Raw genomic sequence first — 54,983 nt, 5'->3', positions numbered from 1 at the left:
GGGTACGTGTATGGCGCTGTCACCGAGCATTTGGGCTGGCGCCGGGGCGACGAGGAAGGCACGGTCATGGCGCTGGCCGCTCTCGGCGACCCCGCCCGCTTCCGCCACCTGTTCGCCGATGCCGTCCGCACGACCGCGACCGGTTTCCACATCAACCCCGCCTACTTCCCCGCGCGCACCCTCACGTCGGGATACGAGCGCACGTCCCGCCGTTTCATCGCCGAGACCTGCCCCGAGCGGCACCCCAGCGAACCCCTGGCCGAGGTCCACCAGGACCTTGCGGCGGCCCTCCAGGAGCGGACCGAGCAGGTCATGGTCCACCTGGCCCGTCGCGCCCGCGTGCTCACCGGCTCCCGGCGTCTGTGCGTGGGGGGCGGTGTCGCCACGAACTGCGTGAGCATCGGGAAGATCATCGAGGCTGGCATCTTCGACGAGGTGTTCGTGCCGCCCGCGCCCGGTGACGCGGGCACCGCGATCGGCGCCGCGCTCGCCGTGCACGTCGACGTCCGCAGCCCGCGCCCGCTCGCCGGCATCGCCCGCACCTGCTACCTCGGCCCGTCCTACGAGGACCAGCCCCTCGACCTCGCTCCTTGGCCCGGCCTCCACCAGAAAACCCTGGGCATCGAAACCGCGGAGTTCCTCGCCGACCAGCTCGCCCACGGGACCATCGTCGGTCTGTTCCAGGGGCCCGTCGAAGCCGGGCCGCGCGCCCTGGGCAACCGCTCGATCCTCGCCTCCCCGCTGGAGCCCGGCGTCGTCGAGCGGCTCAACGCCACCGTGAAGTTCCGCGAGCCGTTCCGGCCCTTCGCCCCCATGGTCCCGGCCGAGCACGCCGACGAGTTCTTCACCCTCGGCCAGCAGGCGCCGTACATGTCCATGGCCTCCGGCGTGACGGACACGGCGCGCGAGCGGGTGCCCGCCATCGTGCACGCCAACGGCACCTCCCGCCTGCAGACCGTCACCCGGTCGCAGAACCCGTTCATGCACGCGGTCCTGACCGCCTTCGGCCGCCGCACCGGGGTGCCCGTGCTGATCAACACCTCCCTCAACGTCAAGGGCAAGCCGATCTGCGGGACACCGGAAATGGCCCTGGATTGCCTGGCTAACTCCGGGCTCGACGCCCTGCTCCTCGAAGGGCGGTGGATCACCAAGTGAAGATCGGATACAGCTTCTGGGGCTTCCTCGGCAACGGCGTCACCGACACCCCGGACGGAGGCCGCAGCCACCGCCGCCCCTTCATCGACGCCCTCCTCGCCCGCGGTCATGACATCGTCTTCCTGCAGGCCGACCGCGACCGCCTCGAAGTCGGCGAGAACCTCGACGACGCGTACACCTTCAACGAGGGGCTGCCGGGCCTCGACGTCCTGTTCCTGGAGTGGCGCTGGGCGATCCCCGGCCGCAACACCACCCCGTGCGGGAGCGAGGGGCACACCTGCGACCTGCACCGCCAAGCCCAGCTCATCAACCACTACACCGTGCGGCACCAGATACCCACCGTGATCTGGGACAAGGACCGCACCCTGCGAGCCGAGAGCGTGTGGCGCCGCACCGCCCACACCCGCGTCTGCGAGGCCGCCCTCGCCCCGACCCTCGGCGCGCACTCACTGCTCTTCCCCGTCGCTGAGGACCTCCTCACCCAGGCGGACCCCGTGGCCCTCGCGGCACAGCCGCGAGATCTGGTCCTCGGCTACGTGGGCAACCAGTACGACCGCGACGACTCCTTCGACCGCTTCTTCGCCCCGGCCGCCGCCCACGTCGAGCACCTGGTCGCGGGGAAGTGGACGAAAACCGACCGCTGGCCGCACGTTCGCTTCGTGGGCCGGATCCCGTTCGAGGCCGCCGCCGGTGTCTACGGGCGGTCCCTGGCCACGGTGCTCATGCTGCCCGAGCGGTACGCCGCCGTCGGGCAGATGACCCAGCGCATCTTCGAGGCCGTGCTCGCCGGCTGCCTGCCGCTGGTACCGGCGAACATCCGCTTCGCCGACCGGTTCGTCCCCAAGGAGCTGGTCGTGCGCTCCGGCCACGGCGTGACCGAACGCATCTCCCATCTCCGCGAGATAGCCGGCACCCAGCAGCACGCCAACCTGATTGCCGCATGCGTGGACCGCCTGCGCCTGTTCGGCCTGACTAAGCAGGTCGACACCCTGGAATCCGTCCTGCACGGCCTCGTCCAGGCCACCGCGACCGAGCGGGGAGCTGCCTGATGCGCGCCCCTCGACAAGCCATGCCGTCTGGATCATCCGGACGGGTCCGGGAGGATGGGCCCGCCGGACACCCGAACCTCTCTACGCTGGAGCACCATGAAGAAGGTCGCCATCGTCGGCTGCGGAGGCAGCGGCAAATCCCACGTGGCCCGCGAACTGGGCAGGATCCTCGACGCCCCGGTGACGCACTTGGACGCCGCGTTCTACGACGACGAGTGGAACGCGCTGCCCATGGACAAGTTCACCGAGTTGCAGCGCGAGCTGGTCTCGCAGCCGCGCTGGGTGATCGACGGCAACTACAACTCGACGCTGCAGGTGCGGCTCGAAGCCTGCGACTCGGTGGTCCTGATGGACGTGTCGACCGTGGCGGCCCTGTACGGGATCTTCTCCCGGCAGATCCGGCACGGTGCCGGGCACAAGGGCAACGGGGTGCACAACCGCATCCACTGGGGCGTGATCAAGTACGTCGCCACGTACCGGCGCAAGATGCGACCCCGCGTGATGGCGAAGATCGAGGAGTTCGGCTCCGGAGCGGACGTGGTGCTGCTGGCCAACCGGCGCCAGACGCGCCGCTGGCTGCAGAAGGTGGCCGCCGAGCAGTCCTGAACGGCCCGCGCCCCCGGACCGGGGGTGCGGCATGACCGAGCCGAACCCGTTCCTGGACCCCGCCCGGCAGCGGGAACTGTACGGCCAGGCCGCCCGGCTGGCCGGGCGGACCAGCGCCCTGATGCGCGCGAAGACCTCCGGCCACCCTGTGCCCGAGACGATCGTCAGCCTGGTGCAGACCCACCACGCGCGGCCGGACCGGCTCGGCGTGGTGCTCGACATCGGCTGCGGACGCGGTACGAGCAGCCTCGTCATCGCCGAGCAGCTCCGGCCGCAGCGCGTCGTCGGCCTGGACGCCGCCCCCTCCCTCCTCGCCCAGGCCCGCGAGCGCGCCAAGGAGCTGCCGGACACCACGGTGGACTTCGTCGAAGGCGACTTCCACGACCTCCCGCTGGACGCCGGATCGTGCGACGTCGCCGTCGCCGCCTTCTGCCTCTACCACTCGCCCCAGCCCAAGGACGTCATCGCGCAAATCGCGAGGATCCTTGCACCCGGCGGCCTGGCCGTGCTCGTCACCAAGGACCTCGACAGCTACCAGGAGATGGACCGGCTCGTCGCCTCCGCCGGCCTCGACCCGCAGGCCGACCAGCACGAGAGCCTCTACACCGCAGCCCATAGCCGCAACCTTGCCGACCTGGCCGCCTCCGCGCTCGACGTGATCGCCGTCCTGGACGAGGAGCACTCCTTCACCTTCGACGGCCACGACCACACGGCGCAGTACCTGGCCACCAACCCCAAGTACGACCTCGCGCCCGGCCTGTACGGCAACCCCGGGGCCCTGGCCGCGACCCTGCACGAATTCAATCCCGACCAGCCGCTGACCACCCGGTCCTGCATCACCTTCGTCGTCGCCCAGCCGAACGAAGGGCGCCAGCCATGACCGTCCCGCCGTTCACCAAGCACTACGCGACACCTGAGCGCGCGGCGAAGGCTGTGCGGCACTACCGGTGGATCAACGAACACGCCAAGCCGCTGCAGCAGCCTGCGCTCTACACCGTCGGACCCGACAGCCTGACGTTCGAGCGGATCGAGGGCCGCCCCGTACGCCCCGAGGACCTCCCGCGTATGGCGGAACTGCTGGGCCACGCACACGGTGCCGCCTGGGCCAGCGATCTGCAGTCCGCGTCGCTCGGCATCCCGCACCACTTCCAGGACGGCACGACGTTCGACGAGTACCTCGGCCCCCGGCAGATCGCGCTCCGGCGTCGCCACGAGCAGGGTTACCTGCCGAACAAGGCGGCTCTGCACGCGGTGCTCGGCCTGCTGGAGGAGACCGCCCGGGGGCCATGGGCCTTCTACAAGGACAGCAACCCCCGGAACTTCATCATCACCAGCACGGGGGACATCGTCACCGTCGACACCGACGACTTGTCCCTCGCCCCGCTGGGATACGACCTCGCCAAACTCATCGCGACGCTCCACCTGACCTACGGGCCTCTCACGGACCAAGCCGTCAACGCTGCCCTGCTCGCGTACAACGCGGCTGCCGGGAGCTACGGTGCCCGGCTCGGCACCACGGGCCGCGAGTGCCTCGACGGCTTCCTGGCCCTGCACGCCGTGCTGAACGCCCCGTACGTCGGGCGCAACGGCTACCGCTACAGCTGGCCGCTCCGCTCCCACCTCCGAGGAACCCCATGATCACCACCGAACTCGTCTTCGTCCGACACGGCCAGGCCCAGTGCAACGCCGACGGCCTCGTCGGGGGCCCGAACACCTGCACCGGACTGACCAACCTCGGGTATGCCCAGGTCGAGGCAGCGGCACGTCGCTTGGCCACCGAGCACCAGAACCAGCCCTTCGATCTCGTGTACACGGGCCCGCGGATCCGCCTGGTCCAGACCGGCGAGATCATCAGCCAGGCACTGCAAATACCCATGTCCACCGACGAACGCCTCGACGGACCCGTTCACGGCGACGCCGACGGCAAGCCCTGGACCGCCGTCAAGACCGCAGCAGACGGCGGCCCCCACGCTCACCCGGACAAACAGTGGGCCGCTGGCTCCGACACCTGGAACGGCTACCTGGAACGCGCCGGCAGTTCCTTACGCGACATCATCGACCAGCACCGGGGGCAGCGCATCCTCTTCGCGGCTCACGGCGAGATCGTGATCACCGCCCACACGCTGCTGTTGGACATCCCGATCGGTTCTCCCGCGGGTTTCACGGTCAACCACGCTTCCATCACCCGTTGGCAGGAGCACCACAACCGGCTCGGACAGACCCGCTGGATGCTCGACCGGCACAACGACACCGCACACCTCGCGCCGGAGGCTTCCTCGTGACCACGGTGACAGACGACCCGCGAATCCAGTTGGCGCACGACCTCCTCGGGGCGGTCGAGATCGTGCCGGACCGGCTGCTTCCTCCCCGGGTGGTGCGGGTGGTGGACGCCCGTGGGCGGCACTTCGTCGCCAAGCAGCACGCCGAGCAGGACCGGTATGCGCGGGAGCTTCACGCCTACCGAACGTGGGGAACCCACCTGAGCGGCCACGCCCCGACGCTGGTCGGCCGATACGACGCCCGCCGCACCCTCCTGCTGACGGCGCTCGCGGGCGATCGAGCGGACACCGTGGCACCGGGCTCACCCGAGGAGGAGCTGGCCCATCACGAAGCTGGCCACGTCCTCGGCGCGCTCCACCGGGCCACCTCCATGCCCCAGGGCGGCGCCGTCGGTGCCGCCCTGGCACAGCGCCTCCAGGGCTGGATCGACCAGGCTGTTCACGCCGACCTGATCAACACCGCCGAGCGGAACCTGCTGAACCACCACGCGGCCATCCTGGACAACAGCCTCATGGACAGCGCGGTCTGCCACCTCGACTACCAGCCGCGCAACTGGCTGATCGGCGACGCCTTCGGCATCTACGACTTCGAGCACATGCGACGCGACGCCCGCATCCGCGACTTCGCCCGGCTCGAATTCCGGCGCTGGCAGGCCGCGCCCCACCTCCGGACCGCCTTCCTCGACGGGTACGGTCGCCCGCTGAACGGCTCCGAGCGCCGCCTCCTGGAATCCTTCGGCGCCATCGAGGCGGCCACCGCCCTGGTCAAAGGCCACAAGGAGAACGACCTCACCCTGAGCGCGCACGGCCGGACCGTCCTGTCCCGTCTCACCTGACCTTCGCCCTCTTCGACCACACCTCTCTGGAGATTCCCGTGCCGCAGCACGAGCAGCCCCCGACCGCCGCCGCACCCCGCCGAGCCGTGGTGACCGGCTCCGCCGGATTCATCGGCTCCCACCTCGCCCGCGCCCTCGTCGAGGCCGGCACCACCGTGATCGGCGTCGACCGCCGCGACCCGTCCACCGACCCCACGGCCGCCGCCAACCTCGCCGCCCTGCGGGGACTCTCCGGATACCACCACGTCACCGCCGACCTCCTCCACTGCGCGGTCGAACCCCTCCTGATCGACGCGGACGCCGTCTTCCACCTCGCCGGAATCCCCGGCGTACGACCGTCCTGGGGGCCGCGGTTCGGCGACTACGTCGCGTCCAACGTGCTGGCCACCCACCGGGTCCTGGAAGCCTGCACCCGCCTCGGCGTCCCGCGACTGGTAGTCGCCTCCTCCTCCAGCATCTACGGCCCGACCGACGGCGGTGCGAGCGTCGAGGCCGACCGGCCGAAGCCCGCCTCCCCGTACGCCGTGACCAAACTGGCCGAGGAACAGCTCTGCCTCGCCTACGCCGAGCGCCCCCTCGGCCCCAGCGTCGTCGCCCTGCGGTACTTCACCGTCTACGGCCCCCGCCAGCGCCCCGACATGTTCACCCACCGCGCCCTGCAGGCCGCCCTGACCGGACAACCGCTCCGTCTGTACGGAGACGGCCACCAGCGACGCGACTTCACCTACATCGACGACGTGGTCGCCGCCACGATCGCCGCCGCCGTCGTACCGACGGCGAATGGCGCGATCAACGTGGGCGGCGGGTCGAACGCGTCGCTGCTGGAAGTGATCAACATCGTCACGAGTCTCACCGGCCGCGACATCCAGCTCCAGGAGGACCACGCGCGCAATGGTGACGTCCTCCTGACCCGCGCCGACCCCAGCCGTGCCCGAGACGTCCTCGGCTGGCAGCCGCGCGTCGACCTCCACAACGGGCTGCGGGCTCATATGCAGGCCCTTGCCGCCCAGCTCCCCAACTACAGCCGAGCCGCATAGCCCCGTGACCCGGAGCCCGAGAGGAGACGCTATGGAAAGTCCCGAGCGAGCGCGGCTGGACGCCTTCTTCCGGCAGATCACCGCGCAGTTCCCCGCGGGCGAGGCGATCACGACGCTGGTCATCACGCATCTGCTCTCCGAGCGGCCCGCGTTTCTGCGGGCCATGGCCGCCGTGTCCACGGTCGGCGCCGTGCTACCCAAGCCCCGGTCGATCCACCGGCCGACCCTCGACGTCGTCCGCCGTAGCTTCCCGGTGCACGACCTCACCCGGGAGCGGTTCATCGACGAGACCCAGGCCCTGGATTATCTGGAGGACACGGTGGGCGGCAGGGACGTCGTCTTGGTGGACATCGGCGGCTACTTCGCGGCGAGCCTCCACACCCTCGTGAACAAGTTTGACGGTCGCATCCTCGGGGTCGTCGAGGACACCGAGAACGGACACCAGCGGTACGCGGCGCTCGAATCCCTACCGTGCCCCGTAGTGTCCGTGGCCCGATCGCCGCTCAAGGACTGCGAAGACCACCTCGTCGGCCGCTCCGTGGTCTTCTCCACCGACGCCCTCGTCCGTACCCGAGGGGACATCCTCACGAGCCGCAACGCCTGCGTCATCGGCTTTGGCAAGATCGGCCGGGCCATCGCCCAGACCCTGCGCGCCCAAGACCTGCGCGTCACCGTGTACGACAGTGATCCGATCAAGCGAGTCCAGGCGCACTCCCTCGGCTTCCGTACCAGCGCATCCACCACCGAGGCCGTCCGTGACGCGGAACTCGTCCTGTGCGCCACCGGCAATCTCGCCCTGCGGCACGGAGACTTTGCCGCCCTGCGCAATGGCGCGTACCTCGGATCGGTGACCTCCTCCGAGGATGAACTCGAACTCGGCAGCCTTGACGAGCTCTACGAACGCAGCCCCGTTGGGCCCCAGGTGACGCGATACGAGGTCACCGGCCATTACTTCTACGTGCTCGCCGACGGCGGTGCCGTCAACTTCGTGCACGGCGCCGCCGTCGGCGCGTACATCCACCTCGTCCAAGCCGAGATACTCGCCGCCACCGCCGCACTCAGCCACGCCCGCTTCCAGCCCGGATTGCACGAGATGTCGGCGTCCGACCGCAACGCCATCGCCAGAACTTGGCTCCACCACTTCGAAAGGTGATCCGCAGTGGCACCCGCCATCCACCACATCCGCTCCGTCACCGAGGCATACCTCGCCCGGCACCCGGGCGAGCGCGACTCCCTCGCAATGCTGTTCGCCGCGCTCGCTGCCTCGGACGACCCCACGAGCCGCAAGACGTTCCCCGCCCACGTGACCTGCAGCGCCATCCTCATCGACGGCAACCGGCGCATGCTCCACATCGTCCATAAGGCATCCGGGAAGACTCTGGCGCCCGGCGGGCACAACGAATCCGATGACCGGCAACTGCGCGACGCCGCCCTGCGTGAACTGCACGAGGAGGCCGGCATCCCGCCCAGCGCCGTCGTCCCGTTCTCGGGCTACGAGGACGTCCCCCTCGACATCGACGTGCACGCCATCGACGCGAACCCCGGGAAGGACGAACCGGCCCACCACCACGTGGACTTCCGCTGGGCCTTCCGCCTCGACGCAGACCACGCGGTGACGCTCCAGGAAGAGGAGGTCGGCGGCTACGAATGGCGGCCGTTCACGAGCGCCGCTTCACCCACCGTCCGCGCCAAGCTCGCCCAGCTCGCCTGAAGCCCCCACCCGTACCTGAGTACCAGGAGGACGCCGTGGCCGCCACCACAGCCCAACCGACCGGCACCACACCGCGCCGGCACATCGCTGTCATACCCTGCCGCTGGGGCGCTTCACGCTTCCCCGGCAAACCACTGGCCCTCCTCGGCGACAAGCCGTTGCTCTGGCACGTCCACGAGCGCTGTCTGGAGGCCAAACGTCTCGACGGAGCCGTCGTGGCGACCGACGACGAACGTATCGAAGCAGCATGCCGCCAACTGGGCATCGACTGCATCCGTACCGGCGAGCACCTCACCGGCACTGACCGTGTTGCGGAGGTTGCCGAGCGCCTGCCGGCCGAGGCGTACATCAACGTTCAGGGCGACGAGCCGTTCATATCGCCGTCCGCCATCGACGCGATCTCCGAGGCCCTGGAGCATCTGCCGTCGGGCACGCTCGCCGTGAACGCGTTCACCGAGCTGGTCGACGTCGGCTCCGTTCTGGATCACAACGTCGTCAAGGTCGTCGTCGCGGCCCAGGGCGAGGCCCTGATGTTCTCGCGGCAGCCCATTCCCTACCCGAAGGGCGACCGCCCGAAGTACCTCCGTCAACTGGGCCTCTACGGCTTCACCGGCCCAGCTCTCCAACGCTTCCGACAGCTCCAGCAGGGGCCCCTGGAGCGCGCCGAGGGAGTGGAGATGCTGCGCTTCGTCGAACACGGCCACGCCGTTCAGATGATCCATGTCCTGGACGACGGTGTAGCAGTCGACACCCCGGACGATCTTGCGCGAGCCGCGAACATCCTTGCCCAGCAGGCCGGGGGCTCATCACGGGTGGTCGGTAAGGGTGGGCCGTCGATTCTTAACGCACCAATTCTGGACTGAGCGTCTCTCGCCCCAACGTGAGGAAACGCTCTTCCATCTCCTCGAACAATTCCATTGCCTCGCTTGCCCGTTGCTCGTCTCCTTGGCCGTCGTACAGATCCTCCACCTCGCGGCACCATCTAGTCATGGCCGAGGCCAGGTTGTTCGCAGCGCGGGCGACCTTGTCCGGGCCGTGCAGCCTCACGAGGCTTACAGCTTCGAGGGCGGCATCGACGGCCGGCCTGAACCCAGCGAGGCTGTCGGCAAGGTGGGGAGACCGCTGAACACCTGGCACTGCCTGAACCGCCACGTGGGCGGCGTAGCCGATTCGATAGGTGCGGCTGCACTCATTGACGAGGTTTGAATAGGCGATCGATCTGCCTTCCCTCTCGGACTGACCACGCTGCGTGCGCCGCTGTTCCGTACCACCGAGGCGGGTCGTAGCCAGCGTCCCCAGCACGCCACTGACCGCGCCCACGACAGTCCCGATTAACCCGACCACTGCACTGTCCATGGCCCCATTGAAGCCGAAGGAGGGCCGAGCATGCCCGGCTCTGCCTTAAAACCGACAGGCCGACCTGGCCCGGCGGCCCGTCAGAGCGCAGTACAGAGGCACCCAGTCGGTGACGCTCCACGAACGACCGCCTTCGAGCAAGTCCTCGTCGTCGCCGAGGGGTGCCGGCACTGCGTGCGCATCGAACTGCACGAGCCTGGGCCGAGCAGCAGTCGGCCGCGGTGCTCGCCGCCGCCGACTACAAACCGGTCTTGGGGTTCACGTAGAGCAGCCGACGCGTGGCCGGGTCCCGGCTGAGGATGACCTCCTCGAAGTCCTCCTCCAGGTCCTCCCACCGGGGGCGCGGCCGTTCCCAGAGGTAGAGGTCGATTTGCGGATGCGCCGCGTGAGCGAGGCGTGAGAAGGCGGGAGCTGTGATGCCGCCGAAGACGCACAACACGCCCCGATCTGCTTCGAGGTCATGGAGCTTGCCGATGAACTCCTCGACCGTCGCGAGTCCTACCGACCTCTCATAGCGCTTGCACTCGAAGACGATCTTTATCTGCGCCCCGGCCAGCCTTCCGGTTACCAAGACGTCGATCTGCCGCTCGATGCCGCTCAACCGCCCTTTGAGGCGCGCGTTGTGAGTGACCGTCGCTGCCGAGTCAAGGTCTGCCACCTTCCTGGTCACGACTTCCTCGAAGCCGCGCCAATCGGTGTGCCCGTCAGCGCCCGGGGCGCTCCTCAAGTACATGACACTGCCCATACGTTGACTGTATCCCGTGGGTCTGACAACCCCAGCGGCCCAACACCTAAAGGAGTTGAGTTGCATTCAGAAAAGCAATTGAGGTGCGCGGACCGAGGCGCGATCCCTTCGATAGGCGCGCGCAGCGACCAAAATGGACCTGACAAAGTTCGGTTAAATGCACCTGACAAAACGGAGTAGTCGGGGGTCTCGCCCCAGCGTCATTTGAAGATCACTTAAGGGCCGTCGGTCAATTTCGATCTTGGTGCCCACTTTGTGGCCTATCGCACCTAGGTGACCTTCGCTACACATCCCTCCCATGTGGATCACGGTTTCCTGCTTGTAGGGTTAGGCGCAGACAGGTGTGCTGGCCGACCCCCACGCACCCAAGACGCAAGCTCCTGGCTACCAGCGCCTCGCGTACGAGTATCGGGATTGAGCTGGCGGCGAATATCGGCGGAATCTCTAGGGAGCGACTATGCGTTGGCGTCGAGGCCCTTCACAGCGCGCCTTGGTGAAGGAATGCGAGAGACTGCTCGTGGGCCTCCCTATTCCCACCCCTTTCAGCGTTGAGGCTCTGGTGCGGAATATGGAAGTCCTGTTGGGCCGCCAGATCCGGCTTGTGCCGCTGGACGACCCAGACGGGGGTCTCGGCGCAGCATGCGGCCTTCGGGTCAAAGCGCCGGAGTTCACGATCATTCTTTACCGTCGGCGTTCGAGTCGAAATCAGACCGAACACATAATTCTCCATGAGCTGGTACACGAATGGCTGGACCACGGGACTTGCTTGACGGCTGCTGAGATCGAGCGATATGTGCCTGAAAGAATCCGCCAGGAAGTCCTTCGGCGTTTTCCATCGACGCTAGTCCAGGGGCGAGTCGATTTCGATAGCCCCGAGGAAAAGCAAGCCGAGCTGTCGGCCTCGCTGATAAAGCGATTGGCCCGCCGTCAGTCGTTCACAGGAGATGACATGGTAAGCCTACTGGAGAACTCGCTTGCTCACCCCGTCGCTCCTCCACGGCGTCGAGTGTAGCCGCGAGCGCCTGGCGAGCACCTGGGTTCAATTTCTGACCTAGCGGCTTTTGCTGCGCCCTGTAACCCTTATCGGCAGTCAAGTCTGCACTCAACCGACCTTGCGGGTCGACAAAATGCAGCCCGCGTAGAGATCCACTGGTTCCGTGTTCGAATACTTTCAATACCTGACTGCGGCAGTCATGACCCTTATCGCTATCTGGCGATTTCCTGCGGTTCGATATGGTGACTCTCACCGCAGGGCTTTGTGGGGTGGCTACGCGGGATTTGCCGTAGCCCTGTGTCTCTACACGCCGGCGGCAATGGATGCTGTCGACCGCGTTCCTGTGGTGGATCTGAGCGCCCTACTTCGGCACTTTGCCAGTACCGCAGCGATCATGGCAGCCCTGACATACGTCGCCACCAGCTACGGAAAGAGCACAGAGGCGGTCGTGCCTCGACACGTCGCCGTCTCGCGCTGGATAGCCCGCGCCTCGTACAAGGCGGGGGCGATAGGCGTAATTCTACTCACGGTCCTATTCTTCACCGTGGTGCATCGCGACAAGCCCAGTGAGAATTTCCTCATCGACCATGCGGGAGAATGGGGAGTAGCGGTTTACATGACCGTCTTCTACTTCTTCCCGCTCATCACGACCGCAGTCTGTGGTTATCAGTGGACGAGGGCGGCGCGGCAGGCCGAAAGTACGAGCATGCGCGTCGGGCTGGGTTTGATGGGAATCTCGATGTGGATGGGGCTGATTCATACTATCGCACGTATCGTCATCCTTTGGGTCGCGGTTGCCTTTCCTCTGCGACCCTCGACGGTTCAGTTCCTCGTGGACGTCACGTCGATATGGATGGACGTGCTCTTTCTGATCGTTGCCGTAGGGGCGAGTATTCCAACCACCCGTGCGGCAGTGGCCCGGTGGAAGACGTGGCAGACCCTCAACAGGACTTATCCACTCTGGTTTGACCTGGTACAGGCTTTTCCCGGGACTAGCCTGTACCCGCCTGGGCGGCGCATAGCTGAACTCATGCACATACGAGTCCCAATCGACGTCCGCCTAGACCGATGGACTCAGGATATCGCTGACGCTTGCGAAAAGCTCCGGCACTATGCTCCGCGAAACCTGATGTTCGCCGCAGAAGACATTACCGCTTCGCATTCTGACCCTGAACCGGCGGCGGAAGCATATTGGATTAGGGCCGCACTTCTGGCCGCTGACACCATGCAAGTCTGTCCGCAAGCCGCTGCGCCCCTGAGAGATAAGCCATTCGTTGATACCGACAGCGAAGCGGCATGGCTAGTACGAGTCAGCACCGCCTACTCGCGCATCACGACGGATCAGGCGCAGAGGCTTCTCCAGCAGTCCACAGGAGTGGATTCCGAAGTGGATCAATAGCCAGCAGAGACTCGCCATCGGATGCTCGGGGGTGATCTTCATATTGATCTTGAGCGAGGGCTTCGCGAGTGAGATTCGGCACCCTCGGCTGCACGAACTGGGCTGGTACCGTGGGTTGAGCGGACTGATAGGCCCTGCTCCGCCCAGTAATTGATGAATGGACTTCGGCCTCGTGGCGCAGAGAACTGCTGCCACCTAAGCAGGCGAGTCCGTGGCGCTGTCCGGTCTGGATGGGCGTCCGAAATCTCAGCAATGGAGTTCCCGCATGTCCAACCGCACCGGCCTCATCCTTGATTTCGGAGGCGTGCTCACCACCCCCCTGCTGCCCGCTGTGCTGGCCTTCGAGAGGCGTGAGGGTCTTCCACAGGGCGCGTGCCTCACGGCCCTGTACAAGGACGACGAAGGCGTCCGGATCACGAGCGACCTTGAGCGAGGAGCGGTTTCCCAGGACCAGTGGAACGACTTCGCCGGCAAGATGCTGGGGGTGGCCCCCGACAACCTGATGGGTCGCATCTTCGGCGACCTACGCCCTGAGCCGCTACTGATCAACGCGGCTGCGGCGGCGCGGCGAGCCGGGATCAAGGTGGGCATCCTGTCGAACAGCGTTGGACTGGCCCCGTGGGACCTGTATCAGGGCTACGAGCTGGAGACGCTGTACGACGTCGTTGTGATCTCCGAGCAGCACCTGATGCGCAAGCCTGACCCGAGCCTCTTCGAGGTCACGCTCAAGCTTATGGATATGCCCGCTGAGCAGTGCATCTTCGTCGATGACACCGAAGCGTACGTTCATGCAGCGGAGCAGCTCGGCCTCGCCGGAGTGCACAACAAGGACCCCAAGCAGACGGTCACGGCTCTCTCTGAGCTTCTTGGCGTGGACCTCGCCGCGTCCTAGCCAGGTATCGGCCGAGCGCATGCCCCCACCGACACGGCGAAGGGACTATGGCGTCGTCACCCTAATCATGGGGTGACGTCATAGTCCCTTCGCCGTGTCGGCTCCTGTTTACCTGTAGCGCAGCGTGCCGACCTGCTCCACGCTCGGCCACCAGGCCGCAGCAGACGCGCAGCCCACCGAGCAGAAGCGTCTCGGGTACGCGAGCTGCCGGGTGCCGTCAATCCCCGTCTTCCACCTCTGGCAGCTTGTGCTTCAGCTCTCCGACGAGGTTGTTGATGTTGGCCATCATCTCGGCCGATAGGCCGCTCCCGTTGCCGCGGGCAGCCAGGCCAAGGATCTGGCCTCGGTGAATCGAGCCAAGGAAGCGGATCGCTTCCAGGAGCTCGCGGGCCGCAGGGTTGACCTCGGCATCGTCCTGGAAGAGGGCGGTGTCGACCTGAAGCGCCTCGGCTAGGCCGGCCCGCACTGCGTCGGAAGCCTCGGTTGCGGCACCCGTGCGAAGGGCGACGATGTCGTCCGTGGTGACGGCCGTTCTGCCTGCGTGTGCATTGACGGCCCGCGCGATTGCCTCGTCAGAGGGCGCCTCTTGGCTCACGTACCCGTGCCGCAGGAGATAGTTGATCTTCTCTCCGATCGTGCGGGGCGCGGATGCCTGCTCGTCACGCGAAGTCCTGGGACGAAGGCCGAACGAGCAGTCCTGGGCGGCCAGCAATTCCGCTTCGGTCACCCCGTACGCCACTGCGAGCGGCTGCACGTAGGCGTCGGCGAGCCTGCGCCGACCGGATTCGGCGTTGCTGACTGGTGTGCGGCTCGCGTCGATGACCGCAGCAGCCTGCGCCACGCTAAGGCCGGCGTCGCACCGCAGGAGCTGCAGGTCCGGCGGGCCATCGTGAGGGAAGAGAACATCCAGCGGCTGTCCGAGCGCCGCTGCAATCGCGGGGAGCTTCTCGCCCTTGGGGAAATCCTGACCGCTCTCCCACCGCGCGACGGCGGGGCCGCTGACGCCTACCTCGGCCCCCAACTCCTTCTGGCCCAGGTTCCTGCCCCGGCGGACAGCACGCACGCGACTGCCGTCGAACTGACGTGGGGGCACATGAACTCCTGCGGCGGGGCGGTCGGGCGGGTCGGGGCGGCGTCTAGGGCAACTGTAATCCAGGCTTGATACATCCGCATAACTAACGTACGTTCCTGTATCGCACCTGTTGATCGGCCCCGACCCTCAAGTGTGCCAGCCCCTGGGAGACCTCTATGCATGTTGCGTTGTTGCGGCCACTCGCGCAACGTCCCCACGCGTTCGGTACCCAGTTGTTGTCGACCGATCGCTGGGGCAGCGTCCTCGATACCGGCCGTCGCCACCCTTGTACGACGGGTTAGCGCCAGGGATGGACTTGTCCGCGGGTGTCTACGTATGTTCGTGGTCCCCCGCCGGGCAGCGGCCCGGGGAGGGGCGAAACGAGCAGGTGGAAGGCAGGGGGGAGGGGGTGGTGCGAATGCGAGCGCACGGTCCGTGACGTAGCGCAGCAAAGCAAACCGGCGCCCGGGAGCTACCAACTCCCAAGCGCCGGGCCGGCACCCCGAAGGGCGCCAATTCACATCACGCGGGCGGCGGGGCTTCTTGCACGAAAACCGCCGCACCGCACTCCTACGAACAACGGAGTATCGCATGCTCGCCATGCCGAGCGGAACCCCGGCCTGCCCGGACGCTGACCGAAAGCGCCGCCTCGCCGCCCAGCTCGCCGACATGATTCCGGGCGCGGCCACCATCCGGGTCAGCCTGAACGACCCGAAGGAGGCGTGGCCCCACCCGCACGCGATCGTCAAGAACGCGGCCGGGGAGACCCTGGAGCTGGGGCGGACGACCGCGAGGGTCGCAGCCCGCTGGATCCTGCGGGTCTGGCCGGAGATGGACTGGACCCGGCCGCACACCTTCGACCTGGCCCTCGCGACCCTCACCCGCAGCGACCTGATCGCCGCCGGTCGGGGCCGCTGACATGGCGCGAATCCGAACGATCAAGCCGGAGGCATTCGTCTCCGAGTCGCTCGCCGAAGTGAGCGTCTGGGCAGAGCGCACCTTCTTCGGCCTGCTCACCCAGGCCGACGACCACGGCCGCCACCGCGACAACGCCGCGATCATCGCCGGGCTGCTCTGGCCCCTGCGCGCCGAGCACACCTCGGTCCACGTCGAAGACGACCTCCACCAGCTCGCGACCGCTGGCCTGATCTGCCGGTACACCGGCTGTGACGGCCGTCGGTACCTCCACATCGTGACCTGGTCCGCGCACCAGAAGATCGACAAGCCGAGCCAGTCCCGACTGCCCACCTGCCCGCAGCACCACGGTGCCGACCGGTGCGCGCCCTGCAAGGGGACCTGCACCAAGCGGGCCGAGGAGTCGCCCACCCCTACGCGAGGGCTCGCCGAGGCTTCGCCGAACGCTCCCCGAGCCCTCGATCTGCCCGCGCAGCCCCTCGTGACACCTCACGCCAACGCCGACCGGGCTCACACCGTCCGGCAGGACGCCTTCGACGACATGGCCGGCACTCCTAGCCCCCCTGACCCGAAAAGCGCAGGTCAGGCGGCATTCTCCGAGGCTTCCCCGAACCTTCCCCGAAACCTCGGAGAGGGCTCGGCGCCTGGATCTAGGATCTTGGATCCTGGATCTTCTATCCCTACGGGGCGCACAGCGCCCGCAGCCACGGTCTCGGCCAACCAACTCGTCGGCGAGTACATCGCTGCCTGCGACGAGCGTCCGCCCAGCGACGTGATCGGGCACCTCGGGCGGATCGCCAAGAAGCTCCTGGGTGAGGGCATCGCCCCGGAGCACATCCGGGGCGGGCTGCAGAACTTCGCGGCCAACCCCAAGCACCCGAGCGTCCTGACCAGCATGGTCAACGAGGCCATGAACGCACGCTCGGGCGGTTTGGCGCGGCCGGGAATCCGGCCTAACGTGCCCGCTCACCAGGCGTGGACCAACCCGGCCAACGCTGCCGCCGCCTACGCCGAGGAGCTGTGATGGGCACCCGTACCCGCGAACCGCAGACCATCGGCAGCGAGGGCACCCTGGACCGGATGGCCCGGATCCTGGCCGCCCGCAACATCGACCCGGCCGCCGTCGCCGCAGTGGTCGACGAGCCCGAGCCGTTCTCTCCGCTGAATGCCCTGCTGGCGGGGATGCCGCCGCGCTACCAGGCCGCTGTCGCCGACCACCCCCAGATCCTGGCCTGGGCCCGAGACGTCGCCGAGGCAGCCATCGCCCCCAGCGTGGGAGCCCGGCGACAGGTCACCACCGGCCCCAGCCTGCTGATGGCCGGAGTCGTCGGCGCGGGCAAGACGCACCAGGCGTACGGGGCGGTCAGGCGACTGGTACAGAGCGGAGTCGGCGTGCGCTGGCGCGCGACCACCGCCGCCGACCTGTACGCCGACCTGCGGCCCCGGCCCGGGGTGGACAGCGAGCGGGAGCTGGCGGCCGTCAGCCGCTGCCCGCTTCTGATCATCGACGACCTCGGCGCGGCCAAAGCCAGCGAGTGGGTCGAGGAAGTGACATACCGGCTGATCAACCGCCGGTACAACTACGAACTCCCGACCCTGATCACCACCAACCTGGCGATCAAGGACCTCCGGGCCTACGTCGGCGACCGCATCGCCTCCCGCCTTGCGCAGATGACCACTCGGGTCGAGTTCGAGCCGGTCGACCGCAGACGCCACCGCGCCGCAGCCTGATCCGCCGCAGGCCACCACGCCGGGCCGCGCCCTCCGCGCGCCGCCCCATGCACCTCCCGACCCAGCGCACCTCTCCGCCGACGCCCCTGCGCGTGGAGAGCGATCGGAGCAACCCGCATGACCACCACGACGATCAGCCCTGCCCGCCACCGGTCGCTCGGCGACCAGACCTGGCAGGACCAGGCCGTCTGCCAGAGCACCGAGTACAACCCGGTGGACCCCGAAATCTTCTTCCCGGAGCCCGACGAGACCGACAAGATCACCGCCGCGAAGTCGTTGTGCGGCCAGTGCCCTGTCCGCCGCGTCTGCCTGGACGCCGCCCTGGAGAGCGGCGACACCGACGGCATCCGGGGCGGACTGACCGAAGAGGAGCGCGGGCCGCTGCACGAGAAGCTCGCCAACCGCCTCGACTACAGCCGCGTCAACGCCACCATCGCCGGACGAGACGTGCACCTCACCAAGGCGGAGCGCCGCGCGGTCGTCCACGCCGCCTACCGCCACGGGGTGACCGAGCAGCGCCTGGCCTGGCTCCTGAAGATCACCGAGGAGCACGCTCAGAAGCTCTACCGCGAGACCCGCCGCGCCCTGCGCAACCGAGACCTGGAGCAGACCACGAAGACCACCCCGCCCCCCGAGACCGGCGAGCGCCTGGGCCGCGACGACTTCGGGACGGCGGCGTGAGCACCGCGAGCGCGCCGAAGACGGCGCACATCACCGGCTGGGACCGCGTGGTGGTCATCGCCCTGGGCGGCGCGGGGTGCGCGCTGTCGTACGACGCCCTCCAGCAGATGGCCGTCGCCATCCACGTCCGCGGTTTCCTGACCTACCTCTTCCCCCTGGTGATCGACGGCTTCATCGCCTACGGCATCCGGGCACTCCTGGTCCTGCGCGACGCGCCCCTGCGCGCCCGGCTCTACGTCTGGGCCCTCTTCGGCACGGCCACCGCAGCCAGCATCTGGGCCAACGCCCTCCACGCGGTCCGGCTCAACGACGAAGGGGTCGCCGGCACCGGCCTCCGGCTCGGGGACACGGTGGTCGCCGTACTGTCCACCATCGCCCCCCTCGCGCTGGCCGGAGCGGTCCACCTGTACATCCTGATCGCCCGGGGCCCGGTCAAGGAGAGTGACCGGGAGGACCTCGGTCAGGCCGGTCACCTCGGTCAGGCTGACCGGCCCGAGGGCATCGCGGTCACCCGGGCTGACCGGGTCGGTCAGCAGCAGCCGCAGCCCGGTCAGGTCAGCGCCGGGCAGTCGGTCACTGCCCTGACCGACCGGCTCCGACCGGTCCTGAACAAGCAGGCCCCGAGTCCTCGGTCACTGACCGAGGACAGCGCCCCGACGGACAGCAGCCCGGTCGCCGGTGACCGCGAACAGCCGCACGAGGCCCCTGACCTGCCCGGACAGCCGGACGCTGCGCCGCCGGTCACTGACCGCGCGGTCGGCACCGAGCCGGTCACCGGCAACCCGGACGGCCACGCGCCGGACGCCGACCGGCCGGTCACTCCGCCGCCGGTCACTGACCGGGACCCCCGGACGGCCACTGACCGACGGAGTGACCCGGACACCGAGGAACTGCTGAAGATCGCCCGGTCAGCGGTCAGGGCCGAGGACAAGCTGACCCGGAAGGTGGTCGCCCAGGCGATCCGAGGTCAGCAGATACCGCTGTCCAGCGACACCCTGACCACCCTGATGGCTCAGCTCCGCGCTCAGCACGGACAGCCGGTCACCTTCGGCCGGAACTGACAGGACAGCACGAGGCGGGTGACCGAGCCGGACACCACGGCCGGTCACCCGCCCCCGGACACGCGCCCCACATCCTTCCGACACGAAGCGGAGAGCAACCCCATGCGCACCCACCCGGCCACACCCACCGAGGTCAACTCCTGGCTGACCGTCCTGCACCAGCGCGGCCACCTGCACCGGGCCCAGTCCGCCCCCGACAACACCTGGACCGTGCAGCGAACCCGCGAAAGTCGGCCCTGGACCCTCCACCACCCGGTCCTGGCCATGGACTGGATCGAGGAACTCGTCCGCGAACTGCGGCAGGAGAATCCGGAGACGAGCCGGTGACGGCCAACGATCCGGTGGTCACCACCGCCGGACAGCAACGTGACCCCACGACGGCTCCTGGCGGAGCAAGTTGTCGCGTACGACGGTCCTACGGCCCGTCGTACGCACTTGCCCTCGCCCAGGGGGGCGGGGGAAGTCTGGCTGGTCCCCGAGCGAGGGCGCTCGGGGACCAGCCAGACGCCCGGCACCAGGGGGTGCCAGACGCGGGGGGAGAAGCAGACCGCCACAGCGACCGCGAGCAGCCGAGCCCCAGCACGTCCCCCTTCCCCGAGCGCAAGCCGCGCCGCCGCAGCCGCAACCCGACCGAGCGCACCCGCAAGACAACCACCCGCCTCTCCGACGACGAGAAAGCCGAGATCGCCGTCGCCGCCGCGCAGCGCAGCGTCACCGTCGCCCGATTCCTCGCCGCCGCCGGCCTCGCCGCCGCCCGCGGTTCCACCACCCTGCACACCAACGAACAGCTAGACGCCGCTATCGACGAGCTGGCCGCCCTGCGCACCGCCCTCTCACGGGTCGGCAACAACATCAACCAGATCGCCTACGTCTACAACGCCGGGGGGCAGCCCAGGCCCGGCGAACTCGAACACGCCCTCACAACCCTGACCCGACTCCTAGCCCGCATTGACGACGTGGCCGACACCCTGGTGAAGAAGCGACTCTGATGGTCCCCAAGATCCGACGCGGCTCACGAACCCACGGCCTGCTCGTCTACCTGTACGGCCCTGGCAAACGCGACGAACACACCGACGCGCACCTCGTCGGGAGCTGGGACGGCTTCGCCCCCGACCCCGGACGAGACACCAGCCCCGACCCCGACCCCAAGGTCACCCTCGCCCGCCTGTCCGCAGCGCTGGACCTGCGGGTCAAGCAGGCCGGCGCCACGGCACCTGCCCAGCACGTCTGGCACTGCTCGGTCCGCACCGACCCCGGCGACCGACACCTGACCGACGCCGAATGGAACACCGTCGCCCGCCGCCTGGTCCACGCCGTCAACCTCGCCCCCGAAGGCGATCCCGACGGCTGCCGCTGGGTCGCCGTACGGCACGCCGACGACCACATCCACATCCTGGCCACTATGGTCCGAGGCGACCTGCGCCGTCCCAGGATGAACTACGACTTCAAGAAGGCCCAGGCCGAATGCCGCCGCATCGAGAAGGAGATGGGGTTCCGCCAGCTCAGGCCCGGCGACGGCACCGGAGCGAAGTCCCCCACCAGCGCGGAGCGTTTCAAGGCCGAGCGCACCGGTCGGTCCGAGGCCCCTCGCGAGACTCTCCGCGAAGCCGTGCGCCAAGCCCTCGCCGGGGCGGCCACCGAAGAGGAGTTCTTCGCCAGGCTCCGGGAGGCGGGCCTCCGCGTGAAGGTCCGAAACGCCCCGTCCGGCGACGCCATCGGCTACAACGTCGCGCTTCCCGGTGACCGTAACCGCGACGGCGCACCGATCTGGTACCCCGGCTCCAAGCTGGCCCCCGACCTCTCACTCCCCAAGATCCGCCGCCGACTGGCCGACGGCACCGCTGACCAGACGACGCACCCGGCGGCGACCAGCGGCCGAACGGACTGGTCCCCGCCCGCCCGGGAACGACGCAACGCCACCGGTATCGCCGAGCGCGCCGCCGTCCTGCTCGACAGCGACGACGACGAAGCCGCAGGCCAACTGGTGGGGATCGGCGAACTCCTGGACGCGGTGACACAGACCTCCCCGGCCGCTACCCGCGCCGAGCTGGGCGCCGCCGCCCGATCCTTCGAGCGTGCCACCCGCAGCCACGTCCGAGCGGAGCATGCCGACACGCGGGCGATCCGCTCGGCGGCCCGGGGCATCATCCAGGCCGGCAGCGCCCTCGGACGTGGCGAGGACGGCGGCACCACCGCCATGCTCCTCTCCACCCTGGTCCTGGTCACGATCGCCGCCGCCCGCTGGCACTCCGCCCGGGGACACGCCCAGCAGGCTCACGCTTCCCGACAGACCGCCGAGCATCTGCGAGCCGCCTACCGACAGGCCGCTGCCACTCCCATGCAGGCCCTACACGACCAAGGTCGCGCTCTACCGGAAGCCGAACGCCGCGCCCACCAGGCCACCATCCGCGCAGCACTGCCCGACGGGGTAATGCGAGCAGACAGCTCGTCCACGGCCGATGCCCTGACCGCCACACTTGCCCAGGCCGAGCACGCAGGCCACGACCCCAAGGCCCTCCTCCAGCAGGCCATCGAGATGCGCGAACTCGACACGGCTGACGACGTGAACGACGTGCTCGTCTGGCGACTGCGCCGCCTTGCCCAGCTTCCCGCTCACCCGGGGGAAGCGACGCGCCGCCCGCAGGCCGGCACCAGCCAGACAAGGGCCCCGGCCAGTCGCCCCAACAACCAGACGGCACCCACGGCAGCAGCTCGCCCCACCGCCTCCGACCCACGCAACCGCCCACCGCGCCGCTGACGAGGGTCCGGCGGGCCGGGTGACCGGCCCGCCGGCCTTCGAGAAACCCCTGGACAAGCAGCTCTACCGGCTGTTATGGATGGAAACAGAAGCACCTCGACCGGGAGATGACGCTCGTGCTCAGAACCACCGACCGCCCCGCAGAGCCGACACCCGTGCTGCCCGTCCTCCCCGCCGGCACCGATCCCCTGCTGCAACTCGAGTACGAGACGCAGCCGCCCAGCGGCCCCGGCGCGACGCGCTGCCTCAGCCACCCGAGTGCCCTGGCCCTTCGTGGCATCCCGGTGATGTGCACGGCCTGCCGCGCTCGCCGCGACTGGCTACTCATCAACCACGGACGGAACGTCTGGGTTTGCTGCCGCTGCAGCAACCAGTGGCTCGAACCGGAGATCAGCCGAGCCGACTTCGACGCACTGATCGCCATCCCGGACGGAACGACTTACTCCAGCGTCGAGCAGGGCCTGGCCGCGCTCGGCTTCGACGGGGCCTTCGCCGGCACCTACCTGGACTAGACGAGCGAAACGCCAAACGCCGAGGGGCTCCACCAACACATTGGTGGAGCCCCTCGGCGTTGCAGGATGGTTAGCCGCGGTTCGCGTTCTTCGGCAGCCCACCTCGGAAGTCGCAACCGGGACACTCGTCCTCGCCCTGGATATGACCCTCGTACCAGCCATGAACGGCGGCGTGGAGGATGGCGTCCTCGACCGACGCTTCGCCGTTGCGAACTGATGCGAGGGCATTGCTGACGACCACTCGGAGCGCAGCGTTGTCAGGCGAAGGGAATGGTGGGGTGGGCATCGGCGAATCGGTCATGCCCCGAGCCTAGGGGCGAACCTGCCTGTCATTCAGCGGTTTCGGCGTTCGAGGGAAGCTCGCCGGAACGAGCCAAGCGGTGGATGCTGAGCTGGACTGCGGCGCGGCGAAGTCCAAGTTCGTCCGCCAAGGCGTCGACAGGTTGCTGGGGATGTTCTCGTAGCCGCTGGAGAACGGCGCGGTCGTTCGCGGCGTCCTCAAATCGGCTGAGCAGGTAGGCACCGGCGGCACCGGCCGCGACGGCGAACAAGGCGATGCTGCAGATCCCGTAGTTGTGCTGAACAGCGGCGGCGATGGCGGTGACCGCTCCAGCGGCGGCGACGAGGGAAGACCCGACGACAAGTCTGTTCACGAGGCTCCTTGTTCGGATGATGCTGGAGTGGCAGAAGAAGCTGATTCGCTATGGAGGTCGCTGCGAAACCCCCGGCCGACTGGCTTCCAGTTCTGGAGCGTGGCGGGTCGCCAGCGGGGACGGTCGGGCACGGTGGTGTCGTCAGGAGCGGGCAGGGCTCCCCGGCTTTTGCGATTGCGGGCGGCCCCAACGCTGATGCCCAGGTGGGCGGCGACCTCGGGGTACCCCCAGAGCTGCTGGTCGTCGGCCATCGTGTCCTCCTCGTTCGTCGATTATGAGCGTACGCAACACACGGCTGGACGAACGGCAAGGCCGCCCCTGCCTGATTGGCACGGGGCGGCCTTCTGCGGTTCGGTCAGACCTGGGCGAGTCGGTTCGAGAGGTCGAGGGCGGCGGTCGCGACCGCAAGGGCGGCGCAGAGGCCGAGCACTTCGCGGAGGGTCGGGCGGACCAGACGCGGCCAGTCGTCCGGGGCAGCAGGCCACGAGGCGAGATGCACCTCGGTGGTGGCCAGGCCCAGGTGGGCGGTGACGTCCCAGCCTGCGAGGGAGGCGGGCTCCCAGTGAAGGCGGATGCGGCCAAGGGGGAGTCTTGGGGTTTCGAGGGTGAGCCAGGAGACGTCGAGCGGCCCGTCGGGCAGCGCGGAGACGCTCTGGACCAGTGCGCCGCGCATGGCGTTCGGCATGGGACGTACGGCCAGGCCATGCAGGGGAAGGACGGGCAAAGGGCGGGATCGCGACGAGATAGGAGCCTCCGGGTCTTCTCGGTGGAATGGGTCAGGACCAGGCGAGAGCGTCGCTGACCGCCGCCGGGAGGTAATCCTCCTGGCCATCGTCGGCGATGAATGCCTTGCCGTCCCGGACGATGACCTCCGCCCCGAGATAGTGGGTGAAGGGGAAGTCCGGGTTGATTGCAAGACGGATCGGCAGGCCGGGGTCAAGGTCCTGGAGCTGGCGAAGCAGGTGGCCGACGGTCAGATAGTGGGGCACGGGATCCTCCGAGAGCGGTGCGGAATGGCAGTGCTGGGTTGATGCGTGAGCGTCAGGGCGCATCGAGACGCAGCAGGTCGCGAAGGACCTTCGGCCCCTGGGCGTGGCTGGCGAGGTGCCGCTTCCGGCTCTCGCTGACGTAGCCCTTGCCGGACTGCTTCATGTCCCAGCCGCCGCAGGAGCAGATAGCTTGCGTGTACGCGCGGCCAGGACAGTCGGGGTGGAGAGGCTTGCCGGAGCTGGTGTGCTTGTGGTCAGCCGGGCAGAGAGTGCCGTCGACGTGGTGGTTGGTGAGTGGGGCGCGGAAGGGCACGGTGGACTCCTCGGGGGTAGGGGCGGCACTCGGGCGGCCGGAGCCGACAGCTAGTGGGGCTGTGCGGTCATTCGGTGAAGTCACGTCGCCACTGGCGTTGTTCGGCACGGCGGGCGGCCCGGCGGCGGACGGTCTTGGTACGGCGGCCGTACTGACCGGGCAGGTAGTAGCAGGTGCAGCGTCGCGCGTAAGCGCACTTGCGGCGGTAGCCGGGGTGGGTGGCCAAGAGCATGCGCACGGTCGGAACTCTCTGTCGGTTGGTCCCGTTTTCGCCCGGCGAAGGTGTAGCGAAGTTCAGCGGTGAGCAACGAGGGCGGCCAGGAATCCGGCAATGGCCTCGGAGGGGGTGTAGAGGCCGAACTCCTGCACCCACGGGTCGCCTTCGGTGGGCTGCACTCGGACCTGCCAGACGATGCCGCGCTTCCAGGCGGTGGGGTCTTCGGGGAGCCAGCCGACGTAGACGCGGCCGTCCGGGCTCGTCGCGTGGACGTTGGCCTCCGGGGTGTCAACGATCGCCCAGCCGAGGGCGTCGAGGAGGTCGAGCACCGGGCCTGCGCAGTGGTCGGAGGCGAGCCAGCGACGGTCTTCCACGGCCGGGCGGACGACGGCGGGCAGAAGGGTAGGGGAGGTGTTCACGGTTGGACGATCCCTTCGTTGACCTGCGGTTTTTCCCAACACCCGTACGTTGACATGCGGTGTCCCGAAGTACGTAGTCCTTTCTCGGTAAGCGACGTCTGCCGTGGGCGAACTGGCGGCCGTCGGTGGGAGACGCTGACGCCGGGAATGGATCGGTGAACGCGGTTGTCGTAACTGGGTTGCGGCAATGGGCCGCAAGGGACCGAAGGGGGAGCAGGGATGGCGGAGCCGAGCAGACACTGGGACGGGGCCGGGCTGGAACGCAAGATCCGCGCCGCCGGGCGTCCGTGGACGGTGGGCGACATCGCGATGGTCGCTGACGGCCAGTGGGCCGTCGGCGTGCAGTCCGACGGACAGCGAGACGAAGACGCCGTGGTGGAGAACCGGATCGCGGATGGGCGTCGCGTCGAGTTGACATTGGAGGACCTGGCCCGCGCGGTGGGCTCCCGCATCGTGGATGCCCACCGCGACGAGGACCTCAGCTGACGATCAGCGGTGCGGCCCCTGTGCGGCCACCGACGGACCGGAGACGGCCGAAGGAGCTGGCTGATCGGGTGACTGGCCCAGGGCGCGTGGAGCGTGCCCCGAGCGGGCGACAGCGGCTTGGGCCAGCCGGGCTGCCGGCGCCCGGCCCGCGGTCGCGGCAGATTCACGCGCTTCAATCACGTGGCTGATGGCCTGAAGGGAAGTCCGGCTCTCGGCCTGAGCTACGCGAAGGTCCGCCGCTGAGCCCGTAATCCGTTCCAGGTCGTAGAAGGCCGGCACACGGCCGGGTCGGGATAGGGCGTGCAGACGGTCTTGGTGCACAGCCACGGCGTTGTCGGTGACGACCAAGGACGATCGGATGTGCATGACCGAGCGCAGGAGGGGGTCATCGCTAGGGCTGCGGACCGCGAGCGATTCCAGGGCCTCAATTGGGCGGCCCCAGGCATTCTCGATCATGCTCGTAGCCTGATCGAGCGCGGTGGCGTCGGGCATGGTGGAACTCCCGGCATTCGGATGGTGCTTCGGGCGGAGGGCTGTCCCAGAGGGACCGGAGTTGATGGTCAGCGGCTGTGGCGTGGGGGCGTCGGCGTGGCCGGCGACCTGACGCCGATAGCGGGCACAGGATTACTCGACCGGTTCTGTGCGGAGGCCCCGGTACGACTACGCGCGGCCATGACCCGGAGATCGGCGGCTGTCCGGGGAAAGCGTGAGGCGCGGTGGACTGCCTGTGTGACGGCGGTGCGGCGTACGTCCAGGGGGGTAGGAGCCCGAGGAACCTGGGGGGCGGGCAGCCCGGCGGGGGCGAGAGAGACCATGTGCTCCACCTCGCGGTGGATCTGGTGTCGCTCACGTACCACCGGGGCTGGGTCGGTCATGACCGCTGCCGTCGCGGCGATCAGATGGTGCGGAGTGCGGGCCGTGAATACCGCCTCTGCACGCGTACCCCAGCCCGGCGGGCCAGCCCACAGCTCCACGGTGCCGGAGCCGCGCTTGTCGTAGAGGATGCCTGCCTGGTCGTCCGGCGCGATTATCTCGACGGTACCGAGCACCGCACTTCCGTCCCGCTTCCAGCCAGAATCGAGAAGGGGCTGGGCGGCATCGCGCCAGTGTGCGTACGACCCCGTCAAGAAGCGCACGGTGTCGTCGGAGGCTTCGGCGTAGTCCTGGGCCAAGGCAGTGGTGAGGCCAGCGACGACCTCGGCCGGGGTCACGTGGTTGAAGGTCGCCGTCCAGCGGGGTGCGGAGAGTGGATCGTCGGAGGCGGTGATCTTCCACAGCTCGAAGTCGTCACCGAACCAGCCGATACGGATGCGCTGATCGGGCGAGGTCACAAGAAGCTGACAGGGGCCGTCGTCGAGGTAGTGGTGGGGCCAGTGAGCCACGGGGGCGAAGCCAGCGTCTCCGGTCCCGTTGGAACCGGCCAGGTACATGGGGCTGACCAGTACCTCTTGGAAGGGGTCCTGGGTGTAGGGCTGCCGGGTGTTCATGGTCGAGACTCCGCGGGCTAAGGGGAATGCGCCCGCGTGCGGAGAGGAAAGGGCTGCTCGACTGCACGCGGGCGCTGTGGCATCGGGGAGGCGTGGTTGGCTCTCAGTGCCACCCGGATCACCGGCCCCGAGAGGGCGTCGACTGGGCGGTGACGGCTGCGGGCACCCGCGGCTGCGGCTGCGGAGCGTGGCTGAACTGGGCGCTCGGCGCGGCGGCGCTCCGGCGCAGGGCCGCTGCAGTTCGGATGTTGTCCGACCCCAGCGGGACGCCGGTGTGGGTTCGGGTAGCCGTCGCGACAGGGGTCGGCGATACCGAGCGATGCCGTGCGGTGACGGGGTCACTCCAGTGTTCGATGGCCGCGTAGACGGGGCCCAGCGCCCGCCCGGCGTCGGTCAGGACGTATGGGTCGCCGTGGCGGGGCCCGGTACGAGCGACCAGGCCGTCGACCTGAAGCCGGTTGAGCCGCTGCCGAGCCCAGCCGTTGTCCAGGCCGGCCTCCTCGGCGATGTGGACGAACCGCATAGGGCCGCCCGCGTCGAGGACCTGGATCACGGCGGTCGAATCCCGCAGGTGCAGGCGTCGCACAGCGTCCTCAACGCGTTCGGCACCGGCTACCCGGCCGCCGAGCGAGAGGTTGGCCTGGGACCAGTCGGAAAGGGTGTGGTGCACCCGAGACAGCGATTCACCGAATGCGCTGAGCTGATATGGAGCCCCGTGGCGGTCGCCGACTCGGGTGGCCAGTCCATCAGCGTGCATCTGGGCCAGCCGCTTTCCGACGAGCTGCTCGCTGACGAAGGGAAGCCTGGCGGCGACGTCACGCACACGCATGGGGCTGCCCTGCTGTGCCAGGGTCTGCGCCGACCAGGTGGTCCACTTCGGTGCTATCAGGGAAAGCGCGTCCTCGACACGCTGGGCATCGACCGAGCCGATCGAGGCAGTAGAAGACTGAGGGGTGGCGGACATGGGCCGAACTCCAATTTGGTCAAGGGATTTGGGGATCTGCGATGCGGCCGAGCGGTCAGCCGTAGGCGCTCTCGGATCGGAGCCTCTGGAGCACCGCCCCGAGGCGGCGGTTGCTGACGGGGATGCCGCGGTCGCGCAGGCCCCGACGCAGCGCTTCGCGGTTGAGGCGATGCAGGCCGGCGGCGACCTCGCGGGCGACGGCCAGCAGGTCCTGATCGTCAGGGGAAGGGACGGCTCGTTGAGCCGACGGCCGTCGAGCAGGAGCGTGGTCCAGGAGAAGACGGACATCCAGCAGGTCCCAGACTGCTTCGGCCTCGCTCTGTTCCTGGCGTTCGAGGTCGACGACTTCGGTCGCGTACAACAGCACGAGATCGTCGAGGGCGTGCTCGCCAGAGCGGTGCCGCTGCCAGGCCGCGTCGAGATTGCGGCGGGCTGACTGGGCAGCGGCGCCGGTCTGGGCGAGTCCGTCGAGCCGTCGCAGCAGGATGGGCAGGACAGGGTCGTCGGAATGGCGGGAGCCGTTGCCGCGCTGCAGCTTCTCCAGCGGGCGGCCGTACCGGTGCTCGACCAGGTGGCGGGTGTAGATCGCGGTGGACATGGGGCGTCCTTTCTGGGGAAATCAGCGTGAACGGAACGGCTTGGGGGCCATACCTGTGGCAGGTGCGGCGGCTGGTTCGACGCCGGGGCCGGAGATCGCGGTAGCGCCGCTGCGGCTGAGGGCGGCGGATACGCGCGGCGTGGCCGTACGGGCGTCTCGAAGGGCCACCTCGCCCAGCGGTGTGAGCGAAAGGAGCTGTCCAGGCCGGTACAGCCCCTCGCTGGTGTCCCGGACGAGTAGACCGTCGGTGACCAGCCGTTGGACGGTTTCGGGCCAGACCTCCGGGTTGGGGCGCTGGCCCTGTCCGTCGGAGAGGTAGATGTAGCCGTAGACCGCGCTCTGGTGGAATCGCAGTTCGCCAGCCTCGACGGCTTCGAGTGCCCCGAGGCTGAGATCACCCGAGACCGCCCAGTCATCGTCCCGGCCGGCACCGTGATCGTTGTCCAGCTCATGGGCCTTGACATGCGTGACCTGGGAGCTGTTCGACTCGGATATAAGTTGGCGGTACGCGAAGATGGACTCGTTGAGCTGCTCGTAGGATTCGTTCTGCTGCGAGACGAGCCGTCCGATCTGTCGGACCGAAGACCGCAGTCGTACGTACGAGGGAGCCGAACCGTTGAACTCGCCTCGACTGACGGGTCCGAGAATCTCAAGGGCAGCCTGAGCCGCACGAGCAACTTGACCATGCACTTCGTTGAGTTCGTGTGCCGCCCCGATGACGCGTGTCGCGGCACCGTACAGCGGCTCTCCTGGGCGGTACGGGATGTTCAGCATCCAGAAGTTCTCGACGCCGAGCAGCTCGGTAACGAGGTCCGCGCCGGGCCGCTCGGTGGCGTTCTGCGCGTTCATTCCGCCGCCTCCATCCGGGCGAGCAGGGAGCGGACCAGGGTGGGGAGACTCTCGGGTCCGTCGCCGATCGAGACGTGGTCGGTCGCCTCGCCGAGGACGTACGCGGCGTCTTCGAGCAGGCCGCTGGATATCTCCATGCAGGCGTCGGTGATCCGGGAGGCTGCGAGCAGGGACTCGGAGAGCACCTCGACGTAGTCGACCGGCGCGAGGCCGGCGGCCTCGGCCGCAGTTCGGATCGCGGCCAACTCCAGGGCGCTGAAGCCGAAATCGAACTCGTTGTTCTGCTCACCGCTGGCCCGTGCGGCGAAGGCCGGGTCCGGTGGCTCCGTGGGGATGCCGACGCGTGTGCAGATGCGGTCGACCGAGGCGGTCAGCTCGGCGAGGGACTCGGTGAGCCATCCCAGCGCCGAGGCGTAGGAGGCCAGGGTGAACAGACCTGCTGGCGTGGTGGGGAGAGGATCGTCGGCCACGAAGCCTTCGAGCCGGTCGCTCAGCTCGCAGACGACTCGGGGCCCGGCGGACAGCGCACCGAGCACGGGGTGCAGGTAGGAACGGCTAGCGGCCGTCGGGTACTCGGCAGTGAGAATGCCGGAGACGCTGTGCGCAACCTCGGTAAGTAGACCAGCCAGCTCGGTACGGGCCAGGGGGGTGCGGTCGGCAGTCATCGCTGGGGAGCCTTTCGAGGAGCGGCAGCAGCGGGTTGGACTGCTGCGGGAGAAGTTGCCGGGACCGCAGTCGGCTGGTCGACCGCGCGTGGAGAGCGAGAGCGAGCGGCCTGCACGCGCGCCTCGGAGGCAGAGGCTGTCTCGGTGTCCTGGTGGGGGCCGGTGCGCAGGTGCGCCGCGCGGTAGACCGCGTAGTCCTTCCTGCTACCGGCGGCGACGAGATAGATCTCGCGCTTGTGGTGCGAGGTCGGAGGAGCCGGGCGGAACTGGATGACCATCCGGTAGGAGACGGACGGATCGACGTACACCTTGTGGAAGCCCGCGAGGCGACCCTTCAACGGCAGGCAGTCATCGCTGCCGTGAACCAGGTTCTGCAGCTCCAGCAGAGCCAAGTCGCGCATATCGTCAGGAAGTTCCCGCAGGTCGGCGATGGCGTCGGGGTGTGCGGCGAAGGCGAAGCGGGCGCGGCTCACATCGACCGCCCAGGGCTCAGTCGCTGTGCCGTTCCTACCGACGGAGCGCTCTGGGTATCGAGGCCGACGCTCGTTATCGCGGAGGCACCGGCCGACCGGGTGAGGGCAGCGCGGGTCCGGAGGGCAGCGGCGTCACCGCGGTATTCCGGTGGCTGTGGCAGCGGGGTGCTGCGGTCGTCCAGCCAGTGCTGGGCGGCGCCCTCGTCGGCGAAGGCACCCTCGCGCACCGTGTACGTGTGCGAGTCGAAGTCCCCCTCTTCGAGAAAGACACGAATCGGCGCCTGAACAGCAACGGAGTCGCGGGTCAACGTCCATGTCTCGCATGGGTCGAAGTCCGAGGTATGGCTGTCCAGGATCTTGTACCGGTCGCCCGACGTACGGAGCCTCTGCTCGATACTCGTGGTGCGATCATCGGCGGGTTTCATGAAGTCGTCGCCGACCTGGGAAATCCGCTCGGGCGGGCAACCGTGCTCGATCAGCCAGTTCTGAGCGAAGGACTTGGTGGAGTGGTAGGTCGACTCGAACGTGAAGGTGTTCTGGTTGAGATCCCGTGCGACCTTGATCGCCCGAATCTGATTCTCGCTGGGCCCCCAGGTGACCGAGGAGTCGTGGGCGAGGACGAAGCTGTGGGAGCCGTTGGGGGTGGTGTGGTGCTCGGCTAGGACGGTGAGGTCACCGGCCCAGAAGCTCTGCTCCGCGTACTCCGAGTTCTCGTCGGCGGGCTCGAAGGCATCCAGACCGAAGTCGAGTTCGTCGCTCATGCTGCCAGTCCAAACTGCGGCGCGGGGGTGGCCAGGACGCGATGGTTGGGCCGGGTCGCGCTCGTCGTACACGCGGCGAAGGGGCCATCGGGAGCGCGGAGGTGGACCAGAGCCTGGTCCAGGTGGTCGCGGTGCCACGTCGAAGGACCGGACAGGCCGGCCTCGGCGTCGGTGAGCTGCTGCCACGCGAGCCAGAGGGCGTGGAGACGGGCGACTGCCTCGGGGTGTTCGTGCCACTGCTCGCACCACGGACGGCTGGTGCTGATCTCCCGGCCGTACACCGGGAGGAAGAGGTAGTTCACCCAGTCGCTGAGCGCGGCGATCTCGATCGCGTACGCCTCACCGCCCAGGGCGAGGATGAACACCGAAGCGGGGCCATCCTCCTGCGCGGAGTCGACCGGGGAGGCCGGAACGCCGTCGGGTGCCGGAAGCTCGGCGGAGGCGGGAGCGGGCTCGGAGCCCAGGCGGTCGAGGATGACGCCGTGCTGCCTGACCTCAGCCATCGTCTTGGCGAGGGTGCTGGCGAGGTCGTCGAGGTCCCCGTCGGGGACGCGGAACGGCTCCGGGTCGGGGGCGGTCGTGCTGGTGTCGGACATGGGGGCGTGCTCCCTCTGTGAGACGGCGACATGAGGAAGAGGATCCGGAGGAACCGCGATTTGGTCCGGCCGGGAAAACCCGGTAGTGGGGCGCTACTCCGTCGCGCAGCGAGGGCAGCGAGGGAAGGGCGGAGCCAGCAACTGCACTGCTCGTGAAGCCTGTTGCGGCACGACGCCGTTGCCCAGTGCGGTGAGTTGGGCCGGTCGTCCAAGCCCAGGAGTGGCGGTGACCCAGCCGGGCTCCAGGCCCTGCATCCACTCCACGAAGTCGGCACGAAGGCGTCCGGCCGCATCGGTGGGCGGCGGCGCGGGGCGGGTGAGCATCTCCCATCGGGCGATGGCGGCTGAGTACGCCCCCCATCGCTGGTCGCCCCCTCGGATTCCGGAGCTGATTCCGTCCAGAGGGGCAGAACCACTGCTGACAGCGGAGGGCGCCACCCTTTGCCCGGTCGGCGTCCCGGTGTGCCCGTGTCGCTGGCCCGTGGGGTGGGCAGCAGCGACGCCGCCGCACTCGGCAGGGTCATGTCCCCATTGCCGTGACGCTGATTGGGCGAGCCCTTGATTCCGTCCGACGCCTTCGGAGTAGGAAGGAGCCACTCCACCTCGTCGGCCAGGTTCGGGCCGTGTCCTCCGCTCTTCCTCTTGGAGGGGTGTTGCGAGCCGCCGTTCTTCGCGATGTTGCTGGTCGGCGTCTTGAACAGCGTGTTCGGCGGGCCAGGCGACGAGGAAAGTGCGCTCGCGCCGGTGCGGGGCTCCGATATCGGAGGCGCGAAGCACGAGCCATTTCGCGTCGTACCGGAGGTCGGCCAGGGATCCGAGTACGGCACCGAGTGCCCGCAGAGGAGGCTGACCTGGGGTGTCTCCCAGACACCACGGGCAGAATTCCACGTCGCCAGGGGAACCGGCAGGTGAGGTGAGGAGGCCGCGCACATTCTCGATCACAACCAGGCAAGGTCGGAGGGCTTCGACCGCACGGGCGACGTGCAGCCACAGCCCGGAGCGGGTCTGGGCGTTGAGTCCGGCCCGACGGCCGGCGACCGATACGTCTTTGACAGGGGAAGCCCGCCGTCAGGACGCACACCCGGGGAACGGTGGACCAGCCGATGGTCGTGATATCGCCCAGGTTCGGGACACCGGGCCAATGGCGGGCCAGAATGCGCGAGGCGTTCGGATCGACCTCCGCGTGCCAGGCCAACGTGCCGCCGAGCGCCGACTGGACGCCCAGGTCCAGCCCGCCGTACCCCGAACAGAGCGAGCCGATCAGCGGAGGGCCCGCGACGGTGGTCTGCATTTCACCGACCCCGAGCGATTCGGCCTGCCGGGCGACGGCGACGCTGTTCGGCGAGCGGTGGGGGTCTCCGGGGACCGGGAGCTTGCCGCGCTGGGCATCGAAGGCTGAGGCCGTGGCACGCAGGGCCAAGGCGTCGGAGACGGGAGTGTTGTTCACGGTGAATCCCAATAGAGAGGACGAACGACGGAAGGGGGGAGGGCTCAGCCGTGTCCGCGAGAGGGCGGTCGCACGGCGGCTGGGCTGGGGGCGGAGCCAGGCCGGGCCGAGGATGGCGGGACTGGGCGCGGCGAGCTGCGGGCGAGCGCCGCGTGCACCTGCGCAGGGGGCGGCCCGGTCGGCGAGGGAGCCGGGCCCGTCGGCGTCGGTGCGGGGTGGCCGTTCGCCGCCCGCCAGCGGGCGCGCACTTCATCAAGGGGTCCGAGCGCATGCAACGCGTGATTGATGAGCCGCCCGGGGGCGAGAGCCGCGTTCTCCGCCAAGGCCCGGATGGCCCGCGCAGAGGTCGCCGCGGTGCGGGTGACCGACGAGCGCATCACCAACTCGCCGAGCCATTCGGCGCTGCCTGGGCCCACGCCGTCGCAGATATCAGCGAGCTGATCGCCGGACAGCGTTCCGTCGGCCAGAAGCCCGCGCCGCTGGGCCTCCCAGAGCAAGGTGACCCGATCGATGGGCTCACCCCGGTGGTGCAGCGCGCCGAGGCAGCGGTAGAGCTGCCCATGGGCGGGGTCGGCGTAGTCGCCAGGCCGCAGCCAGCCGACTACCTCGTCCATGGCTTTCGGCTGCTCAGCGAGGAGGGCTAGAAGGAACCGCTCGTCCTCGGCGACCTGGTCGGCGCGAACCGGCGGTGGCACGGCCGGGACGGTGGCTGGCGGAGTAGTCGGTGCGACCGCGCGCGGTTCGGTCCCCCACCGATGTGCGAGATCGCTGAGCACGCCGGTAAGGACGTCGGCGCAATGCAGGGCTCCTTCGACTTCGCCTTGTAGGGCGTCGGAGCGAGCCGCCTGGTGAAGGCGGATCGCGTGTTCCGTGATGCTGCGATGGATCGCGCCCTCCAGCACCATGCGGCCGTACACCGGAGCGTGCGTGGGACGCGGGCAGGCCGAGATCAGGGTGTGGGCGTACACCGTGGTCAGCCCCCGTACGTGGGTGCTGGCCTCGGCGACCGCATCGGTCACCCATGTCAGCGGTACGGACTCTTCGGCCAAGGCGGGGTGGCTGTCATCCCGTAGCTTGCGCAACGCGGCGAACAACGCCTGGTGGACCGGGCGGTAGAAGTGATCCGGAGCGAGCCAGTCCAGGTGCGAGAGCTGCCCCGGGTCGAGCAGCACGGAACCGAGGACGGCCTGCTCCGCGCCCAGCAGCGGGTTCATCGCTGCCCACCTGCATCAGAAGCGGGAGGTTCGCTCTCCCGGGCACGGAGATCGTCGACCGCCTGGTCGGCAGCGACCATCGCCTGCGCGAAGTGGTCCAGAGTGCGGGCGAACGTCGGATCGGAGGCGAGTATCGAGCCGGCCCCGCTGACCAACCACCAATGCCCGTCGCGCAGAACGACCGGCGAGCGTGCGAACCGCCCAGGACGCGGCGTGGGCGCGCTCATGCCGACAACCCGAAGTCGTCACGGTCGTGGGTCTTCGCGATGGCCCGATCGGTGATCGCCTTCGTCGCACGGGCCGAAGCCGGGCCGACCACCTTGGCGGACGGCTCCTTGTACCAAGGCCGGAGATCGAGCATGGCAACCCGGATGCCGGTGGCCAGGAGCAGTGCCTTGCCCTTGGGCAGGGCGCGGATCGCATCTGGCGGCAGGATCCGCTCGGTGCGCATGCTCACCGAGGTGGACTTGCCGCCGTCGCTGGTCGACACCGAGGTGGTCTGCACGTCGTGGTCGCCGACCTGCCTGCTGAGCCGGTCGGCGAAGTCCGCGTCGTCGATGCCCGAACCGATGATCTTGACGGTGGCCGCAGACCAGAGTGCGTCCATGCCGGCGTCGCCCCAGCACCGCTGGCCCTGCCGGTAGGACTGCAGGATCGTCATCGGGATGACACCCCGGCTGCCCAAGTGGCTGTACAGGTCCGGTAGATCGCTGATGCGGCACACATTCGCGGCCTCGTCGAGGACGCACAGCGCGGGCGGGTCCAGCCGTCCGCCGGAGCGCTCGGCGACGACGACGGCGGCACGCATCACGGCGTCGGCTGCAGCGGCGATGACGGCGCTCGCGCTACCGCCGCCGTCTTTGCTCAGGAGGTACAGGGTGTCGCGGGACGTGGCGAACGCGAAGGGCTTGAACTCGGGGAGATCCTTGGCGGGGGTAACCCACGCTGCGACGTCCGGGTCGAGTAGGCAGCTCGCGTACTGCCGCGCCGTCTCGAAAATTCCGTCGCGCGTTTCCGTCGCGCCGGAGACGGTCCCCTGGAGCTGGGCCGCGACCGCGTCGTGGCCGGCATCGGTGAGCAGGTCGACCGGGGTTCGGTCGGCGGGGGACGCGAGCCAGGCCAGGACGTCGGTGATCGGGCGCCGGTGGCTGGCGGCAGCGAGGAACAGCGCGCCGAGCGTGTTGCTCGCAGCGGTGGACCAGAAGTCGGAGCCGTTCGACTCGTCCACGCTGGCGGCGACGAAGTGCCCAGCCAAACGCTTCGCCCCGGCCAGGTCGCGTGCGTCGGCCAGGATGTCCCACCACATCTCGCGCGGGTGGTGTGCGATCTGCTGCGGGTCGAGAGTCCAGATCGCACCGACCTCGGCCCGAGCGTCCACCGTCGCGGTGAAGGCGTCGTTCGCGGCCTTGTTACTGGTGAGCAGGACCGGGCCGGGCGCCGCGAGAATCGCGGGGATCGCGAGCCCGGAGGTCTTACCGGAGCGCGGAGCCATGATCGCGACGATCACGTCCTCCCAGGACGCGCGGACATTGGCTCGCCCCGGGGAGAGGGTGCCGAGAAGGATACCGCGGTCAGCCGGGGCGACCTCTTTTACACTCCCGGCCGCTCAAGGACGGCCGCAGGCTCCTGGCCTTGGCGGTTATCTCCTTGTCCAGCAGCGGGGCGAGGTCGGTCTTCCGGGCGAGGCCGTTCTTCGGGCCGCCGCGCAGGCGCATCCACAGCACCAGGCCGAGGATGGTGAGGCAGACGGACAGCAGGCCGGGGATGATCCGCGCGCCGACCAGCAGGGCGGTGGTGCTCAGGTTCGGCCACATCACGTCCGGATGAAGCAGTGCGTCAGTGGCCCTAAACGCAGACCAAGGTCCCTCACCAAAAAGGGAGTTGGTGAGATTGCCGCTCAGCCAGGCCAGCGAACCGAAGGCGAGCGCGATGCCGAGTATGCCGAAGAGGAGGTAGAGGAGCGCGTCCGACCCTGTGGTGGTCGAGGGTGCGCTGGTACGCGGTGTGGGCATGGTGGGTCCTGGAATCGAGCGCAGGCGAGTGATGGGGGCGGGGCACGCGGCGCTCTTCTGCTGATCATCGAGGAAGCTCCTGTTCAGGAAGGGACTCGGCGGTCGGGGCTATCGAGTGCGAGGGGCTCGGGGCGGCGGAGTGCTCGGCGCAGCGTCTGTGGAGCCGACTGGTGACGTCGTGCGCTGGGCGGCAGCCTTCGGTGAGAAGGTACGGGCAGCGCGCTGCCGATTCGTTTCCGCAGTGCCATCGGGGGTCGGCGGGGCCGGGACGACCGGACCAGCGCCGAGGACATCGCTGAGCAGTTCCCTGGTCCGCAGGACGTTGACCATCTCGTGGTGCCGGGGGGCGGTGAGTTCGGCAGGGCACGCCGCGATCCCGTCCTCGGCGACCTCCAATTGCTCCTGGACATCCAGGAGCATGCCGTGGGCGGCGGCCAGCCGCGTCCAGGTCTCGAAGGCGGGGTTGTGGTTCGGGTCGTCGAACGTCAGACGGACGCGGGTCCAGTCGGCGGCGGCGGCGACGAGTTCGGTCAGCTGCGGGAGAGCGCCGACCAGCGCCCCGTTGATCTCCTCGATGATTCCGGCGACCTCGTTGGGCTCTGCTGTTTCGGTGAGCCGGGCGATCATCCCAGGGACGGAGTACGGGTCGGAGGAAGGATGGGGCAGGTGGCGGACCTGCAGCGGCTTGTCGGAGCCCGACGTCTCGCTGCCGTGGGCGAGCCGGATGTTGTGCTGCATCGCGGCGCCGACGGCCTCGCCGATGCTCGGGTAGAACTCGGGCACGGTTGCTCCTCGATCATGTGCTGGACTTCCGGGCTGGGTGGGGGCACAAGGCCGGCGTGCTCCCCACCCGGATGGACAGTCACAGGTCTGCGTTTCGGTTCTGTGGCGGCGGAGGACGGCGAAGGCTTCACGGGGCCACCGACACAGTCAGGGCGTCGGCGAGACGCGAGAGAGAGTCCTGGGCCGCCTCGGCGCTGTCGGCGGTGATGATGAGGAAGCCGACCCGGCTGGTGTCGAGGTTGCCAGCCGGCGGCAGTACGACTCGCTCTCCGACGTCGCGGAGCCACGTCACCTGGTGCAGCCACGGGGACTCCGGACCAGGGTGGATCGCCAGGTCGCGGGCGGAGAGGGTGCCGGTAGCCGGGGGATAGACGATCTTTATCGCAGCAGTGCTGTGCGCCGTGGGCGTCAGGTCGGGAATCCGTCCGCAGGCGACATCGGCCGCGATCCGGGGCAGTGCGAGGCCGGTGGCGAGGCGGACGAGCTGCCCGATCAGGTCGCCGCCGATACGGGAGTTGACCTCGATGATGCGTGGACCGGACGCGGTGAGGCGCATCTCAACGTGTTGGACGCCAGTCGTCACGCCCAGCGCCCGCACTGCCTGAACAGCGACGGGGGCGACCTCGGGCAGGAGCGGGTCGCCGGCACTGACGGTGTGGCCGACTTCCTCGAAGTACGGAGGGAAGGCGACCTCCTTGCGGGTCACGGCCAGGGCGGTGGTGATGCCGTGCTGAGTGACGCACTCCACCGATATCTCCGGACCGGACAGGTACTCCTCGACCAGCACACCGCTGCCTTCCGGGCCTTGCTCACCGGCCCCAGCGGCAGCGAACTCCCAGGCGGAGGGCAGTTCATCGGGCGTATCGACGCGGACCACGCCGATGCTGGCGGCATGGGAGGAAGGCTTGAGGACGACCGGGAAACCGGTGCGGAGCGCGGCTGTTTCCGCCGCGGTCAGGTTGTCGACGCGGGTGGACGTGGCCGAAGGCACGTTGTGCTCGTCGAACAGGCGGCGGCTGGTCGCCTTGTCCCGGCAGGCAGTCATCGCCGCAGAGCTGTTTCCGGGCACGTTGAGACGGGCGGCGAGTTCAGCGGTCGGCACGAGCGTGTACTCGTCCCAGGTGACGACTCCGGCGATGGAGTGACGAGCGGCCAGGGCCAGGCCGGCAGCGATCACGGCCTCCGGGTCGTGGGTGTCGGCGACCTCATGGTCGACCACCAGGTGCTGCTGCCAGGACGGCGGATTGGAGTCGATCAGCGCGATCGGGTATGCGGCGGCGACCTGCTCGACGCAGTAGCCGCGATAGACGGATTCCGTGCCGCCGACGACGATCAGGAGCGGGCGAGTGGATCGGGACATGGGGAGCCTCCGTGAGGTGGTGGGAAGAGGGGGAAGGGCACGGTGCACTGGGACGCTCAGCGACCGTTCACACGGCATCCGACGCTGGGGCGGGCCCCTTGCGGAGTGCAGGAACCTGCGGCTCGGGCAACTCGCAGGCGACGCGGTGCCGTCGCAGGCCGGCGAAGCATGCACTCAGCGCCAGGCCCTGGAGACCGGCGCACGCCAGGAGCAGGTGCGGAATGTCAGCAGGGGGTACGAGCGCGATTAGGACTCCGGCCAGCGGAAGCGGGAGCAGTACCAGGATGATCGTCACCGCCAGGGTGGAGCCGAACGCCTGCGCCGGGATGAGGCGGGACCGCAGGGTTCGCAGGACGACGGTCATCGCGCCTTCGCCAGCCATGACCGCCGCCACCGCCACGGTGTACGTGGCGAAGCTCGGCGCGAGGGCGGTCGCCAGACACGCCGCCGTCGAGACGGCAGCCGTCACCGCGCCGACCGGCCAGATACCGAAGCGGTCGATCGCACGGCGACTGGTCCACACGGCAATCAACGAGGCAACGGCTGCCGCGCTCCAGACCGAGCCGACGGCGACGGTGGAGTAGTGGAAGTGGTGGATGACGGTGATCGGGGCGGCGGCCTGCAGGACGCCCGTGGCCAAGTTGGAGGCGGCCAGGCCGCCGACCAACCACGCGAGGGCTGGAGTGCGGCGCAAGGTTGCCCACCCGGTCAAGAGACTGCTGGGCGCTGGGCTGGGCCCCGTGACGCCTCCAATGCCGGATGCAGTCGCGGCAGCGGTAAGAGCCAACAGGGCGACCGCGGTCAGGAGCAATGTTGGGCCGGCGAGAAGCAGTAGGCCGCCCAGGAGCGGACCGACGAGCATCGCACACTGGTCGATCCCGGTCTGCGCGGCCTGTACCCGGTGGGCCTCGTTGCCCAACTGGCGGCTGGCTTCAGCACCGAGCGTCTCCATCGAGACGAAGGAGACCTCCGCGAGTAGCCCGGAGACAGCACCGAACGTCAGGACAACACTCGTTGTCATCGTCCCGGCGCTGGGCAGGACGAACAGCACGGCACCGGCCAGGGCGACCACAGCGGTACGCACCAGGTTGGACGTCCGGAAGACACGGCCGGGACCCCACCGATCGACCATCGATCCGGCGAAGGAGAAGGCCGCCAGCCGAGGTGCCCATTCGAGGAGGAACGCGAGGCCGGTCAGGGCGGTGGAGCCGGTGGTGACCAGGACCAGGAGCGGGATGGCGTAGGTGGCCGTAGCACTGGCCAGAGCGTCGGTGGCCCGCATGAGATAGGTGCGCGGCAGGTCGACGACGGGAGCGGTTGAGATCATCTGGGGTCACCGCGCCCGAGGGCCGGGGGCTTGCGAGGGACGTACGACCGCGCTGGTATCTGATGCCCCACCACCGAAGGCCGAGGAGCCCTTGGCCTTAGCCGCTGCGGGCGAAGTGGCGAGAGCGGCGGCTTGGGGACCGGGACGCCTCGGAGACTGATCCCGTGCCTCGGCCTGGGGCTGCGTGCCGCCGATGCCGAGCAACTCGACCTCTGAATCGTGGAGTTCCGACTGCGCCGAGCTTACGAACTCCGCAGCGAAGCCAAACCGGTCGGCGAGTTGATACGCCTCGTCGTCGAGATCGGTGATCTGTTCGCCCGCCGCCTCTAGCGCTTCTCGCACACGCTCCAGTGCGCCGTGCTCGGGATGAAGAAGGTGGTCGACCGCCCGCCGAAGGTCGTCACCGTTCTCGGCCGACCTGATCTGGTCGGTGAGTCGGAGGAGTTCCGCTCCGGCGATGTAGGACCCGAGCGGGTTTGCCGGGGTGGCCGTGAGGCCGGAGTCGAGGGAGGGGTCGAGGTCGACTCCGTAGCGGGCGGCACGAAGCATCTCGGCCGCGTGGGTGGCGATGGCCGCGCGGTCGACGGGCGGGGTCGTGGTGGGCAGGCGGTGGCGTCGGCCGTACCAGTCCTCGATCTGCTGGAAACCGGCGTGCTTGAGGAGCGTGGCGGAAAGGTCGTCGCCGGCGCCCTTCGCCGAGACGCTGCCGCTGGGCTCGGCGGTGATGATGATGGAAGGGGCAGGCACGTTGGTCTCCAGGGCTCGGGATATCGGTTCTGGCGTGGTGGGTAGGTGACCCAGCTCGGTGGCGATTCGGCGGCACTCCGTTTGGAGACGGAAGGCGTCTCGGTAGGCGTTGTGGAGGCTGCCGTCCTCACGAGCGAGGGTGGCCACGACGTGCACCTGCCGAGGCTGGTTGCGCATGGCGATCCACCGGCAGGCATCCGGATCGCCTTCTGGGGCGATGCCGGTAACGGCCACGAGGCGGCGGGCGACCGTGGCCCACTGGGAGTCGGTGAGGTCCGGTCGGCGAGGGTCAGAGCGGACCGAGCAGATCCACACCGGCCGTTCGGGTGCACGGCCCCCGAGGCGTTCCACGGGAGCGTCGAGGGCGCGGGCCAAATAGGGCGGCGAGCCGGATTCGGCGAGCAGGTCGATCGGGGCTCCGTGGCCGTCGCCCGCGATCAGCCGGGGACGGATGTGGTTACCGCGCTCGCCCGGCCCGTACAGGTACGAGAGCAGGCCGGCGGTGTCGCTGGCGCGCTGCAGGTGGGCGATCACGGCGGCTACCTCGAAGGGGAGTGGCGAACAGGAGCCCGGTCTCCGGGCTGTCAGGGAGAGGATCCGCAGGATTCGCGATTTGGCGCGGCCGGAGATCCCTGGTACGAGCCCTCGCTCATCCCGGGGTGTCGAGGCCGTGGTCGTCGGTGAAGTTCGCGCAGGCGGCGCGGGCGAAGTAGGCGTCGTTGTGTAGCCGGGCCCAGCGGCCGTCCTGGCGGATGACGGTCGCGACGATGTCGAGCCCGCTGGCCTGGTTACGCATGGCCACCCACCGGCAGGCCGCCGGATCGGCGTCCGGCTCTATGCCTGTGGCGTGGAGAACCTCGCGCGTCAGCTCGAACCAGTCGCCGTCGTCGAGTTCCACGTCGGTCGTGTTGCGAATGGCGCAGTGCCAGGTGAGTCGCTGGGACGCGGTGTGCCCGGTCCGCGGTTTCCGTAGCGCGACGGGTTCGTCGAGCAGCAGTGCCAGGTGCGGGAGGACGACAGTCTCCTGGGCGGTCAGCTCCCGGGACCAGGCGGTGAGCAGGTAGGGGGCGAAGCCTGGCTCGCTGCGGTGGAGGGTGCCGAGGAGGTCCGTGGTGCTCTCGGTGCGCCGGACATCGCAGCGCAGGGGGTACTCAGGCATGGGGTATCAAGGTCCTTGAAAGAGGAGCCGGTGCCCCGACGAGGCGGGGCACCGGGCGGTCAGAAGTGGGGGTTCTCGGTCGGCCGGTCGGCTTCGGTGGCTGCCTGGAGCAGCTCCGTGAGGTCGTCAGGCTCGGAGGAGCGCTGGTCGATCCACCACCCGGCACGGGTGATGGCGCGAGCGGCTTCCTCGATCTCCCCCCACTCCGTCTCGCTGGTCTCGCCTTCGAGGACCAAGGCGGTGTAGGCAGCGGCCAGGACCTGGTGTCGGCAGCGCACACCCCAGGCGACCGCCCGCTCGGTCCCCTCCAGAGGTGGCATCCGGTATTGCTGAGACCAGGCTTCGGACTCGGCCTGCTCTTCAGCCCGCTTGGCCTCCAGCCAGGCGGCCTTGTCCTGCTCGCCGCCCTCCTTGGCAGCCCGCCAGCAGTCGGTGCACTCCTGCTTGGCGAGCCATTCGGCGAAGCCCGCCCGACGGTCGGCAGCCCGGTCAGACAGGTCGCGATCGGCCTGATGGCCGCAGGAGTAGGTGATCTGCCAGATAGTCGCCACCCCCGGGGAATTCCGCTTGATGGGCGTTACGTTCGAGGTCGGGCTGCTGGTCTGGGGCTTCATATCGAGTGCCTTTCGTTGGCGGTTGGGGTGGTGGCCTGCGTCGCTGCGGAGGGTCGTGCATCAGATGCACGCTTCATGCGGCGGACGGAGGTGATCTGGAGTGCTTGGCGGTGGTCTCGGGGACGCTTCCGCCTTCTGCGTCGTCTCAGCGCGTCCTGCGGATGGCGTTTGTGGCCGCTGTGGCGATGGCGGCGGGAGCGCTGGAGGGCTTGGGCAGGTGCAGCAAGGTGGTCCCCGGCAAGTGGTGGGACTCCGCGGTCAGGGTGAGCTGGAGTACAGCGCAGCCGGCGGTCGTGAGCTGCTTGATGCGGGTGACGGCTTGAGCGGTTTCGTCGCTGCCGTACCGGGCGTCGGTGACGATCACGAGGAGGCGGCCGGCGCCGGGGCGGCTGAGTTCGAGGCCGTGGTCGAGTGCGTCGATGGCGTCGCCGAGGTTGTGGTGGCCGCCCTTGGCATCGAACGTCGTCACACGCTCTGGTGCTCGGTGGGTGGGCCGGGTCAAGGCGGTCAGGTGCTGGTCGTAGGCGATGGTGGCGGTGCGGGAGTCGGGGTCGGTCAGGGCTGCTGCGCGTGCCACGATCCAGGCAGCGGACGCGACGGGTGCGCAGGCGGCGCGCATGGAGCCGGAGACATCGACGGCGATCCCCACACGCAGTGGTGGGGTGGGGGAGTTGCGGCGGCGGGTGTGGGTGAACGGTTCCGCGGTGGGGACCGATCCGGCCGCGCGCTGGGCGTCGCGGGCGAGGGCCGCGCGCATGTTGAGGCGGCCGGGCGGGGTGGGGCTGGTGGTCCGCTCCTCGGTCCGCTCGCGGTAGGCGGCGGCACGCAGGGCGCGGCTCAGGCGCGCGGCGGCGCTCTGCTCGGCGGCGGTGGGCCGGCGGGTGCCGGTGACCGGGTTGCTGCGGGGCGCGGGTGTGCCGTCGGGGTTGACGGTGGTGCCACGGGTGTTGAAGACCGACTTGGCGGTGGCGGCGGCTTGGCGTCGCTGGCCGGCCCGTTGGACTCGGTCCTGAGCCTGCGTCTTGGACTGGGTGGCCATGGCGTTGGTCGCTGCGGCCTGTGCCGCGAGGTCGGCGGCGTCGGTGGCTGCCGTGCTGTCCATGACGACCTTCACGGCGCCGGACAGCAGATCGGTGAGGTTCTCCGGCACGGGCAGGGCGGGGGCAGCGGTGTCCAGAGCGTCGCACCATTCTTGAGCGTGCGCGAGCATGCTCTCGGCGTCGTGGTCGGCGCAACGGTGGGCGGCGCTCCAGATGCGGGTAAGTGTGGCCAGCAGGTCTGCGCCCAGCACCTTTTCGCACAGATCGGCGACGGCCCGGGTCTCGCCGGCGTCCAGGATGCCGACGTCACGGCGGCCGAGGACCAGAGCCGCCACGCCGGCGGCGTGCTCGATGCCCTGGAGGGTGGGGTGGGCGATGTCGGGCATGACCAGGGTTCGGGCACTGGTGCGCAGGTACGTGCGGTCCGTGGGCCGCGTGATCAGGTGTGCGCCTTCGACACGGCTCTCCTCCAGCAGGAGCGCGGCCTCGACGACACGGGGATCCGCTCCGGCAGGCTGCGTCCAGACGGAGTGGGCCGCGTGCGCGGCCTCGTGGACGAACACTCCCCAGGCGGCGGGATACCGCTCCTCGTCGCCCACGATCCGCGGATTGACCTCGTGGGCCTTCAGCGGGGCGAACAGGCCGGCGTCGAACTCGACCTCGCCCAAAGTGGGGAAGAACGCGGCCGGTGCGCCGCTGCGCGTGCCGGGACGGCAGGTGACGAGGAGATCCTGGCGGCCGGAGAGCGCGACCAGCCGGTCGCCGAGTTCGGCACCCACGCGCAGCCACGCGTTTGGGGAGGAACGGGGCTGCGCGTTCGGCGCGCCGTCGTCGTCCCATCGCGCGAGGTCGGCGTCGTCCGGCGTGACGGCGGGGGACTGGACGTGGTGGTGGGCGCTCATCGCGAGCGGCCCGGCTGTGCGGAGCCGGCGCTGCCCGGGGGCTGCCGGACGGCCGAGGCGGGGAGCTGCTTGCCGAGGGTGAGGGGCACGATCTTCTTGACGCCGACAGTCTTGATGACGGCGTCGGCGACGGCGTCGCGATCCTCCACAGGGGCGATGCCGACCAGGTTCGCGAGCGCGGCGTTGGTGCCGAGGACGGCCTCGGTCTTCTGGTAGCTGAGCAGTTCCCGCAGTTGGGGGGCCCAGCCCAGCTCGCCGAGTTCGACCTGGCGGGCGAGATGTCGGGCGACCCGGACCACCCGGGCATCGATCCTCAAGGCCAGGGCGAGGTCATAGTCCGTGCCGACCTGAATCTGCACGCTGAACCGGGACGACAGCGCCTCCGTCAACACCGCCCCGTGGACGCCGGGATTGTGGCCCGCCACCACGTAGAAGCCCGGCTCGGCCTTGATGGTCTCGCCCTTGTGTGCCTTGACCTGGATCTGCCTGCGCCCGTCCATCGCGGGATACAGCGCCGCCAGGACCTTCGGCGAGATCAAGGTGGCATCGTCGATCAGCAGGGCGCGGCCCTCGGTCATCGCAGTGACCAGCGGACCGTACTGGAAGACGTAGCCCCCGCTGTCGGCCTGCGTGTACTCGCCGATCAAGTCGCCGACCGTGGTGTCGCCGTCACCGGCGACGGTGAGCAGGTCCGGGAACGCCGCCTCCACCAGCGACGTCTTGCCGGTGCCCGGAGGGCCGTAGAGCAGCACCGGCACGTCAGCGTCGCGCAGACGGTTCAACGCCTCGACATCGGGCAGATCGGCCAGCTCCCGGGGGTGGTAGAGCTGGCCCCCCGCGCGGCGGATCGGGCCGGTCTGCTTCGGCGTGGCCGCTGCGGTGATGGTCGTGCGGGCCATGGCCGCCTGAGCGCGGGGAGAGTGGGTGCCCGGTGGGCTGATCACAGCGGTCTGCGCTGCTGCGGCGGTTTTCGCGTTCGCGCGGAACTCCGGTTGTCCACTTCCGCTTTGGTCGGCCTCGCCGCGTCGCACCAGGGTGAGGGCGGCGTTGCGGACGGCGCCGTGGGAGTGGCCCAGCTGCCTGGCCATGCCCCCGATGGTGAGTGTGTCCACCGGCCGGTCGGCCAGCAGTCGGGCCACCTTGGCCCGTAGTTCGCCGCCCTTGGTGCGCGCTGGACTGGTAGGCGTTCCGGGTGTGGTCACAACGAGGCTCCTTCAACAGATAGGAGGGCGGGCGTGGTTGGTGTGGGGTAGAGGGGCTGGTCGGTCTCGGAGCGGTTCACGGACTGTGCCGACATCGGCGACCGGGCCAACCGGGGCGTACCGTCGGCGCTCACCGGCCGACCGGGGGCTCGGTCCAGGTGCAGGGGATGGCCGGCGACGAGCAGCTCGCTGGCTGCCGAGCAGGCCCGTGCGTCCGCTCGGTACCGGGTTCCGTCGCTCGGCAGGGGCAGCCGGGCGCCTCTTCGAAGCCGTCCTGGAGCAGGATCCGCCGGGCGGCGGCGTTGTAGCCGGTGGTGGTGATCTCGCCGGTGATGGTGTGCCGGATCGGAATGAACGGCTCTGCTGGTGCTTCGGGCACGGCGGATCTCCTATCGGTGGTGGCGGGAAAGCCGGTGGGGGAACTGCTCCTTAAGGAAGTTGGGTCATCGGTTACGGGAGAACGCGATGCGCGGGTCGACCGGCCGGGCCGCCGCAGCGGACGTGGCGGGAGCGGGAACCGGTGCCTTGCCCGGGAGACCGGCGCGGGCCGGGCTAGCGGCGAGCGCGGCGGCGCTGATCGGGAACTTGTGGGTGGCCAATCCCTGACCGCGCTCGTGGCGCGCGGATGGTGCGGGTGCAGGAGGGCGGCGGGCCGCTACGTCCTGGGCGAGACGGGGCTGGACCGCGACCTGGAGGTCAGATCGGTGCATCGACACCGTGGCGCTGGCGACCTTTTCCAGAGCTTCGCCGCGGTCGGAGGCGATGGGGAGCGTGTAGATGTCCAGATCCGGGTTCAGCCGCCAGCCGTGTTCCTCCAGGATGAGTCGGCCGCCGAGCGCAGAGGAGTGGTCGCCGGTGGCCGCGACGATGCCGAGCTGCGGATGCTCGGCGAAGGCGACATCGGGATCTATGCGCAGAGGGCGCTCGCGGGCCGGAGCCGTACCGGGGGCCAGTGCGGGATCGAACGCGGCGTCCACGTCGACCTGGTAGCCGGCCTTGCGTAGCAGTGCGACGGCCCGGGTGGCGCGACCCTGTCCGTCACGCTGCTGGTCGGCCAGTGCGTACAGCGTCGGCTGGTCCGGGACGGGGTGAAAGTCGAAGCCCTTCAACATCCATGTGCTTGCGGCGAGTTGCTTCGGGTTCGCGGCGACGATGCCGTAGTCGGGGTGGCGGCCGACTGCGATGTCGGGGAGCGAGTCGTAGTGGGTGGGCATAGCAGATCCATCCGGTGGAAGCTCGGGGGCCGGCGCGGTCGAGGGTCGGGATGGTTCTGGTGGGGTGGGCCATGGCGGACTCCGAGGCGGGAAGCGGTCAGCGACCGGGTACAGACGAGGAGCGACGAACGGGTGGCAGCGCCGGGCTTATGGCCGACGCGGCTGGCTGTGGTGTCGGCGTCGTGCGCTGGGCTGTTGGCGAGAGTGCGCGAGCGGCACTCGCTCGTGGTGAGGCAGCGCCCGCCCGCGGAGTCACGCCGAGCTGATCAAGGCGCGAGTCGATCGAGGCGAGCAGACTTGGAACGTTGCCGCCGTGTCGCGCGTGGGGGCCGTCCGGCTCCGAGTCGTAGATCACTTCGTGGATTGCGGAGTCGTCAGGATGCCCACGGGTCACCAACCAGCTCTCCGGATGCCCGGGTGGATGCTCGGTGGACGGCTCCTGGGGTGGCGAGATGATCAGCGAACTACCGTCAGGCAGCCCGACGTGGACGATGTAGTCGCTGAGGCCGTACTCGACGGTGCACTCCAGGCCGCGCTGCCGAAGGGGAACGGTGACGTGCCCGTACCCGTGCTCCCGTTCCACGGATGCCGCTGTGAAACGCAGAGGAGGATCGCTGGCGCGCGCGGTGATGCGAGTGCTCTCGCTTTCGAGGGAGACCAAAGGCTGGTCGGATTGCATGGACCTCTCCTTGGCCCGGCGCCCCAGCAGCCGACGGCGCGAGCCGCAGACCGTGGGACGGCAGAAGTATTGGTGTTCCACGAGGATCCGGAGATTGGCCGGTTTGGCGTCGCCGGAACTCTGTGTTAGCGGCGTCAGCGAGAACGATGCGCGGGAGGCGGATTCGGAGCGGGCGGTGCAGGAGGCGAAGCAGAAGGAGTGCTGCGGTTGCCCGGTGAGGACCGCGCGAGGGCTACCTGAGTGCGTTCGGTCTGCGGAGACTGGTCGGTGTCCGCCCGCCGGCCCAAGTAGTCGCCAGCCCGCGCGAGCGCCGGACCTTGGTAAGACAATTCGTCCGCGTAGTGCCAGCCGTCGGCGTTGCGGATCTCCTCCGCGCGGCTCACGTACAGCTCTCGCGAACCGGGTTGCGAGGCGTCCATGAGCGCCAACACGTCATCCCACTCGTGCCGGATCTGGCCTGCTCGTTCCAGGTTGGTGTCGATGCCGCGCAGCCGCCGGAGGTCCTCGCTGATCGGCCCCTCGACGTAGTCGGCACCGACGGCGGCGGCCCGCACACCAGCCAGTACCTCGGGGCCGTGAGCGAGGAAGACCTCGACGTGTTTCCACGCTTCGGCGTCACGTTTCACCTTGCCGTCGTCGTAGCCGTCATCGATGGGCCAGCCGTCGCGGTCGCAGAAGGAATCCGAGACCGCATCCCAGTCGTCGGACGCCTGGCGGATGCCGGCGGCGGCAGCAGCCAGGGCCGGGATGTGCTGGCGCCACGCCAGGTGATCGGAGGTCGAGGATGGCCGGTCTTCATGGGGTGCGGATATTTCGGGCACGGTAGATCCTTCTTGCTTCGTGTGCTTGTGCCTTTACTCATCGCGAGCGCGGCAGTGCGCGGACGGCGGAGGGCGGCATGGGGGCAGGGGCCGGGATTTGCCGATCGCCGGGAAGCCCGCTGAGTGCCACGGCCGGGGAGACGCGAGCCGCCGCTGCCGGTCGTCGGGAGCGGGAGTGGATCTCGTCGTCCAGGCCCTCCCCCACGAGGTGCAGCTCCTCGCCAAGATCGGTCAGGCGTTCCGCCAGGGCGTCCAACTCGGAGGCGCTGTCACGGGCTTCGTGTGTGCGGCACCACTCCGAAGCGGTTTCGAGGAGCTGGTGCAGCCGGGCCACCGCGCCAAGGTCGTCCGTGAGTGCCTCGTGGAACAGCCCGGCGAACTCCTCGGGATGGCCGGCGGCAAGGCGGTCGATCCAGTTGCTGGCCGATGCCGCGGTGCGCGGGCTCAGGCCCGAGGCGGCGCCTCCCCCGTAGCCTCGGAGGTCTGGTCGCGGTACGGTTGACGACATTGCTCAACTCCCTTTATCTATAGGCCAGTTGAGCTAGGCCGACATTCGGGCGTCGGTGTCGAACAGCTCTCGCTCGGCGGGGTGCAGGATGTGCTGGGTGATGAAGCTCCGGCCCGCGACCTTCCACAGGCCCCGGCCCTTGGTCAGGGCGGACACCGCCTGGGTCTCGACGCCGGTCAGGCCGAGCAGCGAAGCGGCAGCAGCGAGCTGGTCGGGTTCCTGCCGGTAGATGATGCGAGTGGAGCAGTCGGCCAGCAGGCCCTCGGCCAGCACCCGGCCGCGCGAGCCGGCATCGCCTGCGCTGAGCAAGTCGCTGAGGCGGTGGATGACCATCAGGTTCGCGATGCCAAGCCCGCGAGAGAGCTTCCACTGCGACTGCATGCGCTCCAGCAGGCCGACGTGCCGCATCACCCGCCACGCCTCGTCGTAGATCACCCAGCGCCGGCCTCCGTCCGGGTCGGCGAGCGCGGACTCCATCCACGCCGACGCGCAGGTCATTGCCAGCACCAAGGCGGTGTCGTCGCCGGAGCCGCCGAGGCGGGAAAGGTCGATGGACAGCATCGGCGTGGTCGGGTCGAAGGCCACCGTCGAGGGGGCGTCGAACATGCCGCTCAGATCGCCGTGGACCAGTCGGCGAAGGGCGTGCGCGAGGTCCTGTGCGGCCGGTCCCATATGTCCGGCCTGGTCGCCGAGGGCCCGGTCGAGGCGCTCGGGCGAGCCGAGGGCGTGCGCGATCTCGCCGAGCAGCGGCACCGTGCCCCCGGCGTCGGCCTCGGCGACCACCAGGTCGAGAGCGAGGTCCAGGGCGGTGTGTTCCATCGGCAGGAGATCGCGCTTCAGCACGGTGCGCGCCAGGGCCGCCAGGAGAAGGAGGCGGCGCTTGCGGACCTCGGTCGACCAGTCGCCCTCGCTCACCGAAGCGGGCCGGGCCGGAGCATCCAAAGGGTTCAGCCGACCCGGAAGCCCCGGCCCGAGCGCGATGCTGTAGCCGCCGAGGGCCTGGGCGACGGCCGTCCACTCTCCCTTGGGATCGCAGGGCACGTAGATGCGGTAGCCGTGGGCAATCGCCCGGGTGGCTATCGACTTGGCCAGCGCGGACTTGCCCATGCCGATGATCCCGGCCAGGACGGCGTTCGGATTGGTGAAGCCCTCGATCCGCCCGCTGCTGTACAGCGAGAACGGGTCGTAGCAGAACGCCGCCTCCGCGTGTACGTCACGTCCGATGAAGATCCCCTCGGCGCCCAGGCCGCCCTCGGCGAGAAACGGATAGGCGCCGCTGACAGTTGCGGTGGTCATGCGGTGGGCGGGGAGGCTGAGCTTGCCGCCCCGAGCCGAGGAGGGACCGGGGCGTCCGGAGGGCGGGTAGATCGGCCGCAGTTCCGGGTCGAGGTGCTCCTCGGCGCGGTGCTTCGGCGGGGCTCCGGCGCGGCGGGCCTGGCGGCGGGCCTCGGCGAAGCCCTCGCGGGCGGCACGCTGCTCGGCGCGTGATGCCTTGCGGGGGACGAACAGGTGGGAGGCGCTGGCGCGGGTGCGGGGCATGAACGTTTCTCCAGACGGAAGGCGTGTCAGCGGCGGACGAGGCCCGTGAAGGGCGAGTGCAGGTCGGCCGGGGTGGTGCGGCGGCGCACCAGGTGCGCAGTGCGCTGGTGGCGCTGGCAGATGGTCAGCTCTGGTGCCCCCTCGGGCAGGCCCGCCTGGCATCCCTCGCGTTCGGGCACCTCGCCGGAGTCCGGCCGGGGTGCTGCGTGGTACGCGGCGTGGATGTGATCGGCGGCCTGCCAGATCCGGGTGCGGGTGGCGCGAAGCTGGTCACCTTCGACCGGCACGAGCTGGCCGGTGCGGGCGGCATGCGCGTCGAGCAGGCCGTGCAGCGAGACGAGGTGGGCGTGCAGGGTGTCCAGTTCGGCCCGGGTGGTGACAAGGGGGCCGCCTGGAATATTGAGCGAGCGGTGGAAGTCGAGCGCGGCGGTGGCGAAGGGCACGAAGTCCTGCGCGGGCGGGCTGGCGGTGCGGGACATGGGGGTGCTCTTTCAGAGGGAGGGAGGGCCGGCATCAGGCGGCGAGGGCGAGCGGCATGGCGGCGACCGTGAACGCTTCGGCCTGCTGCCAGGTGAGCGGCCGGAGGTCGAGCTGGGCGCCGACGGCCGCGGTCTCCACGACCGCGCAGGCGGAGCGGAGTTCGTCCTCCGAGTCGGCCGAGACGGTCAGCAGCCCGGTCAGGGCGACATCCGCGTGGCCCGCGATGAGCTGGCGCTCCCGGGACTTGATGTCCTGGTACTCGATCGAGTCCGCCTCGGAGTCGACCTGGCCCCGCCGGGCTCGCTCGGCAGCGTCGGCGATCACGCTGGACTTCTTCCGCTGGACGTCGCGCAGGGCTGCGTCCAGTCCCTTCGGCTCGTACGACAGCGACAGCGTGCGCCGGACCCCGGCGGTGAACAGGAGCTGGTGCAGGAAGCCGGCCGACGTTTCGGTGCGGGGCCAGTTCTCCACCCAGTACGTGGCGTGCACGGCCGAGTCGGTCGCGATGTGGTCGGCCTTCTCGACCACCACGACCGGACCAGCAGCAGCAGGATCAGCCTCGGGATGCCCCGCCGTGGACCAACGGTCAAGCGTTGCAAGGGCCTTGGGGTCGTACGCGGTGCGCACGACGGCCGCGATCTCGCGGGCGGTGAGCCAGCCGGTGGGGTTGAGTCCGGCCGTTCGCGCGGCCTGATCGAAGGTCGAGGTGAGCTGTGCCAGGACACTGAAGGAACCGGTGAGGCCACCACCGGCCTGGTTGATCAGCCGTCGTGCGGCCTTGGCGTCCAGGGACACCGCGACGTACGCCTCGTGCGGTGCAGCAGCAGGGCCGGCGCTCTGGATCAGCTCGCTGTAGATCGCACCCGCCATGGGGGCATGCGGCTGGCCGTGCTCCTCCCAGTACCGGCGCAGCGCGTCGCCGGAGTCCGGAACGGTGCGCTCGATCACCTGGATCCGGGCGACCTGGCCCGTGCGGGCGAGTGCGGCCAGCGCACGTCCCCATCCGTTGACGTTGGCGTTCTGGGTGCCCGGGTCGAGCAGCGCGTAGGCGCGGGAGGAGACCTTGACGACGGCGGTCAGGGTGCCGGTGTGGGGGTTGTGGACCGCGCCGTATCGACGGTCGGGAGCGGTGACCACGCGCAGGCTCGCCGCTGTGCCGGGCAGGTGAAGCAGACCTTCACGGATCGGGCGGCGGGAAGGCCGGGTGAGCCAGACCAACTGGCCCCGCATGCGGCGCAGGGCGTACCGGGTGACGATCGGAGCCCAGTCGGCCAGGGCGCGGCCCCGGTAGCGGACGAACACGAGGAGGGCGATGGCCGCCCAGACCGGAATGAGTTCGAGGGCGCCGACCACGCCGCGGGTGAGGATCACGGCGAGCAGAAGAAGACCGGTGAGGCTGACAACGATCAACTGCGAGGCGGTCAGGCCGAGCAGGATGCCGCGCCGCGAGCGGTGAGGAAATTTGACGCTGGCCGTGGTGGCTTCGGCCTGGTGCTTGTTGGACATGGTGGGTTCCAGACGGTGGGAGCGGGCGGGGGCGGGGCGCGCGACGCTCTTCTGGAGGTCATGGCGGGGCTCGTTTCTGGGGATCGGTTGCGCGGGGCGCGGGGGGCGGGCTGCCGTAACAGCCCGCCCCCGGATGTGATGTGTCAGGAATCCGACGGCGACTGGCTGGGATACACCCAGTTCGTCGGTGTCGGGGAACCGGTTGCCGAAGGCCCCGTGGAGGACGGCGGCGCTGCAGCGGGGGCCGGCGGCGGCGCGGCGCCAGCGCGGGTCATGTTGCCGCCTCCAGCCTGAGCGGCAACGAACTGGCCGCCCGCTTCTCCTTCGGCGCCTCCCGATTCGCCCTCGTCGGGTCGGTTGATGAGCGGCGGGATACCGGGGCGCTGGATCAGGGCCCGACCCTTGTCGCCGGAGGCGTTCGGGTCTTCGCCGTACCGGAAGCTGGTCTGCGGCTTGGGCGGTCCGGAGTCGATGCCCTCCTTGCTGAGGGTGCCGCCGGAGGGGCTGATGCCGGAGGCGACACCGTCGCTGCCCGCGCCGGGGACCTGGCTGGGCCCCTGCGGTGCCGGGGTACCGGTGCTGGCCTGCATCGCCAAGCTGCCCGCGGTCTTGGCAGCTCCTGCGGCGACCGCCATGCCTGCGACGCCGGTGCGGTGGAGGTCGTCGTGGCCGCCGCCGTCGCTGGCCCAGTGGACGAACTTGTACGTGGCGTACGGGCACAGCAGGACCAGCACCATCACGACGATGCCTGCCATCGCGTCGGACAGCGCGGCCATGCCGTCGTGGGCGTCGGACTTGCCCATCGCTGAGACGCCGATGAGGAAGACAACGGTCATCAGAAGTTTCGAGACGACCAGGGTGGCGGTGGCCTCGATCCAGCCGCGTCGCCACCGCTTGGCGACCTCCCAGCCTCCTCCGGCTCCGGCGAAGACGGCGAGAGCGACCAGCACCAGGACGCCGACCTTGCGGGCGACCATGACGCCCCAGTACATGAACGCGCCGATCGCGCATCCTAGGGCGACCAGGGCTGGGACACCCCAGCCTAGGCCGTACATCGCCCCCAGTTCGTTGACCTTCACCACACGGCGGATCGCATCGTCGACTGAGCTGTTGGCCGCTTGGAACAGGCCGTCGGACAGGGCGTCGACCACGGTGATGGCGACGGTGGTGAAAGCGATGGCGCAGAAGCTGAAGAGGATGCCCGTCATAGTGCCGATGGCTGCCTGAGCGAGGGCGCGTTCGTCACGCCGCCAGGCCGCGAACATCAACTGGATGCAGAACGTGCCGACGGTCAGGGCGAGCCCGATGGGTAGCAGGAGTTCGTAGTTGTCCCTGAACCATCCGGCGTTGAGATCGATGGCGGTGGTCTGGTTGACGGCCTTCGCGGCGAGATCCGCAGCGCTGGCTGCCAGTTCGCCCGCCGACTTCGCGATCCATGCTCCGATGCCGTCGGTGACGGCCCCGGCGGGGTTGGTGGCGAAGTCGACAGCACCGCACACCTTGTCCATCAGCGGAAAGTCGCAGACTCCCATGGCGATACCTCCTTTCTGGGTAGGTGGTCAGGGCGCGACGGACGGCATGACGCCGGCCAGGGCACACGGGTGGGAAGGGCGGCACTGGACCGCGAGGGTGGTGACGCGGTTCTCCGCACCACCGGCAGACGAGCCCTTCCAAGCGATCGACTGCTTGCCGGAGACGGTCACGGCGTAGACGTACGCCTGCGTGATCGTTCCGGGATTCGCCTGAAGGGCCTGGGTGAACGAGTTCGGGAAGTGACCCTCGTTGACCTTGGCGGTGGCGAACTGGTCGTTGGCGGCCATTTCCTTCCACAGCACGGGCGAGGGAACGATCGCGTCGACCGAGGCGGGATCGGCGTACTTGGTCTCGGTGGTCAACCACCCATGCAGGGCGGTCAGCAGCTCTGCCTGGGAGTACGCGCGGGTGTCGTACGACCACAACGCTTCGGCGGCTGCCTTCCCGAACGCGATCGGATCGTGGGTGCCCGGTGGAGTCGGGAGGGAGTGAGGGTGCGACCTCGGCGAGGGCGATCCGGACGGCGAAGTGACCGAGGAGGAAGGAGAGGGCGAACTCGCGGCTGGGGCCGCAGCTTTGGAGGAGCCCCTGCCGTCGCGGGTGAGGTAGGCGGCAAGGCCGGCGAGGGCGACGAGCA

General features: G+C 69.2%; 61 protein-coding genes and 3 pseudogenes (2 of these 64 only partly in view). 24 read left to right on the top strand and 40 right to left on the bottom strand.

Annotated elements, in window-relative coordinates; translation table 11 throughout:
• From ACQEVM_RS32955 to ACQEVM_RS32905, 11 genes are all read left to right on the top strand, one after another.
• Positions 1 to 1,155: the 3' portion of a carbamoyltransferase family protein gene (locus tag ACQEVM_RS32955; protein WP_433085095.1), read on the top strand. Its footprint begins 564 nt before the window's first position; the window shows 1,155 of its 1,719 coding nt (coding positions 565-1,719); its start codon lies beyond the left edge, outside the window; it ends in the stop codon at positions 1,153 to 1,155.
• Complete coding sequence (locus ACQEVM_RS32950; RefSeq protein WP_433085093.1) at positions 1,152 to 2,204, top strand: glycosyltransferase family protein; 1,053 nt, start codon at positions 1,152 to 1,154, stop codon at positions 2,202 to 2,204. The genes ACQEVM_RS32955 and ACQEVM_RS32950 overlap by 4 nt, the downstream gene beginning before the upstream one ends.
• A gap of 96 nt (positions 2,205 to 2,300) precedes the next feature.
• On the top strand, positions 2,301 to 2,810 hold the full coding sequence (locus ACQEVM_RS32945) for a topology modulation protein (protein WP_433085091.1): 510 nt from the start codon (positions 2,301 to 2,303) through the stop codon (positions 2,808 to 2,810).
• A gap of 31 nt (positions 2,811 to 2,841) precedes the next feature.
• Positions 2,842 to 3,690 carry a class I SAM-dependent methyltransferase gene (locus ACQEVM_RS32940; RefSeq protein WP_433085089.1) on the top strand — a complete coding sequence of 283 codons (849 nt, stop codon included), beginning with the start codon at positions 2,842 to 2,844 and terminating at the stop codon, positions 3,688 to 3,690.
• Complete coding sequence (locus tag ACQEVM_RS32935; protein WP_433085087.1) at positions 3,687 to 4,448, top strand: phosphotransferase; 762 nt, start codon at positions 3,687 to 3,689, stop codon at positions 4,446 to 4,448. The genes ACQEVM_RS32940 and ACQEVM_RS32935 overlap by 4 nt, the downstream gene beginning before the upstream one ends.
• Entirely contained in the window at positions 4,445 to 5,092 is a 648-nt protein-coding gene (locus ACQEVM_RS32930) for a histidine phosphatase family protein (protein WP_433085085.1), read from the top strand. The genes ACQEVM_RS32935 and ACQEVM_RS32930 overlap by 4 nt, the downstream gene beginning before the upstream one ends.
• On the top strand, positions 5,089 to 5,925 hold the full coding sequence (locus ACQEVM_RS32925) for an aminoglycoside phosphotransferase (RefSeq protein ID WP_433085083.1): 837 nt from the start codon (positions 5,089 to 5,091) through the stop codon (positions 5,923 to 5,925). The genes ACQEVM_RS32930 and ACQEVM_RS32925 overlap by 4 nt, the downstream gene beginning before the upstream one ends.
• Positions 5,926 to 5,963: 38 nt before the next feature.
• Positions 5,964 to 6,962, top strand: a complete 999-nt coding sequence (locus tag ACQEVM_RS32920; protein ID WP_433085081.1) for an NAD-dependent epimerase/dehydratase family protein — start codon at positions 5,964 to 5,966, stop codon at positions 6,960 to 6,962.
• Between the two features lie 31 nt (positions 6,963 to 6,993).
• On the top strand, positions 6,994 to 8,115 hold the full coding sequence (locus ACQEVM_RS32915; protein WP_433085079.1) for an adenosylhomocysteinase: 1,122 nt from the start codon (positions 6,994 to 6,996) through the stop codon (positions 8,113 to 8,115).
• A gap of 6 nt (positions 8,116 to 8,121) precedes the next feature.
• Entirely contained in the window at positions 8,122 to 8,673 is a 552-nt protein-coding gene (locus ACQEVM_RS32910; RefSeq protein WP_433085077.1) for an NUDIX hydrolase, read from the top strand.
• A gap of 35 nt (positions 8,674 to 8,708) precedes the next feature.
• On the top strand, positions 8,709 to 9,536 hold the full coding sequence (locus tag ACQEVM_RS32905; protein ID WP_433085075.1) for a 3-deoxy-manno-octulosonate cytidylyltransferase: 828 nt from the start codon (positions 8,709 to 8,711) through the stop codon (positions 9,534 to 9,536).
• Here ACQEVM_RS32905 and ACQEVM_RS32900 read toward each other — a convergent pair.
• Complete coding sequence (locus ACQEVM_RS32900) at positions 9,514 to 10,029, bottom strand: hypothetical protein (protein ID WP_433085073.1); 516 nt, start codon at positions 10,027 to 10,029, stop codon at positions 9,514 to 9,516. The genes ACQEVM_RS32905 and ACQEVM_RS32900 overlap by 23 nt on opposite strands.
• A gap of 238 nt (positions 10,030 to 10,267) precedes the next feature.
• Positions 10,268 to 10,774 (bottom strand): restriction endonuclease, encoded by a 507-nt coding sequence (locus ACQEVM_RS32895; RefSeq protein WP_433085071.1) that lies wholly within the window; start codon positions 10,772 to 10,774, stop codon positions 10,268 to 10,270.
• Between the two features lie 1,157 nt (positions 10,775 to 11,931).
• Between ACQEVM_RS32895 and ACQEVM_RS32890 the strand changes: the two genes are divergently transcribed.
• Both ACQEVM_RS32890 and ACQEVM_RS32885 read left to right on the top strand, forming a co-directional pair.
• Positions 11,932 to 13,167 (top strand): MAB_1171c family putative transporter, encoded by a 1,236-nt coding sequence (locus tag ACQEVM_RS32890; protein ID WP_433085069.1) that lies wholly within the window; start codon positions 11,932 to 11,934, stop codon positions 13,165 to 13,167.
• A 265-nt stretch (positions 13,168 to 13,432) separates the two neighbouring features.
• Positions 13,433 to 14,059: an HAD-IA family hydrolase gene (locus tag ACQEVM_RS32885; RefSeq protein ID WP_433085067.1), complete on the top strand. Its 627-nt coding sequence runs from the start codon at positions 13,433 to 13,435 to the stop codon at positions 14,057 to 14,059.
• Positions 14,060 to 14,276: 217 nt separating this feature from the next.
• On the opposite strand, the gene ACQEVM_RS32880 is transcribed toward ACQEVM_RS32885, so the two are convergent.
• Positions 14,277 to 15,152 carry a helix-turn-helix domain-containing protein gene (locus ACQEVM_RS32880; protein WP_433085065.1) on the bottom strand — a complete coding sequence of 292 codons (876 nt, stop codon included), beginning with the start codon at positions 15,150 to 15,152 and terminating at the stop codon, positions 14,277 to 14,279.
• A 570-nt stretch (positions 15,153 to 15,722) separates the two neighbouring features.
• On the opposite strand from ACQEVM_RS32880, the gene ACQEVM_RS32875 reads away from it, so the two are divergent.
• The 9 genes from ACQEVM_RS32875 (at position 15,723) to ACQEVM_RS32835 (ending at position 22,789) form a co-directional block, all read left to right on the top strand.
• Positions 15,723 to 16,049, top strand: a complete 327-nt coding sequence (locus tag ACQEVM_RS32875; protein ID WP_433085063.1) for a transcriptional regulator — start codon at positions 15,723 to 15,725, stop codon at positions 16,047 to 16,049.
• Between the two features lies 1 nt (position 16,050).
• On the top strand, positions 16,051 to 17,070 hold the full coding sequence (locus ACQEVM_RS32870; RefSeq protein ID WP_433085061.1) for a hypothetical protein: 1,020 nt from the start codon (positions 16,051 to 16,053) through the stop codon (positions 17,068 to 17,070).
• Entirely contained in the window at positions 17,070 to 17,777 is a 708-nt protein-coding gene (locus ACQEVM_RS32865; RefSeq protein ID WP_433085059.1) for an ATP-binding protein, read from the top strand. Before ACQEVM_RS32870 ends, ACQEVM_RS32865 begins: the two co-directional genes overlap by 1 nt.
• 117 nt (positions 17,778 to 17,894) lie before the next feature.
• Positions 17,895 to 18,458, top strand: coding sequence for a WhiB family transcriptional regulator (locus ACQEVM_RS32860; protein ID WP_433085057.1), 564 nt, complete (start codon positions 17,895 to 17,897; stop codon positions 18,456 to 18,458).
• On the top strand, positions 18,455 to 19,519 hold the full coding sequence (locus ACQEVM_RS32855; RefSeq protein ID WP_433085055.1) for a DUF2637 domain-containing protein: 1,065 nt from the start codon (positions 18,455 to 18,457) through the stop codon (positions 19,517 to 19,519). The genes ACQEVM_RS32860 and ACQEVM_RS32855 overlap by 4 nt, the downstream gene beginning before the upstream one ends.
• 102 nt (positions 19,520 to 19,621) lie before the next feature.
• The gene (locus ACQEVM_RS32850; RefSeq protein WP_433085053.1) at positions 19,622 to 19,846 is read left to right on the top strand and encodes a hypothetical protein; all 225 of its coding nucleotides are present in this window, start codon (positions 19,622 to 19,624) and stop codon (positions 19,844 to 19,846) included.
• A 194-nt stretch (positions 19,847 to 20,040) separates the two neighbouring features.
• Complete coding sequence (locus ACQEVM_RS32845) at positions 20,041 to 20,508, top strand: plasmid mobilization protein (RefSeq protein WP_433085051.1); 468 nt, start codon at positions 20,041 to 20,043, stop codon at positions 20,506 to 20,508.
• A complete protein-coding gene (locus ACQEVM_RS32840; protein WP_433085049.1) occupies positions 20,508 to 22,277 on the top strand; it encodes a relaxase/mobilization nuclease domain-containing protein in 1,770 nt (589 codons plus the stop codon). The genes ACQEVM_RS32845 and ACQEVM_RS32840 overlap by 1 nt, the downstream gene beginning before the upstream one ends.
• 107 nt (positions 22,278 to 22,384) lie before the next feature.
• Positions 22,385 to 22,789 carry a hypothetical protein gene (locus tag ACQEVM_RS32835; protein ID WP_124284364.1) on the top strand — a complete coding sequence of 135 codons (405 nt, stop codon included), beginning with the start codon at positions 22,385 to 22,387 and terminating at the stop codon, positions 22,787 to 22,789.
• A gap of 70 nt (positions 22,790 to 22,859) precedes the next feature.
• Here the strand turns inward: ACQEVM_RS32835 and ACQEVM_RS32830 are convergent, their stop codons facing one another.
• The 7 genes from ACQEVM_RS32830 to ACQEVM_RS32800 form a co-directional block, all read right to left on the bottom strand.
• Positions 22,860 to 23,090 carry a hypothetical protein gene (locus tag ACQEVM_RS32830; protein ID WP_433085047.1) on the bottom strand — a complete coding sequence of 77 codons (231 nt, stop codon included), beginning with the start codon at positions 23,088 to 23,090 and terminating at the stop codon, positions 22,860 to 22,862.
• A 28-nt stretch (positions 23,091 to 23,118) separates the two neighbouring features.
• Positions 23,119 to 23,442, bottom strand: a complete 324-nt coding sequence (locus ACQEVM_RS32825; RefSeq protein ID WP_433085045.1) for a hypothetical protein — start codon at positions 23,440 to 23,442, stop codon at positions 23,119 to 23,121.
• Between the two features lie 355 nt (positions 23,443 to 23,797).
• The gene (locus tag ACQEVM_RS32820) at positions 23,798 to 24,127 is read right to left on the bottom strand and encodes an esterase (RefSeq protein WP_433085043.1); all 330 of its coding nucleotides are present in this window, start codon (positions 24,125 to 24,127) and stop codon (positions 23,798 to 23,800) included.
• Positions 24,128 to 24,218: 91 nt separating this feature from the next.
• The gene (locus tag ACQEVM_RS32815) at positions 24,219 to 24,431 is read right to left on the bottom strand and encodes a hypothetical protein (RefSeq protein WP_433085041.1); all 213 of its coding nucleotides are present in this window, start codon (positions 24,429 to 24,431) and stop codon (positions 24,219 to 24,221) included.
• Between the two features lie 52 nt (positions 24,432 to 24,483).
• Complete coding sequence (locus tag ACQEVM_RS32810; RefSeq protein WP_433085039.1) at positions 24,484 to 24,744, bottom strand: hypothetical protein; 261 nt, start codon at positions 24,742 to 24,744, stop codon at positions 24,484 to 24,486.
• A gap of 67 nt (positions 24,745 to 24,811) precedes the next feature.
• The gene (locus ACQEVM_RS32805) at positions 24,812 to 24,982 is read right to left on the bottom strand and encodes a hypothetical protein (RefSeq protein WP_433085037.1); all 171 of its coding nucleotides are present in this window, start codon (positions 24,980 to 24,982) and stop codon (positions 24,812 to 24,814) included.
• 56 nt (positions 24,983 to 25,038) lie between these two features.
• Positions 25,039 to 25,380, bottom strand: a complete 342-nt coding sequence (locus ACQEVM_RS32800; RefSeq protein WP_433085035.1) for a DUF317 domain-containing protein — start codon at positions 25,378 to 25,380, stop codon at positions 25,039 to 25,041.
• Positions 25,381 to 25,599: 219 nt separating this feature from the next.
• Between ACQEVM_RS32800 and ACQEVM_RS32795 the strand changes: the two genes are divergently transcribed.
• Positions 25,600 to 25,866, top strand: coding sequence for a hypothetical protein (locus ACQEVM_RS32795; protein ID WP_433085033.1), 267 nt, complete (start codon positions 25,600 to 25,602; stop codon positions 25,864 to 25,866).
• A 3-nt stretch (positions 25,867 to 25,869) separates the two neighbouring features.
• Here the strand turns inward: ACQEVM_RS32795 and ACQEVM_RS32790 are convergent, their stop codons facing one another.
• The 11 genes and pseudogenes from ACQEVM_RS32790 to ACQEVM_RS32740 all read right to left on the bottom strand — a co-directional run.
• A complete protein-coding gene (locus ACQEVM_RS32790) occupies positions 25,870 to 26,358 on the bottom strand; it encodes a hypothetical protein (protein WP_433085031.1) in 489 nt (162 codons plus the stop codon).
• 68 nt (positions 26,359 to 26,426) lie between these two features.
• A complete protein-coding gene (locus ACQEVM_RS32785; protein ID WP_433085029.1) occupies positions 26,427 to 27,353 on the bottom strand; it encodes a DUF317 domain-containing protein in 927 nt (308 codons plus the stop codon).
• A gap of 118 nt (positions 27,354 to 27,471) precedes the next feature.
• The gene (locus tag ACQEVM_RS32780) at positions 27,472 to 28,317 is read right to left on the bottom strand and encodes a winged helix-turn-helix transcriptional regulator (protein WP_433085027.1); all 846 of its coding nucleotides are present in this window, start codon (positions 28,315 to 28,317) and stop codon (positions 27,472 to 27,474) included.
• A gap of 55 nt (positions 28,318 to 28,372) precedes the next feature.
• The gene (locus tag ACQEVM_RS32775) at positions 28,373 to 28,915 is read right to left on the bottom strand and encodes a hypothetical protein (RefSeq protein WP_433085025.1); all 543 of its coding nucleotides are present in this window, start codon (positions 28,913 to 28,915) and stop codon (positions 28,373 to 28,375) included.
• A 21-nt stretch (positions 28,916 to 28,936) separates the two neighbouring features.
• A complete protein-coding gene (locus tag ACQEVM_RS32770) occupies positions 28,937 to 29,764 on the bottom strand; it encodes a large ATP-binding protein (protein WP_433085023.1) in 828 nt (275 codons plus the stop codon).
• Positions 29,761 to 30,429, bottom strand: coding sequence for a hypothetical protein (locus ACQEVM_RS32765; protein ID WP_433085021.1), 669 nt, complete (start codon positions 30,427 to 30,429; stop codon positions 29,761 to 29,763). Before ACQEVM_RS32765 ends, ACQEVM_RS32770 begins: the two co-directional genes overlap by 4 nt.
• Complete coding sequence (locus ACQEVM_RS32760; protein WP_433085019.1) at positions 30,426 to 30,902, bottom strand: hypothetical protein; 477 nt, start codon at positions 30,900 to 30,902, stop codon at positions 30,426 to 30,428. Before ACQEVM_RS32760 ends, ACQEVM_RS32765 begins: the two co-directional genes overlap by 4 nt.
• A complete protein-coding gene (locus ACQEVM_RS32755; protein WP_433085017.1) occupies positions 30,899 to 31,663 on the bottom strand; it encodes a glycosyl hydrolase in 765 nt (254 codons plus the stop codon). The genes ACQEVM_RS32760 and ACQEVM_RS32755 overlap by 4 nt, the downstream gene beginning before the upstream one ends.
• On the bottom strand, positions 31,660 to 32,259 hold the full coding sequence (locus ACQEVM_RS32750) for a DUF4913 domain-containing protein (RefSeq protein ID WP_433085015.1): 600 nt from the start codon (positions 32,257 to 32,259) through the stop codon (positions 31,660 to 31,662). The genes ACQEVM_RS32755 and ACQEVM_RS32750 overlap by 4 nt, the downstream gene beginning before the upstream one ends.
• 93 nt (positions 32,260 to 32,352) lie before the next feature.
• Positions 32,353 to 33,255, bottom strand: a pseudogene (locus tag ACQEVM_RS32745) (DNA cytosine methyltransferase); the annotation flags it as partial.
• Between the two features lie 121 nt (positions 33,256 to 33,376).
• A pseudogene (locus ACQEVM_RS32740) lies at positions 33,377 to 33,484 on the bottom strand (DNA cytosine methyltransferase); the annotation flags it as partial.
• On the opposite strand from ACQEVM_RS32740, the gene ACQEVM_RS32735 reads away from it, so the two are divergent.
• The gene (locus tag ACQEVM_RS32735; RefSeq protein WP_433085541.1) at positions 33,443 to 33,658 is read left to right on the top strand and encodes a hypothetical protein; all 216 of its coding nucleotides are present in this window, start codon (positions 33,443 to 33,445) and stop codon (positions 33,656 to 33,658) included. The pseudogene ACQEVM_RS32740 and the gene ACQEVM_RS32735 sit on opposite strands and share 42 nt — an antisense overlap.
• A gap of 92 nt (positions 33,659 to 33,750) precedes the next feature.
• On the opposite strand, the gene ACQEVM_RS32730 is transcribed toward ACQEVM_RS32735, so the two are convergent.
• The 19 genes and pseudogenes from ACQEVM_RS32730 to ACQEVM_RS32640 all read right to left on the bottom strand — a co-directional run.
• Positions 33,751 to 34,920 carry a DnaB-like helicase N-terminal domain-containing protein gene (locus ACQEVM_RS32730; protein WP_433085013.1) on the bottom strand — a complete coding sequence of 390 codons (1,170 nt, stop codon included), beginning with the start codon at positions 34,918 to 34,920 and terminating at the stop codon, positions 33,751 to 33,753.
• 223 nt (positions 34,921 to 35,143) lie between these two features.
• Positions 35,144 to 36,932, bottom strand: a pseudogene (locus ACQEVM_RS32725) (type IV secretory system conjugative DNA transfer family protein).
• A gap of 108 nt (positions 36,933 to 37,040) precedes the next feature.
• Positions 37,041 to 37,715 (bottom strand): hypothetical protein, encoded by a 675-nt coding sequence (locus tag ACQEVM_RS32720; RefSeq protein ID WP_433085011.1) that lies wholly within the window; start codon positions 37,713 to 37,715, stop codon positions 37,041 to 37,043.
• Between the two features lie 127 nt (positions 37,716 to 37,842).
• Positions 37,843 to 39,075 carry an ATP-grasp domain-containing protein gene (locus ACQEVM_RS32715; RefSeq protein WP_433085009.1) on the bottom strand — a complete coding sequence of 411 codons (1,233 nt, stop codon included), beginning with the start codon at positions 39,073 to 39,075 and terminating at the stop codon, positions 37,843 to 37,845.
• Between the two features lie 67 nt (positions 39,076 to 39,142).
• Positions 39,143 to 40,402 (bottom strand): MFS transporter, encoded by a 1,260-nt coding sequence (locus tag ACQEVM_RS32710; protein WP_433085007.1) that lies wholly within the window; start codon positions 40,400 to 40,402, stop codon positions 39,143 to 39,145.
• 6 nt (positions 40,403 to 40,408) lie between these two features.
• Positions 40,409 to 41,683, bottom strand: a complete 1,275-nt coding sequence (locus ACQEVM_RS32705) for a hypothetical protein (RefSeq protein ID WP_433085005.1) — start codon at positions 41,681 to 41,683, stop codon at positions 40,409 to 40,411.
• 115 nt (positions 41,684 to 41,798) lie between these two features.
• Positions 41,799 to 42,308 carry a hypothetical protein gene (locus tag ACQEVM_RS32700; protein WP_433085003.1) on the bottom strand — a complete coding sequence of 170 codons (510 nt, stop codon included), beginning with the start codon at positions 42,306 to 42,308 and terminating at the stop codon, positions 41,799 to 41,801.
• A gap of 59 nt (positions 42,309 to 42,367) precedes the next feature.
• On the bottom strand, positions 42,368 to 42,859 hold the full coding sequence (locus ACQEVM_RS32695) for a hypothetical protein (protein WP_433085001.1): 492 nt from the start codon (positions 42,857 to 42,859) through the stop codon (positions 42,368 to 42,370).
• Between the two features lie 208 nt (positions 42,860 to 43,067).
• Entirely contained in the window at positions 43,068 to 44,864 is a 1,797-nt protein-coding gene (locus ACQEVM_RS32690; protein ID WP_433084999.1) for a hypothetical protein, read from the bottom strand.
• Positions 44,861 to 46,003 (bottom strand): AAA family ATPase, encoded by a 1,143-nt coding sequence (locus ACQEVM_RS32685; protein WP_433085525.1) that lies wholly within the window; start codon positions 46,001 to 46,003, stop codon positions 44,861 to 44,863. The genes ACQEVM_RS32690 and ACQEVM_RS32685 overlap by 4 nt, the downstream gene beginning before the upstream one ends.
• Positions 46,004 to 46,196: 193 nt before the next feature.
• Positions 46,197 to 46,418: a hypothetical protein gene (locus tag ACQEVM_RS32680; protein WP_433085523.1), complete on the bottom strand. Its 222-nt coding sequence runs from the start codon at positions 46,416 to 46,418 to the stop codon at positions 46,197 to 46,199.
• Positions 46,419 to 46,509: 91 nt separating this feature from the next.
• Positions 46,510 to 47,280 carry a hypothetical protein gene (locus ACQEVM_RS32675; protein ID WP_433084997.1) on the bottom strand — a complete coding sequence of 257 codons (771 nt, stop codon included), beginning with the start codon at positions 47,278 to 47,280 and terminating at the stop codon, positions 46,510 to 46,512.
• A gap of 813 nt (positions 47,281 to 48,093) precedes the next feature.
• Entirely contained in the window at positions 48,094 to 48,726 is a 633-nt protein-coding gene (locus ACQEVM_RS32670) for a hypothetical protein (RefSeq protein WP_433085521.1), read from the bottom strand.
• 91 nt (positions 48,727 to 48,817) lie between these two features.
• A complete protein-coding gene (locus tag ACQEVM_RS32665; RefSeq protein WP_433084995.1) occupies positions 48,818 to 49,288 on the bottom strand; it encodes a hypothetical protein in 471 nt (156 codons plus the stop codon).
• A gap of 33 nt (positions 49,289 to 49,321) precedes the next feature.
• Entirely contained in the window at positions 49,322 to 50,827 is a 1,506-nt protein-coding gene (locus tag ACQEVM_RS32660; protein WP_359461422.1) for an ATP-binding protein, read from the bottom strand.
• Positions 50,828 to 50,853: 26 nt separating this feature from the next.
• Complete coding sequence (locus tag ACQEVM_RS32655; protein ID WP_359461424.1) at positions 50,854 to 51,306, bottom strand: DUF6238 family protein; 453 nt, start codon at positions 51,304 to 51,306, stop codon at positions 50,854 to 50,856.
• 34 nt (positions 51,307 to 51,340) lie between these two features.
• The gene (locus tag ACQEVM_RS32650) at positions 51,341 to 52,813 is read right to left on the bottom strand and encodes an SCO6880 family protein (protein ID WP_266805317.1); all 1,473 of its coding nucleotides are present in this window, start codon (positions 52,811 to 52,813) and stop codon (positions 51,341 to 51,343) included.
• A 143-nt stretch (positions 52,814 to 52,956) separates the two neighbouring features.
• Positions 52,957 to 54,345 carry an SCO6881 family protein gene (locus ACQEVM_RS32645; protein WP_433084992.1) on the bottom strand — a complete coding sequence of 463 codons (1,389 nt, stop codon included), beginning with the start codon at positions 54,343 to 54,345 and terminating at the stop codon, positions 52,957 to 52,959.
• Between the two features lie 27 nt (positions 54,346 to 54,372).
• A protein-coding gene (locus ACQEVM_RS32640; RefSeq protein WP_433084990.1) for a hypothetical protein crosses the window boundary here: on the bottom strand, positions 54,373 to 54,983 show its 3' portion. Its footprint extends 79 nt past the window's final position; the window shows 611 of its 690 coding nt (coding positions 80-690); its start codon lies beyond the right edge, outside the window; it ends in the stop codon at positions 54,373 to 54,375.

Source organism: Streptomyces sp. CA-243310 (assembly GCF_050936775.1).
In the GTDB taxonomy this organism is placed as follows: Bacteria; Actinomycetota; Actinomycetes; order Streptomycetales; family Streptomycetaceae; genus Streptomyces.
Note: the sequence above shows the minus strand (reverse complement) of the source record. Positions and strands in the feature narration are given on the sequence as shown.

Bases quoted from the DNA above. Each gene is read 5' to 3' on its own strand.
- ACQEVM_RS32945 (WP_433085091.1), top strand. From the start codon at position 2,301: ATGAAGAAGGTCGCCATCGTCGGCTGCGGAGGCAGCGGCAAATCCCAC.
- ACQEVM_RS32940 (WP_433085089.1), top strand. From the start codon at position 2,842: ATGACCGAGCCGAACCCGTTCCTGGACCCCGCCCGGCAGCGGGAACTG.
- ACQEVM_RS32935 (WP_433085087.1), top strand. From the start codon at position 3,687: ATGACCGTCCCGCCGTTCACCAAGCACTACGCGACACCTGAGCGCGCG.
- ACQEVM_RS32930 (WP_433085085.1), top strand. From the start codon at position 4,445: ATGATCACCACCGAACTCGTCTTCGTCCGACACGGCCAGGCCCAGTGC.
- ACQEVM_RS32915 (WP_433085079.1), top strand. From the start codon at position 6,994: ATGGAAAGTCCCGAGCGAGCGCGGCTGGACGCCTTCTTCCGGCAGATC.
- ACQEVM_RS32900 (WP_433085073.1), bottom strand. From the start codon at position 10,029: ATGGACAGTGCAGTGGTCGGGTTAATCGGGACTGTCGTGGGCGCGGTC.
- ACQEVM_RS32895 (WP_433085071.1), bottom strand. From the start codon at position 10,774: ATGGGCAGTGTCATGTACTTGAGGAGCGCCCCGGGCGCTGACGGGCAC.
- ACQEVM_RS32885 (WP_433085067.1), top strand. From the start codon at position 13,433: ATGTCCAACCGCACCGGCCTCATCCTTGATTTCGGAGGCGTGCTCACC.
- ACQEVM_RS32875 (WP_433085063.1), top strand. From the start codon at position 15,723: ATGCTCGCCATGCCGAGCGGAACCCCGGCCTGCCCGGACGCTGACCGA.
- ACQEVM_RS32870 (WP_433085061.1), top strand. From the start codon at position 16,051: ATGGCGCGAATCCGAACGATCAAGCCGGAGGCATTCGTCTCCGAGTCG.
- ACQEVM_RS32865 (WP_433085059.1), top strand. From the start codon at position 17,070: ATGGGCACCCGTACCCGCGAACCGCAGACCATCGGCAGCGAGGGCACC.
- ACQEVM_RS32860 (WP_433085057.1), top strand. From the start codon at position 17,895: ATGACCACCACGACGATCAGCCCTGCCCGCCACCGGTCGCTCGGCGAC.
- ACQEVM_RS32850 (WP_433085053.1), top strand. From the start codon at position 19,622: ATGCGCACCCACCCGGCCACACCCACCGAGGTCAACTCCTGGCTGACC.
- ACQEVM_RS32840 (WP_433085049.1), top strand. From the start codon at position 20,508: ATGGTCCCCAAGATCCGACGCGGCTCACGAACCCACGGCCTGCTCGTC.
- ACQEVM_RS32835 (WP_124284364.1), top strand. From the start codon at position 22,385: ATGACGCTCGTGCTCAGAACCACCGACCGCCCCGCAGAGCCGACACCC.
- ACQEVM_RS32830 (WP_433085047.1), bottom strand. From the start codon at position 23,090: ATGACCGATTCGCCGATGCCCACCCCACCATTCCCTTCGCCTGACAAC.
- ACQEVM_RS32820 (WP_433085043.1), bottom strand. From the start codon at position 24,127: ATGCCGAACGCCATGCGCGGCGCACTGGTCCAGAGCGTCTCCGCGCTG.
- ACQEVM_RS32795 (WP_433085033.1), top strand. From the start codon at position 25,600: ATGGCGGAGCCGAGCAGACACTGGGACGGGGCCGGGCTGGAACGCAAG.
- ACQEVM_RS32790 (WP_433085031.1), bottom strand. From the start codon at position 26,358: ATGCCCGACGCCACCGCGCTCGATCAGGCTACGAGCATGATCGAGAAT.
- ACQEVM_RS32785 (WP_433085029.1), bottom strand. From the start codon at position 27,353: ATGAACACCCGGCAGCCCTACACCCAGGACCCCTTCCAAGAGGTACTG.
- ACQEVM_RS32780 (WP_433085027.1), bottom strand. From the start codon at position 28,317: ATGTCCGCCACCCCTCAGTCTTCTACTGCCTCGATCGGCTCGGTCGAT.
- ACQEVM_RS32775 (WP_433085025.1), bottom strand. From the start codon at position 28,915: ATGTCCACCGCGATCTACACCCGCCACCTGGTCGAGCACCGGTACGGC.
- ACQEVM_RS32770 (WP_433085023.1), bottom strand. From the start codon at position 29,764: ATGAACGCGCAGAACGCCACCGAGCGGCCCGGCGCGGACCTCGTTACC.
- ACQEVM_RS32765 (WP_433085021.1), bottom strand. From the start codon at position 30,429: ATGACTGCCGACCGCACCCCCCTGGCCCGTACCGAGCTGGCTGGTCTA.
- ACQEVM_RS32755 (WP_433085017.1), bottom strand. From the start codon at position 31,663: ATGAGCGACGAACTCGACTTCGGTCTGGATGCCTTCGAGCCCGCCGAC.
- ACQEVM_RS32750 (WP_433085015.1), bottom strand. From the start codon at position 32,259: ATGTCCGACACCAGCACGACCGCCCCCGACCCGGAGCCGTTCCGCGTC.
- ACQEVM_RS32730 (WP_433085013.1), bottom strand. From the start codon at position 34,920: ATGAACCCGCTGCTGGGCGCGGAGCAGGCCGTCCTCGGTTCCGTGCTG.
- ACQEVM_RS32715 (WP_433085009.1), bottom strand. From the start codon at position 39,075: ATGTCCCGATCCACTCGCCCGCTCCTGATCGTCGTCGGCGGCACGGAA.
- ACQEVM_RS32710 (WP_433085007.1), bottom strand. From the start codon at position 40,402: ATGATCTCAACCGCTCCCGTCGTCGACCTGCCGCGCACCTATCTCATG.
- ACQEVM_RS32700 (WP_433085003.1), bottom strand. From the start codon at position 42,308: ATGCCTGAGTACCCCCTGCGCTGCGATGTCCGGCGCACCGAGAGCACC.
- ACQEVM_RS32690 (WP_433084999.1), bottom strand. From the start codon at position 44,864: ATGAGCGCCCACCACCACGTCCAGTCCCCCGCCGTCACGCCGGACGAC.
- ACQEVM_RS32675 (WP_433084997.1), bottom strand. From the start codon at position 47,280: ATGCCCACCCACTACGACTCGCTCCCCGACATCGCAGTCGGCCGCCAC.
- ACQEVM_RS32665 (WP_433084995.1), bottom strand. From the start codon at position 49,288: ATGTCGTCAACCGTACCGCGACCAGACCTCCGAGGCTACGGGGGAGGC.
- ACQEVM_RS32660 (WP_359461422.1), bottom strand. From the start codon at position 50,827: ATGCCCCGCACCCGCGCCAGCGCCTCCCACCTGTTCGTCCCCCGCAAG.
- ACQEVM_RS32655 (WP_359461424.1), bottom strand. From the start codon at position 51,306: ATGTCCCGCACCGCCAGCCCGCCCGCGCAGGACTTCGTGCCCTTCGCC.
- ACQEVM_RS32650 (WP_266805317.1), bottom strand. From the start codon at position 52,813: ATGTCCAACAAGCACCAGGCCGAAGCCACCACGGCCAGCGTCAAATTT.
- ACQEVM_RS32645 (WP_433084992.1), bottom strand. From the start codon at position 54,345: ATGGGAGTCTGCGACTTTCCGCTGATGGACAAGGTGTGCGGTGCTGTC.